The organism is Foetidibacter luteolus (assembly GCF_009650435.1).
Classification (GTDB): Bacteria; Bacteroidota; Bacteroidia; order Chitinophagales; family Chitinophagaceae; genus Foetidibacter; species Foetidibacter luteolus.
The window spans coordinates 12,520-70,190 of record NZ_VVIP01000013.1 but is presented as its reverse complement, the minus strand read 5'-3'; the positions used below and the strand labels follow the sequence as shown (position 1 = coordinate 70,190).

Annotated in this window: 45 protein-coding genes (1 of these 45 running past the window's edge); 26 read left to right on the top strand and 19 right to left on the bottom strand. The window is 43.6% G+C overall.

From position 1 onward, the window contains the following. The 3 genes from F0364_RS04045 to F0364_RS04035 form a co-directional block, all read right to left on the bottom strand. Positions 1 to 2,540 carry the 5' portion of a T9SS type B sorting domain-containing protein gene (locus tag F0364_RS04045; RefSeq protein ID WP_153796474.1) on the bottom strand. Its footprint begins 2,119 nt before the window's first position, so only the first 2,540 of its 4,659 coding nucleotides appear in the window; it begins with the start codon at positions 2,538 to 2,540; its stop codon lies beyond the left edge, outside the window. A 524-nt stretch (positions 2,541 to 3,064) separates the two neighbouring features. Beyond that, complete coding sequence (locus tag F0364_RS04040; protein WP_153796473.1) at positions 3,065 to 3,871, bottom strand: hypothetical protein; 807 nt, start codon at positions 3,869 to 3,871, stop codon at positions 3,065 to 3,067. Between the two features lie 212 nt (positions 3,872 to 4,083). Next, entirely contained in the window at positions 4,084 to 5,010 is a 927-nt protein-coding gene (locus F0364_RS04035) for an RpnC/YadD family protein (RefSeq protein ID WP_153796472.1), read from the bottom strand. Positions 5,011 to 5,072: 62 nt separating this feature from the next. Between F0364_RS04035 and F0364_RS04030 the strand changes: the two genes are divergently transcribed. Then, positions 5,073 to 6,476, top strand: coding sequence for an FAD-binding oxidoreductase (locus F0364_RS04030; protein ID WP_153796471.1), 1,404 nt, complete (start codon positions 5,073 to 5,075; stop codon positions 6,474 to 6,476). Between the two features lie 184 nt (positions 6,477 to 6,660). Next, on the top strand, positions 6,661 to 7,266 hold the full coding sequence (locus F0364_RS04025) for a hypothetical protein (protein ID WP_153796470.1): 606 nt from the start codon (positions 6,661 to 6,663) through the stop codon (positions 7,264 to 7,266). Here F0364_RS04025 and F0364_RS04020 read toward each other — a convergent pair. Further along, on the bottom strand, positions 7,235 to 7,780 hold the full coding sequence (locus F0364_RS04020; protein ID WP_153796469.1) for an LOG family protein: 546 nt from the start codon (positions 7,778 to 7,780) through the stop codon (positions 7,235 to 7,237). The genes F0364_RS04025 and F0364_RS04020 overlap by 32 nt on opposite strands. A gap of 268 nt (positions 7,781 to 8,048) precedes the next feature. Between F0364_RS04020 and F0364_RS04015 the strand changes: the two genes are divergently transcribed. The 4 genes from F0364_RS04015 to hpt all read left to right on the top strand — a co-directional run bounded on the left by F0364_RS04015 (position 8,049) and on the right by hpt (position 12,031). Next, on the top strand, positions 8,049 to 9,605 hold the full coding sequence (locus F0364_RS04015; protein ID WP_153796468.1) for a sodium:solute symporter: 1,557 nt from the start codon (positions 8,049 to 8,051) through the stop codon (positions 9,603 to 9,605). An 87-nt stretch (positions 9,606 to 9,692) separates the two neighbouring features. Then, positions 9,693 to 10,334, top strand: coding sequence for an O-methyltransferase (locus F0364_RS04010; protein WP_153796467.1), 642 nt, complete (start codon positions 9,693 to 9,695; stop codon positions 10,332 to 10,334). Beyond that, on the top strand, positions 10,331 to 11,452 hold the full coding sequence (locus F0364_RS04005; protein WP_153796466.1) for a glucosaminidase domain-containing protein: 1,122 nt from the start codon (positions 10,331 to 10,333) through the stop codon (positions 11,450 to 11,452). Before F0364_RS04010 ends, F0364_RS04005 begins: the two co-directional genes overlap by 4 nt. Before the next feature lie 39 nt (positions 11,453 to 11,491). Next, positions 11,492 to 12,031, top strand: a complete 540-nt coding sequence (gene hpt / locus F0364_RS04000) for a hypoxanthine phosphoribosyltransferase (RefSeq protein WP_153796465.1) — start codon at positions 11,492 to 11,494, stop codon at positions 12,029 to 12,031. Between the two features lie 177 nt (positions 12,032 to 12,208). Here hpt and F0364_RS03995 read toward each other — a convergent pair whose 3' ends face one another. Together F0364_RS03995 and F0364_RS03990 are read right to left on the bottom strand one after the other, a co-directional pair. After that, positions 12,209 to 12,841: a DUF3226 domain-containing protein gene (locus F0364_RS03995; RefSeq protein ID WP_153796464.1), complete on the bottom strand. Its 633-nt coding sequence runs from the start codon at positions 12,839 to 12,841 to the stop codon at positions 12,209 to 12,211. Beyond that, positions 12,841 to 14,004: an AAA family ATPase gene (locus F0364_RS03990; RefSeq protein ID WP_153796463.1), complete on the bottom strand. Its 1,164-nt coding sequence runs from the start codon at positions 14,002 to 14,004 to the stop codon at positions 12,841 to 12,843. Before F0364_RS03990 ends, F0364_RS03995 begins: the two co-directional genes overlap by 1 nt. A 516-nt stretch (positions 14,005 to 14,520) precedes the next feature. Here F0364_RS03990 and F0364_RS03985 point away from each other — a divergent pair. The 3 genes from F0364_RS03985 (at position 14,521) to F0364_RS03975 (ending at position 21,735) form a co-directional block, all read left to right on the top strand. Next, complete coding sequence (locus F0364_RS03985; RefSeq protein ID WP_153796462.1) at positions 14,521 to 15,705, top strand: putative type IX sorting system protein PorV2; 1,185 nt, start codon at positions 14,521 to 14,523, stop codon at positions 15,703 to 15,705. Then, a complete protein-coding gene (gene porU2 / locus F0364_RS03980) occupies positions 15,702 to 20,783 on the top strand; it encodes a putative type IX secretion system sortase PorU2 (RefSeq protein ID WP_153796461.1) in 5,082 nt (1,693 codons plus the stop codon). The genes F0364_RS03985 and porU2 overlap by 4 nt, the downstream gene beginning before the upstream one ends. Before the next feature lie 574 nt (positions 20,784 to 21,357). After that, complete coding sequence (locus F0364_RS03975) at positions 21,358 to 21,735, top strand: RDD family protein (protein WP_153796460.1); 378 nt, start codon at positions 21,358 to 21,360, stop codon at positions 21,733 to 21,735. Positions 21,736 to 21,932: 197 nt separating this feature from the next. Here the strand turns inward: F0364_RS03975 and F0364_RS03970 are convergent, their stop codons facing one another. Further along, entirely contained in the window at positions 21,933 to 22,943 is a 1,011-nt protein-coding gene (locus F0364_RS03970) for a phosphotriesterase family protein (RefSeq protein ID WP_153796459.1), read from the bottom strand. Between the two features lie 81 nt (positions 22,944 to 23,024). Then, positions 23,025 to 23,426 (bottom strand): ester cyclase, encoded by a 402-nt coding sequence (locus F0364_RS03965; protein ID WP_153796458.1) that lies wholly within the window; start codon positions 23,424 to 23,426, stop codon positions 23,025 to 23,027. A gap of 239 nt (positions 23,427 to 23,665) precedes the next feature. On the opposite strand from F0364_RS03965, the gene F0364_RS03960 reads away from it, so the two are divergent. Then, positions 23,666 to 24,841 carry a sensor histidine kinase gene (locus F0364_RS03960; protein ID WP_153796457.1) on the top strand — a complete coding sequence of 392 codons (1,176 nt, stop codon included), beginning with the start codon at positions 23,666 to 23,668 and terminating at the stop codon, positions 24,839 to 24,841. After that, entirely contained in the window at positions 24,813 to 25,514 is a 702-nt protein-coding gene (locus F0364_RS03955) for a LytR/AlgR family response regulator transcription factor (RefSeq protein WP_153796456.1), read from the top strand. The genes F0364_RS03960 and F0364_RS03955 overlap by 29 nt, the downstream gene beginning before the upstream one ends. 5 nt (positions 25,515 to 25,519) lie before the next feature. Here F0364_RS03955 and F0364_RS03950 read toward each other — a convergent pair whose 3' ends face one another. From F0364_RS03950 to F0364_RS03940, 3 genes are all read right to left on the bottom strand, one after another. Further along, positions 25,520 to 26,026, bottom strand: a complete 507-nt coding sequence (locus F0364_RS03950) for a pyridoxamine 5'-phosphate oxidase family protein (protein ID WP_153796455.1) — start codon at positions 26,024 to 26,026, stop codon at positions 25,520 to 25,522. 179 nt (positions 26,027 to 26,205) lie between these two features. Beyond that, positions 26,206 to 27,276, bottom strand: a complete 1,071-nt coding sequence (locus F0364_RS03945; RefSeq protein WP_153796454.1) for an NADH:flavin oxidoreductase/NADH oxidase — start codon at positions 27,274 to 27,276, stop codon at positions 26,206 to 26,208. 20 nt (positions 27,277 to 27,296) lie between these two features. Continuing rightward, positions 27,297 to 27,584, bottom strand: a complete 288-nt coding sequence (locus F0364_RS03940) for a hypothetical protein (protein WP_153796453.1) — start codon at positions 27,582 to 27,584, stop codon at positions 27,297 to 27,299. A 142-nt stretch (positions 27,585 to 27,726) separates the two neighbouring features. Here F0364_RS03940 and F0364_RS03935 point away from each other — a divergent pair, with 142 nt between their 5' ends. After that, positions 27,727 to 28,368, top strand: a complete 642-nt coding sequence (locus F0364_RS03935; RefSeq protein WP_153796452.1) for a hypothetical protein — start codon at positions 27,727 to 27,729, stop codon at positions 28,366 to 28,368. 388 nt (positions 28,369 to 28,756) lie between these two features. Here F0364_RS03935 and F0364_RS03930 read toward each other — a convergent pair whose 3' ends face one another. The 4 genes from F0364_RS03930 to F0364_RS03915 form a co-directional block, all read right to left on the bottom strand. Beyond that, on the bottom strand, positions 28,757 to 31,051 hold the full coding sequence (locus F0364_RS03930) for a PAS domain-containing sensor histidine kinase (protein ID WP_153796451.1): 2,295 nt from the start codon (positions 31,049 to 31,051) through the stop codon (positions 28,757 to 28,759). A gap of 302 nt (positions 31,052 to 31,353) precedes the next feature. After that, entirely contained in the window at positions 31,354 to 32,025 is a 672-nt protein-coding gene (locus F0364_RS03925) for a DUF8737 domain-containing protein (protein ID WP_153796450.1), read from the bottom strand. A gap of 103 nt (positions 32,026 to 32,128) precedes the next feature. Next, a complete protein-coding gene (locus F0364_RS03920; RefSeq protein WP_153796449.1) occupies positions 32,129 to 35,629 on the bottom strand; it encodes an amidohydrolase family protein in 3,501 nt (1,166 codons plus the stop codon). A gap of 472 nt (positions 35,630 to 36,101) precedes the next feature. Next, positions 36,102 to 36,287, bottom strand: a complete 186-nt coding sequence (locus tag F0364_RS03915; protein ID WP_153796448.1) for a helix-turn-helix domain-containing protein — start codon at positions 36,285 to 36,287, stop codon at positions 36,102 to 36,104. Between the two features lie 172 nt (positions 36,288 to 36,459). Between F0364_RS03915 and F0364_RS03910 the strand changes: the two genes are divergently transcribed. After that, positions 36,460 to 38,133 carry a hypothetical protein gene (locus tag F0364_RS03910; RefSeq protein ID WP_153796447.1) on the top strand — a complete coding sequence of 558 codons (1,674 nt, stop codon included), beginning with the start codon at positions 36,460 to 36,462 and terminating at the stop codon, positions 38,131 to 38,133. A gap of 818 nt (positions 38,134 to 38,951) precedes the next feature. Here the strand turns inward: F0364_RS03910 and F0364_RS03905 are convergent. Continuing rightward, positions 38,952 to 39,200 carry a helix-turn-helix domain-containing protein gene (locus F0364_RS03905; protein WP_153796446.1) on the bottom strand — a complete coding sequence of 83 codons (249 nt, stop codon included), beginning with the start codon at positions 39,198 to 39,200 and terminating at the stop codon, positions 38,952 to 38,954. A 1,330-nt stretch (positions 39,201 to 40,530) separates the two neighbouring features. On the opposite strand from F0364_RS03905, the gene F0364_RS03900 reads away from it, so the two are divergent. Next, positions 40,531 to 41,169, top strand: coding sequence for a DUF6266 family protein (locus F0364_RS03900; RefSeq protein WP_153796445.1), 639 nt, complete (start codon positions 40,531 to 40,533; stop codon positions 41,167 to 41,169). A gap of 660 nt (positions 41,170 to 41,829) precedes the next feature. Here F0364_RS03900 and F0364_RS03895 read toward each other — a convergent pair. From F0364_RS03895 to F0364_RS03885, 3 genes are read right to left on the bottom strand one after another with little or no spacing between them, the layout of a single operon-like run. Beyond that, the gene (locus F0364_RS03895; RefSeq protein ID WP_153796444.1) at positions 41,830 to 42,627 is read right to left on the bottom strand and encodes a sensor histidine kinase; all 798 of its coding nucleotides are present in this window, start codon (positions 42,625 to 42,627) and stop codon (positions 41,830 to 41,832) included. After that, positions 42,603 to 43,256 (bottom strand): hypothetical protein, encoded by a 654-nt coding sequence (locus tag F0364_RS03890; RefSeq protein ID WP_153796443.1) that lies wholly within the window; start codon positions 43,254 to 43,256, stop codon positions 42,603 to 42,605. Before F0364_RS03890 ends, F0364_RS03895 begins: the two co-directional genes overlap by 25 nt. Next, positions 43,253 to 44,131: a hypothetical protein gene (locus F0364_RS03885; RefSeq protein WP_153796442.1), complete on the bottom strand. Its 879-nt coding sequence runs from the start codon at positions 44,129 to 44,131 to the stop codon at positions 43,253 to 43,255. Before F0364_RS03885 ends, F0364_RS03890 begins: the two co-directional genes overlap by 4 nt. A 483-nt stretch (positions 44,132 to 44,614) precedes the next feature. Between F0364_RS03885 and F0364_RS03880 the strand changes: the two genes are divergently transcribed. The 12 genes from F0364_RS03880 to F0364_RS03825 all read left to right on the top strand — a co-directional run bounded on the left by F0364_RS03880 (position 44,615) and on the right by F0364_RS03825 (position 57,538). Continuing rightward, the gene (locus F0364_RS03880; RefSeq protein WP_153796441.1) at positions 44,615 to 46,240 is read left to right on the top strand and encodes a class I SAM-dependent DNA methyltransferase; all 1,626 of its coding nucleotides are present in this window, start codon (positions 44,615 to 44,617) and stop codon (positions 46,238 to 46,240) included. A gap of 120 nt (positions 46,241 to 46,360) precedes the next feature. Further along, a complete protein-coding gene (locus tag F0364_RS03875) occupies positions 46,361 to 47,590 on the top strand; it encodes a restriction endonuclease subunit S (RefSeq protein WP_207632505.1) in 1,230 nt (409 codons plus the stop codon). A 38-nt stretch (positions 47,591 to 47,628) separates the two neighbouring features. Next, positions 47,629 to 47,955 carry a hypothetical protein gene (locus tag F0364_RS03870; RefSeq protein WP_153796439.1) on the top strand — a complete coding sequence of 109 codons (327 nt, stop codon included), beginning with the start codon at positions 47,629 to 47,631 and terminating at the stop codon, positions 47,953 to 47,955. A 55-nt stretch (positions 47,956 to 48,010) separates the two neighbouring features. Beyond that, entirely contained in the window at positions 48,011 to 49,819 is a 1,809-nt protein-coding gene (locus F0364_RS03865; RefSeq protein ID WP_153796438.1) for a DUF262 domain-containing protein, read from the top strand. Then, positions 49,800 to 52,949, top strand: a complete 3,150-nt coding sequence (locus F0364_RS03860; RefSeq protein WP_153796437.1) for a type I restriction endonuclease subunit R — start codon at positions 49,800 to 49,802, stop codon at positions 52,947 to 52,949. Before F0364_RS03865 ends, F0364_RS03860 begins: the two co-directional genes overlap by 20 nt. 84 nt (positions 52,950 to 53,033) lie before the next feature. Further along, positions 53,034 to 54,017: an AAA family ATPase gene (locus tag F0364_RS03855; protein ID WP_153796436.1), complete on the top strand. Its 984-nt coding sequence runs from the start codon at positions 53,034 to 53,036 to the stop codon at positions 54,015 to 54,017. Continuing rightward, a complete protein-coding gene (locus tag F0364_RS03850) occupies positions 54,017 to 54,547 on the top strand; it encodes a hypothetical protein (RefSeq protein WP_207632504.1) in 531 nt (176 codons plus the stop codon). The genes F0364_RS03855 and F0364_RS03850 overlap by 1 nt, the downstream gene beginning before the upstream one ends. A gap of 5 nt (positions 54,548 to 54,552) precedes the next feature. Then, the gene (locus F0364_RS03845) at positions 54,553 to 55,161 is read left to right on the top strand and encodes a DUF1643 domain-containing protein (protein ID WP_153796434.1); all 609 of its coding nucleotides are present in this window, start codon (positions 54,553 to 54,555) and stop codon (positions 55,159 to 55,161) included. Between the two features lie 76 nt (positions 55,162 to 55,237). Continuing rightward, on the top strand, positions 55,238 to 55,867 hold the full coding sequence (locus F0364_RS03840; RefSeq protein ID WP_207632503.1) for a GIY-YIG nuclease family protein: 630 nt from the start codon (positions 55,238 to 55,240) through the stop codon (positions 55,865 to 55,867). A 263-nt stretch (positions 55,868 to 56,130) separates the two neighbouring features. Then, positions 56,131 to 56,346, top strand: coding sequence for a hypothetical protein (locus F0364_RS03835; protein WP_153796433.1), 216 nt, complete (start codon positions 56,131 to 56,133; stop codon positions 56,344 to 56,346). A 36-nt stretch (positions 56,347 to 56,382) separates the two neighbouring features. Next, on the top strand, positions 56,383 to 56,754 hold the full coding sequence (locus tag F0364_RS03830; RefSeq protein ID WP_153796432.1) for a hypothetical protein: 372 nt from the start codon (positions 56,383 to 56,385) through the stop codon (positions 56,752 to 56,754). 394 nt (positions 56,755 to 57,148) lie between these two features. Continuing rightward, positions 57,149 to 57,538 carry a hypothetical protein gene (locus F0364_RS03825; RefSeq protein WP_153796431.1) on the top strand — a complete coding sequence of 130 codons (390 nt, stop codon included), beginning with the start codon at positions 57,149 to 57,151 and terminating at the stop codon, positions 57,536 to 57,538. The last annotated feature ends 133 nt before the right edge of the window (positions 57,539 to 57,671 follow it).

The following is a 57,671-nucleotide window of genomic DNA, read 5'->3' as shown; positions in this document are numbered from 1 at the left end:
TCATAGCTTTCACCTTCGCAAATGACGGGGGAAAGGGAGGATGAAGATGTTGGTTTTACCAACAGGTCAAGCACAACAATACTATCGCACCCATAAACAGACTTGAATACATCCCTGTAAGAGCCGGTTACTGTATGGCCATTTACAGAGCCGCCTTCGCAAATTTCGGTTTCAACGGTGATGGAATATTTTGCACCCACATTTACCGTTGTACTTAAGGCAGAAGTATATCCATTAGCGTCAGTTATCAGCACGGTATAAATACCTGAGTTAACAGGTTGTGCAGATGTTATAGTTGGGTTTTGGGCGGTTGACGTAAACGAGTTAGGCCCGCTCCACGAATAAGTTAATGGCAGTTTTAAGGCAGGCGGAGTAACGGTAAGAACAATATCTTCATCCTGGCAGATGGGGGAGTTAGAGGTTAATATCCCATTTTCAATTACATATACATCTTCACTGTTAGGGCCGGCTGAAGCGCTGTCGTAGTTGGAGCCACCGGCGGCTGTACCTGCCAACTGCCCTGCTTCGTAAACGGTATTTTGCCCGGCCAACGCAAGGGCCTGCGGGGTAATTTGCCGTAAGGGGTTAAGGAAGGTGCGTGTAGGGTCAAAGTATAAAACCTGGGCCCCGTTATGATACATTCCCGGTATTACGGATGGGTCAATATATGCCGTCATAGTAATGGTTACCACACCGCCACCCGGAATATTAAACGTGCCCAACACAGGGTTAGCGGCCGTTCCTGAATTTACAGGAGAAGTTGGTCCTGATGCCCAGTTGCTGTAGGCAACTGACGCGGATACAAATGAAAAACCCGCAGGCAATACATCATTAACTGTTACACCGCCGGCGCCGCTTTGCGGTTCTACATTGGTAATAGTTAGGGTGTAAACCGCATTGTTGCCGGCAGTACGTGCACCGGGTACACCCGGCCGCATTTCAGACTTTTCAATAACGAGTGTTGGCAGGCAGGTGGCGCCTTTGCCTTTGAGGTAATCGGGCAAATCATCCTGGAGGAAAGATGTTGCAATGCCTGCCGCACCATCCTGCGCATTATAGGGAATGCCAGCGCCGCTGGCGGTAAGGCCCGAAACACCCGCCGTAACCTGCGTATTAATAACCGCGGATGGCACGTTGTGCCAAATTATGCCACCGCCACCGCCACCACCGGGGCCATGTATATCTGCAGCGAAGTTGATGGTGTGACCGCCATTGCCGCCATTTGCTGACAGGTTAAGAACAGCGCCGCTGCTGGCTATGGCGTTTATTAAAATTGTTCCACCGGCCCCACCGCCTCCTGCGCCGTCCCCAAAAATTTTGGGTGTACCCGTGGTACCATTGCCTCCATTTGCCAGTATTGTGCCTGTACCAATTATCCTGAATGCATTAATTAATATGATACCGCCCCCCACGCCGCCGCCATTGCCATCCGATACGTTGTCGGCATCGCCAGCACCACCACCGCCTCCCATAAATAAAAGATGCGGACTGGTGGCAGGCAGGTTGATGCCCGGCCTGCCGCCGCTTACGCGGTCGGTGCCTTCATCAGAACATACAGTAACCCTCAAAACGCCATCTCCGCCGCCGCCGCCGGCCCCACCATTGCCTCCGCCGCCACCACCGGAATTGTGGTCGGCCCCTCCGCCACCGGCATTGGCAGGGGCGCCCCTGCCGTAATAGTTTCCGGGAAACCCTAACCAGGCTGCGCCATAATCCGCGGAATCAAAGCCGTTCCATGTATGGCGCGGCGTTCCTGCTATGCCTTCACCCTTAACAGATGCTTTGCTGGCCAAATGGCTGCCATAGGTGGCAGGGGTATTACATCCCGACGCTACATCCGGCCCCTGGAACCCGCCCCTGAAACCCCTTGCCGATGCGTTGATTGTATGACCGTTAAAATCAAAGTCTGCAGCTACGTCAAATGCGATGATGCCCCCGGCATAGCCGTTAAAAGGCGGACAGGTAATATCCTGGCTAAGTGTAAGCGAAGAAAATTGCGGCACCCTTACCACCTGGAATGTTTTTTTGCCCTGGTCTCCATCGCCCGGGTGGCTGGTGTAAGCGTTTACCAGGGTACCGCCTGGGCCCCCGCCCCTGAAGTTTAATAACCCACCTGTTAAGGGTACGCTGTTGAGCGCCACAACATATTCATAAATGCCTGCATTGCCCAGGCTTGTATAACCGGTGCCCCCCAATCCGTCAGGGCCAGCGGTAGCATCGTTGCTGCCATAAAGATTATCGTTGCTGCGGTAAATAGTGGCATCCTGTACCTGTATCAGTAACAGTAAATCGCCCGGGCTTACCGGGGTAATGCCGTAAGAATTGCCGAAAGCATCTGTAGGCGGCACAGCTTCAAGCAGAACACTTGAGGAGCCACTCAGTAGAACTGTATTAGCGCCGGTTGGGTAGTAAGTATTGATAGGAGGGGCTGCATTGGTAGGGCCATCAATACCGGGTGTGCCGCAAACCTGTGCTATACCCTGGCATTGAAGGAGTACGTAGATGATTAGTAAAACGAAGTGTTTAGGCCAGCCACACATACATGATAATCCCTTTAGATTTTTTACAGTTCGTTTTTTTGTAAAATATTGGATTACCTGTTATGTATTGGCTATCTAAAATGCTATGGCTTTCAGCAACCGGATGGCATTGGTCAGTTAGCTTTTAATTCGGGCCGAATATAGCAATTTATGTTTAATGGCGCTATACGAGCCTTGGTTATAAGAACCTGGCAAACGGCTTTATGTTGCCCCGGCAACAGGTAGATTTTTTAATAAACTGCTGATGGGCTTTCGGCCATTGATATTTCTCATCGGCAGCGGTACCGGCTTTCCGCTGCAACTCCGCTACCCGCAACGCTGCATTTCCCCCTTCAGGGGCCCATGGGGTAGCGGGGTTTTCACTTCAATCCGGCAGCCCTTCAGCTTTGCCAATACTGACCAGGCAAGGCATTGCATTCCCGTTGATCACCGGTACGGGTAAAGGGTATCAGGTCACTTACAAATAAAAACGGGCCGCAAAGCGGCCCGTAATTGTTATAAAACAAGGATGTATATGGAGGGTATTATAGTCGTTCAGTATCCTTTTCATCGTCATCGTCATCGTCACCGGAAGAATGGATAGTATAATTTTCAATTTTTTTGTATTTGCGGTATTTGTTGCTGGTTTCTTTTGACTGCATTTTTCCATTGATGTACAAGTCATCTCCTTTCCATTCAATACTGTACTCTTTGTTTTTGTCAATAAGCCCATCTTTGTGAAGCTCATCCCTAAAGGCTTTTACCTCCTTAAGGTGTTCTTTGGCTTTCTGCATTTCCACCTTGGCTTCAGCCATGGCTTTATTAACATCGGCTTTTATTTTTTCCATATCCACCTTCTTTATTTCAGCATTAACCTTGGCCATTTCAGCCTTGATTTCGGCATTGATCTTTTCCATGTCAATTTTTTCCATTTCTACTTTAGCTTCAGCCATGGCTTTGTCAACATCAACCTTTATCTTTTCCCAGTCAATTTTCTTCACCTGCTCCATGGCCAGCTTTACAGATTCTTTTACCTGTTGGTTGATCTTTTCAAAATCAACCTGCGCCATGGCTTCCTTCACCTGCTTGTTTATCATTTCAAAATCAACTTTTTTCATCTCCAGGTTCAGTTTGCCCATTTCAACATCCAGTTCTTCCATGGCCTTGTCAATTTCTTCCATCTCTTTATTGGTCAGGGACTTTTTCTTCAAGCGTGTAGTATCATCACCCTTTTTTTCATAAGTGCCTTTTTGTTTAGGGGGATCTTTTTTCTGCCAGGCAATGGAAATGCCTCCAATTAATATGAGTGCCGCAAAAGCAATCAGCAGGGTTGTATTCAGTCTATTTTTCATGTTACATGTTTTGAAAAGTTATTACGAATTATTTCGTAACAAACGTACGATGATATTCGTAAATGGCCAAAACCGCTCATCAATATTTTGCCTTAACAGTTTGTTAGGTATGAAAATGGGAAATAAAAAGCCAGCCTGAAGGCTGGCAAAAGAATCTGCTGGGTGAGAGGTCTTATTCTAATTTTCAGTGATTATTTTGAAGGCTTATCGCTTCAGTGTTTTACATTTTTCGAAAGCTCAAGTAGCTTTTTCATGTCAATACCGGTGGCTTTATGTATAATGGAAATGGGTACCCCATTTTCAATTAACCTTACTGCAGTTTCAAGTTTGCCCTCTGCAATACCTTCTGCCATTCCCAATTTTTTTCCTTTTTCAATGCCTTTTTGCAGTCCTTTGCTCACACCTTCCTGGAAACGCTGGTCTTTGGTAATATCAATGGTTACGGGCATATTTTGTTCCTCCTTTAACACCTGGTTTTGTGCTTCTGTACCTCGCAGGAGTGACAGTATTTCCAGTTGTTTTATTTTTATTTTAAAGTCTTCCGGTTGCTTCTTTAAACCGTAATGCAATTTATGTAAAATTTCCCTGATGATTTTTCGTTTGTCTGCTCCTTTGCCTGCCAGTACGGCTAATATCCACCCTGCTGCTTCACTTGCCTGTAAAAAGCCTGATGGTTTTAGCTGGCGGATATCTACCAGCTTGTAACGATAGTTTAATCCATAAGTTTTTATGGATGCCTCCATGCGCAGTTTATCGCTGCCCAGATAAACTACCACACCCCTTACCGGTTTATTGTACTTAAGGCGTAACAGGTTATTGTACAACAGCATTCGGTCTGCCATTTTCCTGTCGTTAGTAGTTTGCCATTCTATATGCATAATAAACTGCTCGCCGTGGGTTGTTGTTATTTCAGCTACGGTATCAGCTTCTTTTTCCAGTATGGTTTGTTGCAGTTTGCCACCAAGGGATATTATTTGCACAGCTTCAATATTAAAAAGCAGCTTTAGCATAGTGGCTTTTACCTGGGCAAAAAGCTCCTTTAGTATTTTGTCGTATTCATGTGGCACGGCTGGTACGTTTAAAGCGTAAAAGATAAGAATATTTTTTGCCGGCGCTGCAAAAGAAGTTTGTACTTGCATTTAGTGCCCTATGCGTTGCCAACCACCATTTGCCCTTATTTTTACAGCCTTATAACCCGGTTATGAAAAACGGATTGGTTACTATTGAAGTATTGCAGCAGCTAAAAGAAATTGCAGGAGAAGAATTTGTTTTTGCCGATGAAGAAAACCTGCGCCACTATGGCCATGATGAAACGGAACACCTGCTCTATTTGCCCGAAGTGGTGGTAAAGCCACGCACAGCAGCAGAAATCAGTGCCATTATGATGCTGTGCAACCAGTTGCTGATACCGGTAACGCCTCGTGGAGCAGGTACGGGATTAAGCGGTGGTGCAATACCACAGTTGGGCGGTGTGCTGGTATCTACAGAGCGGTTAAACAGCATTATCGCAATAGACGAACGCAACCTGCAGGTTACAACCGAGCCTGGCGTTATTACAGAAGTGCTGCAGAACGAGGTTAAAGCCAAAGGGCTTTTTTACCCGCCAGACCCCAGCAGCAGGGGCTCTTGTTTTATTGGCGGCAACATAGCGGAAAACAGTGGCGGCCCTAAAGCGGTTAAGTACGGGGTTGTAAGGGATTACGTGTTGAACCTGGAACTCGTTTTGCCCTCCGGTGAAGTTATCTGGACCGGCGCCAACGTGCTGAAGAATTCTACTGGTTATAGCTTAACCCACCTGGTGGTTGGCAGCGAAGGTACCCTGGGCATTGTTACCAAAATTGTTTTAAAGCTTATACCGCTGCCTGCTTACGACCTGCTGATGCTGGCGCCTTTCCGCTCACTGGAAAAAGCCGGGGAGGCGGTTAGCGCCATTTTCAGGGCGGGGTTTACACCCAGCGCTATGGAGCTGGTGGAAATAGATGCGCTTAAAATTACCAGTGCTATGGTGGATAGCCATGTAGTACCCATTACAGACGACATAGAAGCGCACCTTATTATTGAAGTGGATGGCAACAACATGGATGTGCTGTTAAGTGAAATGGAGGCCATAGCCGAACTGCTGCAGCATTATGAAGCAGGTGATGTATTGTTTGCCGATGATGCCCAGCAAAAAACGGAGCTTTGGAAAATACGCCGCCGCGTTGCCGAAGCTGTAAAAATGGATGGGTACACCATAGAAGAAGATACGGTGGTGCCACGTGCGGAATTGCCCAAATTGATAAGAGGAGTGAAAAAGCTTGGGATTGAATATGATTTTCATGCTGTCTGCTACGGCCATGCAGGCGATGGCAACCTGCACATACGTATAAAAAAAGAAGGCATACCCAACAGTTTTGGCAACGAAACAATGAAAGAAATACTCCGCTCGTTATTTGAGTTGGTTAAGCAACTCGGTGGCACCATCAGCGGGGAACATGGGGTAGGGCTTATTCAGAAAGATTTTATGGATATTGTTTTTGCAGATGCCAACCTTCGCCTGATGCGACAGATAAAAAAGGCGTTCGATCCTAACAATATTTTAAATGCCGGTAAAATCTTTGATTAAGTTGAATGCTGTAGTTTACATAATGGTTGGCCTTTTGGCTGTGTGTGGCTGCTTGGTACCCGCTTAAATGACGCTATGAAAACCGGACGTACAAGTGAGTGACACAACAGACGATGCCATGAAAAGCCAAAGTCCGTCACCAGAAAAATGAAACCATATTTATCATATCAATACCAACAATAAAATGACCAGGAAACTCTTGTTCTTATTACCTGCTGTTTTGTTCTTCTCTTTTGCTGTGGCCCAACAGGTGCCGCCAACTTACCAGGATGATGATGGCATGTTGCCGGATAACCGGGTATTTATTGGAGGCAGCATTAACCTGGGTTTTTCCAGCGGTAGTTTTAATGTGGGCGGTGTGCCGGAAGTAGGTTACAGTATTTCCGAATGGCTTGACCTGGGACTGGCTTTCAATATTAACTATTATACCATAAGTGCTGAATATAATGGTGGCTTAAGGCAAAGGAGCTTTAACTATGGGGGCGGGCCCTTTGTACGTATTTACCCGCTCAGCTTTCTTTTTATACAAGGGCAATTTGAAAATAACTGGGTAAAGCATAACCTTAAAGATGAGTTTACGGGCCAAAGCTACAAGGTAACCACCTCTGCACCCAGCGTGTTGGCGGGCATTGGTTATACCCAGCGCATCGTTGGGCAGAGTAGTTTTTATACTGCCTTGATGGTGGATTTGAATACCAATCCCAACTCGCCTTACCGGGATGGGTATAACAGGGTTGTACCCATTGTACGTGCAGGTTTCAACTTTTATTTAAAAGGGCGTCAAAAATAGCATCGGGTGTATTGTACACTTCAATGCCTTCCCGCCAGTCTTTATACAAAAAGCCCTGCTGGTACATATTAGTAATATGCTGCATTAAAGAATTGTAATATCCTGCCGTATTAAGTAGTATTATTTTTTTGTCGTGTATGCTCAGGTTGTTCCAGGTAATCATTTCAAACATCTCATCCAATGTGCCGTGGCCGCCCGGCAGTATAATGGCCGCGTCGGCAAGTTCGTACATCATTTTTTTGCGTACATGCATGTCTGCCACAGTGTGCAATACGGTAAGGCCGGTATGCTGGCTTTCCCACTGCAAAAGCACTTCAGGTATTACGCCAATAACTTCTCCGCCATGCTTTAAAACAGCGTTGGCTACAGCGCCCATTAAACCCTTGTTGCCGCCGCCATATACCAGTTGAATATTATTTTTTGCCATCAGCTCGCCCAGGAAAACAGCATGTTCCTCATACAATGGATCGTTGCCGGATTTAGAGCCGCAGAACACGGCCAGCGATTTATACATACACTTGTTTTAACGGCAATATTAAAATGCTTTAACCATTTTGAACGTTTATTGCAGATATTTGTCCATTATCATTGTAATATCGTTTGGTTATTTTTTGATGTAAGGCAAGCCTGGAAAGAAATGTTTGGGCCCGGCTGGAGAATATGAATGAAGCGTCCCTTGCGTCGCACTCTTGTACGTCCGGAGCGCTATTCACCAGCATTGCGGCCTTGAAAATTGTCCTGCATCGTTCAAGTTTAATCATTAGAAAAAGGCAATCAAATCAATGTCCCCAGTATTATTACTCACGTTTGTAGCACTGTATTTTCTTATCCTGCTGGTAGTGGCATGGTACACCAGCCGCAACTCCAATAACGATTCGTTTTTCATCGGCAACCGCAACAGTAACTGGATGCTGGTGGCGTTTGGCATGATAGGTACTTCATTAAGCGGAGTGACTTTTGTAAGTGTGCCCGGTACCGTAGGGGCGGGTGCCTTCGGTTATTTCCAGGTGGTGCTGGGTTACTTTATAGGTTACTTTATTGTGGCATTCATATTATTGCCTTTGTATTACCGGCTTAACCTTACCTCCATTTACTCTTACCTGCAAAGCAGGTTTGGCATTACATCCTATAAAACAGGGGCGCTGTTCTTTATTATATCCCGTACGCTTGGGGCAACAGCAAGGTTGTACCTGGTTATAAATGTGCTGCAGATTTTTATACTGGATAACCTGGGTGTGCCTTTTGGCTTAACAGCTTTTATTATACTGCTGATGATTTTGCTGTACACTTTTGAAGGCGGGGTTAAAACCATTGTGTTTACTGATACACTGCAAACCACATTCATGTTACTGGGGCTGGTGGTATGCGTATTTTATATAATGGGCCAGTTGAGCTTTTCATTTGCTGAAAGCATGACAGCCTTGGAAGCAAAGCAGTTTACCAAAATTTTTAATACCGATGTAAACAGCGCCGGCTTTTGGCTGAAGCAAATAGCTGGTGGTGCCTTTATTACCATTGGCATGACGGGGCTTGACCAGGAGATGATGCAGAAGAACATCAGCGTTAAAAACCTGGGCGATTCTAAAAAGAACATGATAACCTTTAGCGTTGTGCTGGTTGTAGTAAACTTCCTCTTCCTGTTGCTGGGTGGCTTATTGTATTTGTTTGCCGAGAACAATGGACTGGCTGTAAAAGGTGATGACCTTTTTCCGACAGTAGCCTTAAGCCATGTGCCGGCTGTAATATCCATCATCTTTATTATTGGGCTTATCTCTGCCCTGTTCCCCAGTGCTGATGGCGCCCTTACGGCCCTTACTTCATCTTTCTGCATTGATATCATTGGCCTTAAGCGCCGGGCAGACTGGGACGAAGCCAAACGTAAAACAGTAAGGCTTACCGTTCATATTACATTCGCTGTTATTTTCTTTTTGCTGATACTGCTGTTTAAGTTCATTAACAACAAGTCTATCATTGATATTATTTTAAAGGTGGCCGGCTTTACCTATGGCCCGCTGCTGGGCTTATTTTGCTTTGGCATATTTACCAAACGGCAGATTAATGACAGTAAAGCGATATGGGTTTGCCTGGCTGCACCGCTGATAATACTTGGTATTGATTTTGTCAACAACATAGAATGGTATGCCAGGCAGTTAAAGCTTGCGCCGGAGACGATGCAGGGTATTCAGCAATTGAGTGAAAATGTATTCGGTAAGTTTAAGATAGGGTATGAGCTGCTGATATATAATGGCCTGCTCACTTATGTTGGTTTGATGCTTATCTCGAAGCGCCAAAGCTCAGGGGATGCGCCACTGACCAACCGGAGCGGCAATGATGCGTAGCATTACCGAACGTACAAGAGTGCGACGCAAGAGGCGATGCCACATGTTCCGCTGCCGGGCCCCAAAAAATTTCCAAATAAACCATATATGGATTTCTTCCATTCTGCATTAAACCCATACGCCGAAAAGTTTACCACAACGCATGAAACAGCGCTTCAGCAATTGCATGATGAGGCAATGGCTGCACACCCGCATGCACACATGCTTAGTACCCATGTGCAGGGTAAATTCCTGGAGTTTCTTAGCTGGATGCAGCAGCCTAAGTACATTTTGGAGATAGGTACCTTTATTGGCTATAGCGCTATATGCCTTGCCAAAGGTCTTGCAAAAGGCGGCGAGCTACACACCATAGAGCTGAGGCAAGAGGATGCGGATACTGCTTTAAAAAATTTTCGTGCTGTGGAAATGGATAAACAAATACATTTGCACGTCGGCAATGCAACCGATATTATACCCACCCTCAACTACGAATGGGATTTGGTTTTTATAGACGCGGATAAAGTTGGCTACTGCACATACTACGAAATGGTTTTACCACGTTTAAGCAGTAAAGGAATTATTATAGCAGACAATGTGCTCTTTCATGGCGAAGTGCTGGAAGACGAAATAAAAGGAAAAAACGCCAAAGCCATACAGGCCTTTAATGAACTGGTGGCTAATGACAACAGAACCGAACAGGTGATGGTAACATTAAGAGATGGTTTGTTACTTATAAAAAATATCCAATGAAGAGAGTCCTTTTGTTGTTTACAGCGGTGGCTTGCATACAGGCATCTGCCCAAACCAGCAAAGTACAGGAGTACATTAATCAATACAGCGACCTGGCCATAAAAGAAATGATGCGCACAGGTGTACCGGCATCTATAATACTGGCGCAGGGCATTATAGAAACGCAGGCCGGCCAAAGCAGCCTGGTTGCAAATACCAACAACCATTTTGGTATTAAATGCAAGAACGACTGGAACGGCGCTACCTATCTTTACGACGACGATGCCAAAAACGAATGCTTCAGAAGCTATAATACTGCCGAAGAATCTTACCGCGACCATTCTGATTTTTTAAAGAACCGTCCGCACTACGCTTTTCTTTTCAAGCTGGATGCAACAGATTATGAAGGTTGGGCCAAAGGCCTTAAGAAAGCCGGCTATGCTACCAACCCCGCTTACGCAAAAATGCTCATCAACACCATTGTCACCAACCAGCTACAGCAATACACCATAGTAGCCATTCAGCGGATGAACAATAAGGAAGACCTTTTTGCCATAAATAATAACACTGCACCACAACAAAACCGCACGGTTACAAATACCAGTACTGTAACACCGCTGTTTAAAGAAGAAGAACAACAGCAGCCTGAAGAGCAAAATACAGCGCTGGCCAGGGAAGAGCCCAGGCAAAATACCGGCATAGTTAAAGTGGCGCAAACCATTCTGGAAGCGCCCAGTTATCCTACAGGGGAGTTTACTATTAATGCAACAAGGGTGGTATATGCCGAAGCAGGCACCTCGCTATTTGCGTTGGCCAACAACAACAGCATATCCTTTAATAAGCTGCTGGATTATAACGAACTTTCTAAAACAGATATACTGGAAAAAAGCCAGTTGATATTCCTGGAGAAGAAACCCAAAAAAGGAGAAAAAGAGATACATATTGCTGCGCTTAACGAAACCCTGTACGACATTTGCCAGCAGGAAGGTGTAAGCCTTAAAAACCTGTTGGAGTATAACAGGTTATCCAGCGGTACACAACAGCCTGCAGCAGGCGAAAAAATTTACCTGCAGAAACCGGCTGCCAAAGCCCCTAAGCTGGCACCCCGCAACGGCGCCTCCGAAACCGCTGCTTATTAAAATTTCCAGGGCTCTATTTTACAACTGAAACTAACTCCCATGTCGCTTATCCGTGTGCACGATAAATATTTTGAGCCTTATTTATCAGAAGCCGAAATACAGGAAAGGATCAGGCAAATTGCCGCCCGGATTGATGAAGACTATGCCGGCAAAAAACCATTGTTCATAGCCATACTCAATGGTTCTTTCATGTTCTCTGCAGACCTGTTTAAGTACCTTACCATCGAGGCAGAAATCTGTTTTATCAAGCTGGCTTCTTACAAAGGCACCAAATCAACCGGCCAGGTTGTAACGGCTATTGGCCTTGATATTGACATTACCGGCCGCGATGTAATTATACTGGAAGACATTATAGATACCGGCAAAACCATCAGCCAGTTTTTACCGCAACTTACCAACCAGCAACCCCGGTCGCTAAAAATTGCCATATTGCTGCACAAGCCCGAAGCAACTGTTTTCCCCGTTCAAATTGATTATTGCTGCTTTTCCATTCCCAACAAGTTTGTTGTGGGCTATGGCCTGGATTACGATGGCCTTGGCCGCAACATTAAAGAGTTATACCGTTTAAAGGAAAACTAAAAACAGCTTCGCTGATTTTTATTTGACTATGGTACCAACTGGATTGCTGCTATGAGGCTTTGGTTGTGTCACTCACTTGTACGCCTTGGAATTCTATTCAGCAATAAATCAACCTGCTTCCAATTTTGGAAGGAAGTTTTATTGTTCGTTCTTAACAGAAGCTAAAAAGGAGGGGTTTCACTCCTCACGGAATGTGTCAGTTAGCCAATTGACAAATTGCTGGCAGATTTCCTTATCAGTGGTTAAGAATCTTTTTGTTATGGCAAGCCCCATCGGAGTTCCCGGATCTTCCTGCCAGGATAGCCATGAATGAATAAGTGCTTTTGCTTTATGGGGTGTAATATATCTGTTTAGTTTATTGCCTTCGATATGGTCAAGTGTGGATGTTGCAATTGGCAAAAGGGCATCGTTTTCAGGAACCAGAAACCTGATAAAATCTTCTATCATTCCATTAAGGGTATTGTCAGGCATTATCCACCCACCAATCTTTATATTGTTTGGGCCATTAAGTGAGAGCCCCGTTTTAGGCAAATTATCCGGCATTTTAAAACCATGACTGTTTAGCAAATTTTTTAAAGGTTCCCATCTGCCGGCAATATCAGTATCCGCATCAATCATTATTGCCAGGGTATTGAGGCCCGATTGTTTAAGACGCACAGGTACTTGCTCAATTAAGTTATTGATTCCTTCGCAATCAATAACATCGAAGTTTTCCGGGATTTTAAACTTTTCGCAGATTGCCCAAACTACATGTTGATCATCATTTCCTTCCACCAAAAGTTTTTTGTTGAACTTCTCTTTTGTTCTCATTATCGGGTTTCAATATTTTGATCGGTTGCAATTTTTAGTTCTTCAGCACTAAATTCCACCTGTTTTATAGTGCCATTAATATTGTCAAGCCGTATAAGGATGCCATCCAAATCATGTTGTATGGATTTGTTAAGTACATTCTCAAAGCCGGCAATGCAATCCTCGCTGTGGGTTGTTGCGAATACCTGGATATTTAAAACTTTTGATAAGTGAAAAATTATTTCCCATAATTTTTCCTGTACGCTATAATGAAGCCCATTTTCAAATTCATCAATCAATAAAAAACCATTGTCACAATTTACTAAAGCGAGTATTATGGTGAGTATTCTGTTTATCCCGTCTCCCATGCTTCTCAGCGGTAATACATTAGATACACCGGATATTTTAATAACAGGGGTGCGTTCTCTTGGGTTTTCTTCTATAAATGCTATTCTTTCGGTAGACGGTTCAATTATTTGCAACGCATCAATTACGAATTGTTCTTTGTCGGTTAAGGTAATATTGTCCCAAAGTTTGCCATTTATTTCCCTATCAATGTTTCTGGTTCTTATAAACTGGAAGCTTTCATTACCGCCAACACCTTTAACACTAAAGCTGTATGGCCTATCTTCTTCCAATGGTAGAATATAAGGGTTATTTTCTACCCTTATTTCTAGTCCAACTTTAAATGTTGAAAAAGGAGCCTGAAATTCTTTATTGTCTTCAAATAATTTTCGCTGGATTGATATGACGATTCCGCGGCTGTCACGTTGTATTTCGTCAAGGTATTGAATGAATCGGAGGGAAAGAGATTTGTCAGTAGATTTTTGCAACCCCAATAGACTTTCTTCCATAGGGCCTATTGTAATTGCGCTCTCTATATCAAACCCCACTTTTCTGTCTGAGAACAAAGAAGATAACGACCGTATATTGGTATCTGTTGCATTCTTATTTGTTTCTGTAATGCGAAAATTTTCTCCTCTTTCGCTCAAAAGTTGATACATGAAATTTAACTCACACTTTGAAGCATACAGCGCAATAGCTTCAAGTAAAGTGGATTTGCCTGTATTATTTTTACCTGTTACCAGGTTTACCTGTCCCAAATGACTAATGATTAGATCCTTAAGGCTTCTATAATTCTTAATATATACTGAGTTGAGCATAACAATGGCTAAATTAATCATTTAGTTGGATTTGCTGTTTTTACAAGATTGTTGAAATGCATCGCCAGGCAAAACCGCTATCCAGCATGAAAAGTGTGCGGTGTCACCTCCGCGCCAGGGATTGAAGCGGCTACCCCGGTGAGGCCATCGCAGCGCTGCTTTGTGCCGGAGTAATAGCACAACCGAGAAAAAGCAACTAAATGTTGCTTTGACGAAGGTTGCGAACGTAGTTCTGCCCGGTGCCTTCGGCAGGCGCCATAAAATTGTAGCTGGATCTGAGCTAAAGAATTTTGATGGGTGATTTTAAAACGAAGATTGACGCGTACCCGAAAGCATTCGCCAGCCAGCAGCAAACAAACTCTTACAGCAAATTTTAATAGCCATATATGGTCACCGCGCAATAATTTGCAGCTTTAGCCGTTACAGCCATTAGTTGTGCCGCAAGGCTGCAATTAAAAACTAAACTGTATCTACGTTAGGGCCCGCTTTTTTAGCAACTAAGTGAACCCGTAACCCAAATCTTATTATTTTAACGGTATGAAATACCAAAAGCTACTGCTGATTGTTTTGGTTTTGTGTTGCCTGCAAAGCTTTTCGCAATTCCGCACCTATTCCAATGAATTTTTGCATATTGGCGCCGGCGCCCGTGGTTTGGGCATGGGTGGCGCACAGGTGGCTTCTTCAGAAGATGCCACGGCCGGTTACTGGAACCCTGCAGGTATGGTATATGCCTGGCAAAACCCATCTGTATCAGTAATGCATGCCGAATATTTTGCCGGTATTGGTAAGTACGATTTTGTTTCCGCAGCCATACCCATGCGCAATGGTTTTCGTTCTTTGGGTATTTCGGCCATGCGTTTTGCGGTAGATGATATTCCCAATACGCTGTACCTGGTTAACCCTGCGGATGGTTCTGTTAACTACAACAATATCCAAACCTTTTCATCGGCCGATTACGCTTTCCTGATTTCTTATTCACAATTGTTGCATGAAGATGATACCAAGCAGATTAGCTTTGGCGGCAACACCAAGATTATTTACCGCAAAGTGGGCAGCTTTGCCAATGCCTGGGGTTTTGGCTTTGATGCGGGGCTTATGATAAAAACACTTAGCTGGCGGCTGGGCGTAACCGCAAGGGATATAACCACTACGTTTAATGCCTGGAGCTTTACGTTTACAGACCGTGAGAAAGAGGTGCTTTACCTTACTAAAAATGATATACCCGTAAAATCTACCGAACTTACAGCACCCAGAATTATTATTGGCGGTGCGTACAATTTTGAATTCAGCGACAGGTTTAGCCTGCTGGCTGAAGCCAATGCTGATTTTACTTTTGACGGAAAACGCAATACGGTGGTAAGTTCCAAACCGGTTAGCATAGACCCGCGGGTAGGGCTGGAAGCCAATGTGAGCAATGTTTTTTTTGTACGTGCAGGTCTATCTAATTTTCAGCGGGCCCTGGCAGATGGCGATACGCTGAACCAGAAAAAAGTTTGGATATACCAGCCGGCGCTGGGGGCAGGTTTTAAAATTGGCAACGTGGCTATTGACTATGCTTTTACCAACCTGGCCAACCAGGGCAACCCACTTTACACCCATATATTTTCACTGCGGTTAGACCTTACATCAAAAGACAAGGAAAGCCGCCGGAAAGACAACTTTCCGGAACTGCCTAAAGGAGACAAGCCCAAAAAACAAAAAGGTTATTTTCCGGTACTATGAAGAAACTTTGGACGATATGGTGTTGCCTGCTGTTTAGCGCATTGCTGAATGCGCAGCCGTATAACAATGAATGGATTGATTACAGTAAGGTTTACTATAAATTCAATGTAGGCGAAACCGGCCTTTACCGCATAACGCAGGGTACGCTGGCCGCGGCGGGGCTGGCAAATACCCCGGCAGAGCAGTTTTCACTTTGGCGCAACGGGCAGGAAATAGCGTTGTTTACCAGCGTGGGCACCGGCGTGTTGCCCGCTAATGGGTATATTGAATTCTGGGGGGAGCAAAATGACGGCAAGCCGGATAGAGTACTGTACAAAGACCCCGCTTTTCAACTCTCTGACCAGCTAAGCCTGCAAACAGATACTGCCGCCTATTTTTTAACCGTTAACACTGCTGCTAATAACCTGCGGGTAGTAAATGCCAGCAACAATATTGGCGGCAACACATTGCCGGCCGAGCCTTACTTTATACATACCTGGAGAAGAAATTTCCGTACCCAGGTACACTCCGGCAAGGCAGTATATTTTGGCGAAAATGTATATTCCTCCACCTACGACAGGGGAGAAGGGTTAAGCAGCAGGGATATTAACCACAATAACCCGCTAACAGAAAACATTTCTTCCTTATTTGTTGCTTCTGCCGGCCCTGCGGCTGTACTTTCTGCCGGTGTAGCCGGTAGCTCCGTATTTGGTGGTAACAGGCAGGTACAGGTAAGAATTGGTGGAACCCAGTACATCAGCCAGCCGCTGGCTACTTTTGACGCGAAGATATTTGCCAACAACGCCGTGCCCGTATCGGCATTAAGTGGCGCCTCTATACAGGTTACCATTGCCAATAATAACCCCGCCAATACCAACGACCGGATAGTGGCATCATTTCTGGAGATACAATACCCCCGGCAATTTAATTTTGGTAACGCCGCCAGCTTCGCTTTTCAGTTGCCTGCTTCTGCACAGGGCAATTACCTTGAAATCAGCAATTTCAACAGCGGCGGCGCAACGCCTGTTTTGTACGATTTAAGCAATAACCAGCGCTACCAGGCCAATACCGCCACCACAGGACTTTTGAAGTTTGCCCTGCCGCCCAGCAGCATAGAAAGAAGGCTGGTACTGGTAAGCCAGGCTGCTTCTAACATTAAAAATGTAAGTAGCCTTACGCAGCGCAATTTTGTTGACTTTGCCAATGCAGCAAACCAGGGAGATTACCTGATTGTATCCAACAAAATGCTTTTTGGTACGGTAATGCAGGATTACATTAATTACCGCGGCAGCCAGGCCGGCGGCAGCCATAAACCCAAATTATACGATATTGACGAACTGGTTGACCAGTTTGCTTTCGGCATAAAAAAACACCCCCTCAGCGTAAAGAATTTTTTGAATTTTGCCCGCAATAAGTTCGCTGTGGCGCCGGCATTCGCCTTTCTTATTGGCAAAGCGGTTACATACGATGAATACCGCATGAACGAATCATCCCGGCATGCGGACCGGTTGAATATGGTGCCCACTTTTGGCTGGCCGGCCAGCGATAACCTGCTATCTTCAGTTAACTATGCGCCGGTGCCAACTACTCCTATCGGCAGGCTGGCGGTAATAAACGCGGCTGAATTAAAGGTTTACCTGGATAAGGTGAAAGAATACGAACAACAGCAAGTCAACACCCAGCAAACCATAGAAAACAAAGCCTGGATGAAGAATATGGTGCATGTGGTGGGCGCCAACGATGCTTTTCTTGACCAGCGCCTTACAGCACATTTCAGAACTTACGAGAATATATTAAAAGACACTTTTTACGGCGCCAAAGTGTATAACTTCAACAAAACAGCTACGGGCCCTGTTACACCAGTTACCAATGCCTTAATGGAGCAGTTGTTTGAAGAGGGCATCAGCGTGCTAAACTACTTCGGCCACTCTTCAGCTACCGTGCTGGACTATAACCTTAACGACCCCGGGAGCTACAACAACCAGGGTAAATATCCTGTGTTTGTGGTAAACGGGTGTAATGCTGGTAATTTTTACGCTTTTGATACGGCCAGGGAAACGGTGATTTCTTCACTGGCTGAAAAATATGTGCTGGCAAAAGACCGTGGCGCTATCGCTTTTGTGGCCAGTACACACTTTGGCGTGGAAAACTACCTGGATGTGTACAATTTTGGTTTTTATAATTCGCTTGGCCGTGCAGGTTATGGCAACTATGTTTCTTCCAATGTAAGCGATGCTGTAAAGTACCTGCTTTCCACCAGCTACCTGGATTCTACATCCCGCTACCTGCATGCGGAAGAAACTGTATTGCATGGAGACCCCGCCCTCAAGATAAATGCACATGCAAAGGCGGATTATGTGGTGGAAGAACCCCAGGTTCAGATTAACCCTACATTTGTTTCTGTAGCTGATAATAGTTTTAATGTAAAGGTTTATTTCTACAATATTGGTAAAGCTACCGGCGATTCAGTGCATATAGATATCCGCCGCCAGTTTCCTGATGGAAGTTCGGGTACCATCATATCCCGCAACATAGCGGCTGTGAGGTATATGGATTCTGTTTCTATTGATGTACCCATCGTTGCCAGCAGGGACAAAGGTGAAAACAAACTTATAGTAACCATTGACCAGCCCAACGTATATGACGAACTGAGTGAAACCAATAACACGGTTACTAAAACCTTCTTTATATACGAAGATGAATTGCGTATTGTGTACCCGTACAACTTCAGTATTGTAAACAGGCAAAACATAAAGCTGGTAGCTTCTACCGCCAACCCCATTACACCGCAACGCCAGTATGCCCTGGAGGTAGATACAACCGAACTGTTTAATTCTTCGGCAAAAGTTACCAAAACGGTTATGGCCGGTGGCGGCATCATAGAATTTGAGCATGGCCTTAGCTTCAGGGATAGCACCGTGTACTACTGGCGGGTGGCGCCTGTGCCTGCATCCGGCGATTACCGCTGGAATACCAGCAGCTTTGTGTACCTGGCTGGCAGTAGTTTTGGTTATAACCAGTCGCACCTGTACCAGCACCTCAAATCAACTACAGACAGGGTGTACATAGACAGTAATTCACGCAGGTGGTTGTATGAAGACAGGCAGTCCATTTTTCAAATTATCAACTCCATCTACCCAACCAGCGGCACGTATGATGCGGACTTTAGCATACAGTTAAACGGCCTTAATGTAACATCTTCCGCCTGTCTCGGGCATTCTGTTATATTCAATGTATTCGATCCCGTATCCCTCAGGCCATTGCATAACCAGGCGGTACCTTCAGTTAACGGTTCCGGTACTTACGGCCGTTTTATGGGCAGCGCTGCTGCCTGTTCAAAAACAGGTGCGCAATACAATTTTGAATTCAGTTACATGGATACTGCCAGCCGCCGCCGCATGCGGGACTTTATGGACTGGATACCGTCCGGCTACCTGGTATCAGCCAGGCTAATCCTTGACCAGCCATACGACAGAACGCCTTTTGTGGATACATGGCGCAACGACCAGCAAGTGTACGGCCAGGGTAACAGTTTTTACAACAGGCTTAAAGATGCAGGTTTTGATAAGATTGATTCATTCAGCTACCCAAGAACCTGGATATTCCTGTACAAGAAAAATGTAGCTTCCTTTACGCCTTCACAGCAATTATCCAACGGTTTGTACGATAAAATTCTTTTCAGCCGCCAGATAGCTTCTGCTGATACATTAGGCTACATTGTTTCTCCCCGTTTCGGTCCCGCAAAAGCCTGGAAGCAGGTTAAATGGCGTGGCGCCACTTTGGATGCCACCGCCGGGGACAGGGTAAGCATAGATGTTACGGGCATAACTCCGTCGGGCTCGCAAAACCTGCTTTATACCCTCAATGCTTCGCAGCAGGATTTTGATATTTCCACAGTGGACGCGGCTACTTACCCATACCTGCAGTTAACCATGCGCAACGCAGACAGTATTAACCTTACACCCTACCAGTTACGTTACTGGCGGCTGCTGTACGATCCCGTTCCTGAAGGGGCACTGGCGCCCAATATTTTGTACAGGTTTAAAGACACGCTTGGCCTTGGTGAAACGCTGGATGCCGCCATTGCGTTTAAAAATGTAAGCGACGCTGCTTTTGCAGACAGCATTAAGGTAAAGCTGGTAGCATACGACAAGAATAATAACGCCACAGCTATCACTGCTTCCGATTTGAAGAGGCTAACGCCTGGCGAAGTTGATACTGTTAAATTTACTTTGCCCACTACCGCCTTTAGCGGCGCTAATACTTTGTTCCTGGATGTAAACCCTGAAAACGACCAGCCCGAACAATACCATTTCAACAACTTTATGTACAAAGGGTTTGTGGTGAGTGAGGATAACATAAAACCGCTGCTGGATGTAACTTTTGATGGCGTACACATACTTAACAACGATATTGTTTCCGCTAAGCCTAATGTGCTCATTAAGCTGAAGGATGAGTCCAAATTCCTGTTGCTGGATGATACATCGCTGGTTACCATTCACCTGCAGTTTCCTGATGGCAGTACACGCCGGTTTAATTTCAACAACGATACGTTGCGGTTTAATGCCGCAACACCCGGCTCCGCTGAAAATGTTGCCAGTATAGAGTTTAACCCCCACCTGCTGGAAGACGGCCAGTATATTTTATACGTTCGTGGTAAAGACAAAACGGGTAACCCTGCCGGCATGGTTGAATACAGCGTTAGCTTCCAGGTGTATAACAAGCCCATGATATCAAACATGTTCAACTATCCTAACCCGTTCACAACGTCAACCGCGTTTGTGTTTACGGTAACGGGCAGCCAGGTGCCGCAAAATATACGCATACAAATACTCACCATAACCGGCAAGATTGTAAAGGAAATAACCAAGGACGAACTTGGCCCCCTGCACATAGGCCGTAACATAACAGAGTATAAATGGGATGGTACCGATATGTATGGACAAAAGCTGGCCAACGGCGTGTATATCTATCGTGTTATCACCAACCTCGACGGTAAATCTCTGGACAAGTTTACCCCGCTGGATGAATCAGGCAATACCATCAACACAGATAAATACTTCAACAAAGGGTATGGTAAAATGTACCTGATGCGTTAGGTTTTGGTACCCGGCTGAAGAACAGGAATGTAGCATCGTTGCGTCGCACTACGTTCATCGTCCGGTTCTTTGGGCGGCTTTTCCCACCGTGTAGATAAAGCTGTCGTTGTGAGTATTTGGTAACTTATTTGCAATATCATCAACAATAACCAGTAAAATAGCAGTGAGTTTCAAATGGACAAAACGCGGTATTCTGTTAACCTTTCCTCTTCTGTTGATAACAACATGGTTGATGGGCGGAGGTCACGGTGTATTTGCACCCGCGATAATTGCGTTTCCATGGGCAACCCTGCCGCTAATATGGCAAACAAATATGGCTTTGTACCAAATAGCGATAGCCGCAGTTCAATTTCCTGTTTATGGCATGCTACTCGATTCTGTGCAAAAGAAACTGCTTGTCAGGTTAACAATCTTAATAGTGCATATTGTATTAGTAATACTGGTTGTAGGTTTTAGGGACGCGACGTGGAAGTAACCTGTATAGCCTTTAGCAAAGCTGCTTTTTGCAAATATTATCGGGTGCGGGTTTCCAATTTCATTTCTTTCCATTCTCTGTTTCTCCCATCTTTGCAGCATGAAGACAGTTGGTATTGGTACACGTGTTCTTAACTTCCTGGTAGATACATTACTGGTTTTTGTTCTTGGTTATTTTGTTCATAAGATTAATGCCTTTTACTATTTCTATTATAAGTCGTTCTACTGGCCTTTTTATGTTTGGTTTTATATAATGCTGGTGCTGTACTATATTATTTTTGAATCAATTTTTAAACGTACGCCGGGCAAATGGCTTTCTTACAGCAAAGTGGTAAACCGGCAGGGTGGTAAGCCAACTTTTTTGCAGGTTATCATCCGCAGTTTAATAAGGCTTACCATCATTGACTGCTTTTTCTTTCCTTTTTTAGATAAAACACTTCACGATTATCTGAGCAAGACAGAGGTTGTTGAAGTGTAACGGCTGCATTCTAATTTATTACCTGAAAAACCAGTACGCGAAAGTAACAGCAGGCTGCACCTTAGGGTGAGGGATTGAAGCGGATACCCCGGTGAGGCTTTGTGCACGGGCTTTTGTGCCGGAGTATGAGCGGAAAGCCCGACCCCTTGCGCAGCTTGGGGGCACCCCCTGAAAATTATCTTTTGATAACAGAATGTTTACCCTGCCATGCCATAAGCTTTTACAGGGTTTTCTTTCATCAGCATATCTATTTCCGCTTCTTTAAAATTGTTGCTCCTGAGCAAGGGCAAAAAATGAGTAAAAATGCTGGTGTAGCCATTGTAGCTGCCTCCGCCGGCCTCGCCTACATGGTACCAGCCACTATCCTGGGACAGTAGCACTTTATGCAACAGCTTTTCTGACTGCATGTATTGCAGTCGCTGCAGGTTTTCAGTAAGGGTTGTATTACCAATGCCGTCAAACTCTATCCAACAACCCTGGCTTGCAAGCCGCTTGTAAAATGAAAAATCTTTTTCGTTTTGCGCATGTATCCATATAAAGTTTTCAGCCGCTACGCCATGCTCCAGCAGAATGGCCAATTCCTGTTCCGCAGCGGGGCCGTCACCGGTATGCATGCCTATTTTAAGGCCGGTTTTAAGATGCGTTAAGGCCGCAGCATGCACTGTTTTGCGCTGTGTTTCGGTGATGGGCGCTTTATCGGCGCCAAGTTTTATAAAGCCGGGTTTTATGCCCGTGCCGTCAATGCCCTGTTCAAATTCAGTAATCCAGCGTTGGGCCAGTTGGCCGGCAGTTTCTGTATAGGCATGCGCCGGGTAATATTTTTCGCCAGCGGCCCCGTAGTAGCCGGTATTGGTGAGTATGGTTAAACCAGTTTCTTTTGAAAGCCGTTGCAGCAATGCGGCGTTGCGGCCTATATAAGCCGGTGTGCATTCCAGCATAGTGGTGCAGCCCTGCTGTTTCAGTTCCATCAAACGGGGTAATGCCGCTTTAACCACTTCCTCTGTGTTGTAGCGGTCTTTTGTAATTTTTTCAGCGCCTATAAAATCTACCAGCACATGCTCATGCGGAAGTATATAACCTGTAGTGCCGGGCTTAACCCACCCGGTAACACTTAACAGGGATGCTTTAGGTTGCTGTGCCGCTTTGGCAAATGCCGGCAACACCGTTAGGGCGGCAAGGCTTTGTATAAACTTCCGTCGGTGGTACATGGCGTTACAGGTTAGGTGCTAAAGGTAGCTGATGTGGCGATACGTTTTGTTGTTATTTGCAGCTATCGTAGTAAACTGTTTTTACTGCGCTACCAGTTTCATGCCCAGTTGCTGGTTCATTTTAAGAAAATCAAAATTGTTCCAGCCCTCTGTTATTTTGCCGTCTTTAATGCGTACCATGGCGATGCCGGTAAAGCTTACGGGCTTGCCGGTGGCTTTGTGTACTGCTTTTACAGAGCAGCGGCCACATTCAATATCATCTTCCGCTATTACATCTTCCACAGTAACGTCAATATCTGTAAACTGGCTTTTGAAGTCATGGTAAAACCCTTTGAAGCCATTGGTCCCCTTCAGCGGAACATCGTCGGATATGCCATGTACGGTAACATCATCATCCAGCATATCGTCAATAGATTTTTCGATGCCCTGGTTCCATACCTGCTGGTACCAGCGGCTGATAAGTGTGTTTTGCAAGTTGCGCATATTGATTGTTTTTTCAGATTAAAAACGGTGTATGCAGGGTTAGCAGGCCCATTGTGGCATAGAAAATACAGCGAATTATTGAAATTTCAAACAGGCGACTTATTGCGATAAAGAAACCAGGCAAGAATCCCCAGGGTTCATCGAAGGGCAGGTAAAGTTTGTCGAAATGATTTATACAGCCGCCACCCGCTATTTAGTTTTAAGTTGCCAAAACTTTCATAACCCTTACAAGTTGTACTATGGAATTCGATAACGATAAACTGATTAAACGGCCCTACAGGATAGAGATAGTTTACTGGGTATTGCTTGCCCTGATGAACCCGCTGGTAAACAGCCTCACCATTTTTTTAGGGGATATAAAAATGTGGCCTGTAGTACTAACGGTTAACTTGCTGGTATTGCCAGCCTACTTCTTTTTTTCAGCATGGGTGGCGCCACGTTTTTTATTTCAAAACAGGCCGGCTTTTTTTGTGCTTTTCAGCCTGGCATTTATGTTGCTGGTGCTGGCGGTTATTTACCTGGCTTATACGTTGGTACAGCAATTTCCTTTATCCGGGGCAGAGATAAATTATTTTGCTTTCAGCTACAGCTCTGTTATAAGAGAATGCCTGTGGGCCATTATACATATTGCCATGGCAACGGGCATTTATTTTATTAAGCAGGCGCTTGATGAAAAAGACCGGCTGGTAAGCCTGCAAAAGGATAATACTTACTACAAATTGCGGTACCTGCGTGCCCAGTTAAACCCTCATTTTTTATTTAATACACTTAACAGCATTTATTCGTTAAGCCTGCAGAAATCTGACAGGACGCCGGATGTAATTATAAGGCTGGCCGATATTATGCGCTACCTTATTGATGAATGCAACGAAGAAAAAATACCTCTTGCAAAAGAGGTGGAGTTTATACGCAATTATATAGAGATGGAAAAGATCCGGTTTAATGCCGATGTACGCTTTATAGTAGAGGGCAACATAGAAAACCGCATGATTGAGCCCTTTCTTTTCATTTCATTTATTGAGAATGGGTTTAAGCATGCCCTGGATAACTCAGATATAAGGCCCTTTATTTTTGTAACGCTAAAAGTAGAACCTGACCAGATTGTTTTAAATGTTATCAATAACAGCAATGCCAGCCTGGAGCGGCAGGCTAAAAAAATAAATGGCAAAGGCATCAGCAACAGCAGGAGCGTATTGGAGTTGCTTTATCCTGACGCCTACGCGTTAGACATTATACAAACCGAAAAAGAACAAAGAAAAGAAAGTAAAGTGCGGCTTAAGAATGCAAAGGAGCGCCTGGAAACTTTGTATCCCGATACTCATACCCTTGATGTAATTTTAAGCAACAGCACATTTACTGTTTCCCTCATAATTAAAACAGATCTGCTTGATAAAGTGCATAATAGTGGAAGATGAAATACTTGCCCAGCAGGTAATACAAACCCATTTGGAAAAAACGGGAAAATTTGAACTCGTAGGTGTTTGCGGCAACAGTGCCGAAGCAGGCGAGATGCTAAAAACAAAAGAGGTTGACCTTGTTTTTCTTGATATACAATTACCCGGAATGACGGGTCTTAACTTTCTGCGTACTTTACCTGACCCGCCGCTGGTAGTATTAACCACCGCCTATTCCGAATACGCTTTGGAGAGTTATGAGTTTAACGTGATTGATTACCTGTTAAAGCCCATCTCTTTTGAAAGGTTTTGCAAAACCGTAAATAAAATTGCAGATGGCCGCCTGTTTAACATGCCTGTTGAAGAAAAGAACGTTAACCCGCCGGACCATATCTACATTAAAAGCAACGGCAAATTCTTCAAGATTAATTTTTCTGAAATTGTGTATGTGGAGGGCATGAAAGATTACCTGAAAATTCACACAACAGAATACAATCTTGTAACGCATCAAACCATGAACGAAATGGAACTGATGCTTCCGCCAGGCAAATTTATGCGCATACACAAATCATACATTATAGCATTGCCACATATTAAAAGCATTTACGGAAACTCAGTAGAAATACAAAAAGCAACATTACCTATCGGGCTTAATTATAAGGAAAAGGTAATGCTGCTTGTAAACAGAAAATAACTTTATTACACTTTGATAAAGCCCTGCACACTATCATCAAAGCTGTTGCCGGTAACAGCGCCTGCCAGTATTTTAACCAGGGATACAAGTTTATTGCTCTTGGTATCCCAGTAATACGCATCATGCGGAATTACCTTAATGATCGTAAGCGTTGGGTCATCCTTTCCTTCATTAAACCAGGTTTTGGCAATGGGCGTCCATAGGTCATGGGCCAACTCACGGTCTTTTAAAATTTCAGCTTTTCCGTAAACGCTCAGGTATTCGTAGCCACTGTTGTTAGAGTAAAACAACTGCACCTTTTCATCAGCTTCAATATCTACATTTTTTTCGCTGCCTGCCTTGCTGAAAAAATAAATGTTGCCGTCATCGTCCACATCAAGAGAGCTCATGGGCCTTGCTGCAAGCGGTACATCCTGCAGCCTGGTTACAAACAGGCAGGTTTTTGTATCCTTTATAATTTCTTTTAGTTTTTCTACAGCTTCTGTGCTTGTCAGGTTTTTTACGTCTCCCATAACTATTGTTTTATAACAAAAGCTGAAAGAACCATGCCATTAGCCCCACAGGTTTGCGGTTACAATGTGTTTGTTGATTTTCTTCCCCAGATGTGAAGTCATATTGTTTGGGGCGCCCCCAGGCTATCGCAAAAGATCAGGCAAAATCTTGCATCTTAAGTTCCTGTAAATCCTGCTTGCTACCTGGGCTTAGCCCTTTCGTATTGCGGCAGCCAGGGAATATCCACACCCAGCGCCAGGGCTGCGTGTAAAGGAAAGTAAGGATCCCGCAACATCTCTCTTGCCAGCAATACTATATCCGCCTGGTTGCCGGCAATAATATCTTCCGCCTGTTGGGCTGTAGTTATCAAGCCTACCGCCCCGGTAAGTATTCCGGCTTGCTGTTTAATACGCTCAGCAAACTGCACCTGGTAACCGGGCCCCAATGGAATTTTTACACCGGGCACTGCGCCGCCGCTGGAACAATCTATAAGGTCAACGCCTTTGTCTTTTAGCAGCACAGAAAGTTGTGCAGATTCATCAATGTTCCAGCCACCTTCTGCCCAGTCTGTTCCTGAAATCCGTACGAATAACGGGTGCCCATTCTGCAGTACCTGCTGCACGGCATCAGTAACCCTCAGTAATAACCTTACGCGGTTATCAAAAGAGCCACCGTATTCATCCGTACGCCGGTTAATTAGTGGAGATAGAAACTGGTGCAATAAATAACCATGGGCCGCATGTATTTCAATAACCTGGTAACCCGCCTGCAGGGCCCTGACTGTGGCAGCGGTAAAGTCTGTAACCACTTTATCAATGCCCGCTTCATCCAATGCCAAAGGCGCTGATTCTTTGTCAGAAAAAGCCACCGCGCTGGCAGAAACCGTTGGCCAGCCGCCGGGTTCGTTTGCAGGTATTTGCCTGCCGCCTTTCCATGGCGATGTATGGCTGGCTTTGCGCCCCGCATGTGCCAACTGTATGCCTGCCACGGCGCCCTGCTGCTTTATGAATGTAGTAACCTGCCGCAGTTTTTCAATATGTGCATCGCTGTAAATACCCAGATCGTCAGGGGTAATCCTGCCTTCGGCACTTACGGCAGATGCTTCCTGCATTACCAATGCGGCGCCGCCCACAGCACGGCTGCCCAGGTGTACCAGGTGCCAGTCTGTAGCAAATCCATCCACACAGGAATACTGGCACATGGGCGATACGGCTATGCGGTTTTTTAACGTAATGCCTTTTATGGCTAAAGGTGTAAATAACTGGCTCATACTGCAATTTAAGACTGCTTTTATTGATTGTAAATACTGCCTGCATCCATTATCGCGGGATTTATTTCTTTTGGCTCCAGCACTTCGCCGGCAACCGCTTCTTTAGCCAATTCCTTCAGTTCCTCCTCCCTGTTTTCAGCAGACGTGTACAGTATGTAAAACACGTATGTATTACCGGCTTTCGCAAGCGGTGCGCAGCCAATGTTGGTTTGGTGTATAGTGGCGTCTTTATTAGCTGCCAGCCACCTGTTAATCTTTTCCTGCAGTTCCAGGGCATTTGCATCTTCAAAAAGAATTACTTTATACATCGCTGTTTCTTTCGTTAACAATTAGTTACAGTATTTAAAATTCATGCCACAAAACACAGGATTAAAATATTAACTTTAAAACACCGTTTCTGCCAATCCCTGCTCTGCTGCCTTGCGTATATGCCAGCTTTAAAACCTGCTTATGAGACACTTTAAGAAAATATCCTTTATTGCATTCGTGCTGCTGGTTGTGTGGATGGTAATGGATATTTACTATCCCCTGCAGCGAAACCTGCGTGTAATTAATGCCCCCGAAACCGCCAGGCTTGATGCAGCCATGTGGCGTTCTTATTACGAAAAGAAAAAGACAAAGTTGTTTTTTCAAAGTGCTGAACTGTTACGTACAGAATTTCATTTTCCCTACTGGCGCTCTCTTAAAACAGCCTATTATGCTGCCAGGGCGGCGTTTATTTTTAAAGATGGCAAAAGCCGGGCTGATTACGATAAGGCCCTGCCTTGTTTAACCAGCTATTTTGAAGAAATAAGCAGCATAAGCAATACTGCTTTTGATGCGCCCACTGCTGCCCGGCAGGAACTGGAGTGGTGGATTATACGGCGTTACCGGCAGCAGCACCCGCCTGCTGAGTGGGAGGCTTATCTTGCCGCCACGGCTTCTGCCATGTACCACCTGCCTGCTGAAAAATTTAAGGATTACGCGAGGCTGCGTGTACAGGCCATGCTGTTGCGGGACGATAAAGAAAAGAACATAACAGAGGCTGATTGGCTGGAAATAGAACGCCTGCTTAACCTGGCCTGGCAATCGTTTGGTGATCAATTGTCGTAGAGACGCGATGCATCGCGTCTCTACGACATATCTATAGGGGCGTTGTATCCTGTTGAGATAATTTTTTTAGGGGGTGTCCCTCGTGCCTCGGGCCGGGCTTTCCGCTATTACTCCGGCACAAAAGCCCTGCTGCGATGGCCTCACCGGGGTAACCGCTGCAATCCCTCACCCGAAGGTGTAACAGGTTGTTTTTGGGTAAGGCGGTTGCAGTAGAGACACGATGCATCGTGTCTCTACAAATGCATCGTGTCTCTACGCCCGGGGTCTGAAAAGATGCCATGAAATACCAACCGATGAACGGATTGCGACGCAACAGGCGATGCCATAAAAATCAATCGCTGGTATCTGCATTGTTCTCTAAAAAGCGGAGCTTTTACTTTAACCCGGGCTACAAAAATGTTATGGTGAATACGGTGCCAATGCCCGGCTTGCTCTTTACCTCTATGGAGCCGCCGAGGGATTCTATCTGGTTTTTGGTAATGAACAGGCCAACGCCTTTTGAATCGGGATTGTTGTGGAAGGTTTTATAAATACCAAACAGCTTTGTGCCGTGTTTATGCAGGTCTATACCAAGGCCGTTATCGCTTACGGTAAGCAGTTTTTTGGTGTGGTGCATTTTGGCAGCGATGGTAATTTCAGGCGCCCTATCCGGCGAACGGTATTTGATGGCATTGGAGATAAGGTTGAGAACGATGCTGTCAAGATATGCGGGAATGTGGTCCACCTGCGGGCATTCACTGAAATCCGTATGTATGGTAGCGCCGGTTTTCTTAATAAGCGGCCCCAGTGTTTCAATGGCGGCATTAACAACATCGCTGAAAAGCAGTTTTTGCCTTGCCTCCTTTGAATTGGTTTTTATTTTAACCACTTCGCTAAGGTGGTGCAGCGTTTCGTGCAGGTTGGCGGCAATTTTATCCATGCTGGCCAAAATAGGTTGCCGGTCGTCTTCGTCTTCGGCCATGCGCAGGGCTTCCAGCGAAGCAGAAAAAGTGGAAGCATGTGAACGGAGGTTATGCGATACTATCTGGGCAAAATTCTCCAGCCTGCTGTTCTGCTCTTTTATGATGCGGTTGGTATGTTCAAGCTGTTGCTCTTTGTGCTTGTACTCCATAATGTTTTGCAACACGCCGCGCAGTTCGGTTACCAGCCCATGTTCGTTAAGAGCGGGTTTACCTATACAGCGTATCCATATTTTGTTCTTTTTAGCGGTTAACAGTTCAAGCTCAAGATCGTAGGGCTGCAGGTATTCAACCGTTCTGCGGATGGCATCTTTTAATACCACTCTCGATTTGGGTGCGTAAAAGGCCAGCATTTCGTCCAGTGTAGGCATTTGGCCAAAGGGCATTTCATGAATTTTAAATACCTCCTGGCTCCAGAGCACCTGGTTGGTGGCAACATCAAGCTGCCAGCCGCCAATGTGTGCCATGGAGCCGGCTTCGCTCAGTATAAAGTGGTTGGCTTCCAGTTCTTCGCGGTAACGGCTGATGTCCTGTTCTTTTTGTTTTTCTTCGGTAATATCCTGCACAAGGCCTCTTACACCGGTTATGTTTCTTTCATGGTCTCTGATGGCCATACCGGTAAGGCGCATCCAACGGTGGTTGCCTTTAAAAGTGGTGAAGGGAACGCTGACTTCGTAAGAAGCGCCTGTTTGCAGGCAGCGGTTATAGCAAGACATTATTTCTTCGTAATTGTGTTTAACCGGGTGGAAAACACTGAGCAATTCAATAGAGGGCTGCATGTCGTAAGGCAATTCATGAATTTCGAACATACCCCTGCTCCAGAAAGACTGGTTTGAATGGATGCCGGTTTCCCAAAGGCCGAATTTGCCCATTTTGCTCACTTCATCCAGCAGAAATTTGGTTTTCTCCAGGTCCGCGTGATATTGCTTCAACTGTTCGGCCTGCTTTCTTTCCTCGTCAATATCCCTGAAAATGCCTCTCACCTTTATTACATTGCCATGGTTGTCAAATACGGGCTCCGCCTTGGTATGCACCCATATTTTTCTTTTTTTGGCCGTATATGTTTCAAATTCCAGGGAGTAAGCGGTTTTATGCTCCACCACATTTTTGAAGGTCTTGTTTACCAGGGGCCTGTATTCTTCCAGTATCCAGGTAAATATCTCTTCAAAAGGTGGCTGGCTTTCCACTTCAAATACATGAAACATCCCGCTTGTCCAGTTCACTTTGCCTGTACGCAGGTCACGCTCCCATCCGCCCACACGGGATATGCGGGATATTTCATCGTTCAGCATTTCGTTGTAAGGAATGCCCGGTTTATCAATAATTCTTTCAGTAATGTCTCTTACCAGCATAATAACTTCTGATGGCTTGTTTATTTCGTTGTATTCTTCCGATATTTCAACTTCTATCCATATATACAGCCCGCTTTTTTTTCTGAGCCTCAGGTTTACAAACCTTGGTTTTAAAGGGTGCATGCCTTTATCCAGGTACCTGATAAGCATAATATCATCCGGGTGCTGCAGGGCCGTGAATTTCTCTGCTGTATCCGGCACTTCTGATGGTGGATATTCCAGTATGTTCAGCAGCCCGGCAGAGCAATAAATTTTGCCGTTACCGCGGCTGTACACCAGTAATTCGCAATTGTATGTTTTCAGTATTTCTGAAAAATGTTCGGCATAAGAAGATGGACCAATATGTGAAGGTGGTATTTCAAGGGGATACATAGGCGCTCATTTGAATGAATAAGGGTGGAAAACGACATTCATACAGCAATGCAGGTTGTTTAAACATGGTTGGCGCAATAACCAGCTACGGTAGTTCTAAAGCAGGTTGTTGCTTTGCCTGTAGGTATGGATGGCGCTTTCTTTACAATTATCCGTTTAACGGGCCAGTTTGTCAGTTCTGGCTTTCAAAGGAAAATTTACGGCATTATGCAGTCTAAAGCAAAATAAATTTTATATAAAAATACCCGCTGTTTTAACAGCCATGTCTTTTTATGCTTCAGTAGCCGGGCATCTGGGCGATGCTATATGTTTTTTACCGCTTTTCTTATGCCAGCCAATTGTGCCAGCAGCACCAGTGGCACTACGCAGGATGGCAACCATATAAAGGGAAAATGGAATATGGCAATGTTGGGCTGTTCAAAACCAAACTTTTGAAAAGGGTAGGGCGTGCTTAGTACAGCCGTGCTTACTATGTTAATGAGTAGCAGCAGGCAGAAAATGTTCCAGGCCAGCAGCAATGTATAACCGACATTTTTCTTAAATACCAGGTAATAAACAACAGGGGCGGAGATGCCTGATACAATATCGAAGTTGCGGCCTTCAAAAGTCATTACCACGGGAACGGTTTTGAACACGAACAGCCAGAGCAACGCTATTTCAACAGGTATTCTTACAACATGCAGTAACGTAAGGGTTTTAATGTTGAGGGAATCTATAAAACGCTTGCCGGCAGGCATAATAAACAGTGTAATTATGAGCAGCATGGGTGGCAGCACCGCCAGCAGAAATTTGGGCGGCAACGTGGATGTATCCGTATAAAAACCAGCCAAGCTTATAACGGCCTGCAACACAAGCCAGCCTGTTAATACCAGCAATACTTTTTTTGAATAACCGGCAGCCCTGTAAAACAGGTATATGGTAAGCAGTGCAGTTAATGCGAATACAATGCTTACGTAAAGGGGTACATTTTCCATTATCATGAATTTTTTGGGAAAGAGAAGAGCCACAGCTAACGAATGCTGTGGCTCTCTAAATATACTCAATTTCAGAAAGGCGGGCGGCTTTACTGCCGTTTGCCTATTCAGGTATGCCGGTTGTATTTTTCGGCTTTTCAAAGTTCCATTCGCTGCGGTCAAGCTTACGCTGCAGCGGGTACACTTCATCGCAGGTATTGCCATCATACAGGCGGCCGTTCTTCATCACGTATTTAATGCTGTTGGTATTGCGTATGTTGTCCAACGGGTTTTTGTCCAGTATAACAATGTCGGCCAGCTTACCTGCTTCTAAGGTGCCAAGGTCTTTATCCAGGCCCAGCCCGGTGGCGCCAAGTATGGTGGCCACTTTCAATACGTCATGCGGTTTCATATTACCGCTTTGCATGGCCCACATTTCCCAATGGTAACCCAGGCCCTGAAATTCACCGTGGCTGCCAATGCCTGCCATGCCGCCGGCTTCTACCAGCGCTTTCATTGATTTGGCATGTTTGGGAAACACGTGTTCCTCTTTCATAAACCAGCCCTGGCCAACACGCCTGGTTTTACCCGCCAGTTCTTCGTAGGGCATCAGGTATTGCATTTTGGGGTCGTGGTAGGGGTTTTCTGTTTCCCAGAAGTAATTTTCGGCAAACGGGCCACCATAAGATACCAGCAATGTAGGCGTTACAATCATTTTAGCCTGCGCTATGGTGCCAATTAAATCTTTGTATAACGGAAACACGGGTATGGCATGTTCATGGCCGGGGTAACCATCCAGCAGGTTGGCAATGTTCAGCTTAATATCAAGGCCACCTTCTGTGGTAGGCATCAGTTGCTGATTGCGGGCCGCGGTAATAATCCACTCTCTTTGTTTGCGGTTACCGGTAAGGTACATTTTAATGTATTTGGTATGGTAGTATTTGCTGTATTGCTTTAATATATTTTCTGCCTGGGATGAGTCTTTTACATTGTAATACCAGAAACCCACGCCGGGGCCGGTTGAGTAAATGCGGGGGCCGGGTATGGAACCTGCATCAACCATATCACCATAAGTGAGCACGTCGGTTGTAGCAGTTTGAGGGTCCCTGGTGGTGGTAACACCGTAAGCCAGGTTGGCAGCATAAATCCATACATTGTTTTTGGCTATGCCCCATTGCGGCCACATGTGGGCGTGGGGGTCTACAAAGCCAGGTACCACTGTTTTGCCCGACACGTCTATCTCCCTGGTGCCCGATGGCGGTTGCAGCGTACCGCTTTTGCCAACCGCTTTTATCCGGTTATTGGTAACAAGTATATCGCCGTTTTCAATTATCTCATCGCCTTTCATGGTAATAATCCGGGCGCCTTTCAGCAATACGGAGCTTTTAGGTATGTCTTGCGCAAAATATACTTTCACCTCTACTTCCAGCGGCTTAAACTTGTCTTCTGTTTTCTTTTTTGCTATAGAATCGGCCTTGGCTTTAGCACTGTCAACAGCTATTTTGGTGGAATCAAGCTTAAGCCTGGCAGTATCCGGCTTTACTTTGGCCAGCGAGTCTGCTTTTCTTTTTACTTCGGCTTTTACGCTGTCTTCAAAAGCCTGCGCCTTATCCACATCATACACCCAATGCGTATTGCCCAGGCTCCAGTGCACTTTTTTACCGTCGGCTTCCCAGCCGGGAAATTCACCACCCAATTCTGTTAATTCCCTTGCAGGAAAATCCGCATTGGCGGCATCGGCTACAGATATGTTTACCGTTTTACCCGTTTTGGGTATGGTAACCAGGTAAATTTCGTTGTTAATCTGTGCCAGCGCCCTGTTGCCTGTGGGCGACATATTAATCTGCGCCGCATTGGATGGCGGGTTCATTTCCTTCGCGTCTGTTTCATCATCGGCATGCAGTATGCAATCCATCATGGGGTAAGGCTTCCCCTTCTCATTATAGCGCATGGTGCCAAAAGTGGTAATGCCGGTTATTTTGGCTAATGTTTTTTCATCTGTGCCATCCCATTTCAGGGTTACCAGGTTGCCAAAAGTGTTCAGGTAAATCTTATCGTCTTCACCTTTTACAAAGTGCGGGTTATAACGGCCCCTTGTTTTGTCAATAACAGTTATATCGCCACCGGTTGCAGCCATCCAGCAAAGCTCGTCTTCAGAGCCGTCTGCCACCGGGCCAATAGATTCCCGGTAGCGGTCTTTGCGGGTGCGTATAAATACCAGCCTGTCTCCACTATTGTTAAACACCGGGTTCTGGTACAGGTCACTTTCTTTGGTTATTTTTTGAACCGATGCTTTGCCGTTTACATTAACCTTGTAAATGCCTCCACCGGCAGGGCTCCAGGAAGTAAAGGCAATGGTATTGCCATCCGGAGACCATGCTGGTTGCGCTTCTGTAAACTCGTTGGCAGTTAAGCGTTTTGGCGTACCGTTGGGAAAATCCATCAGGTATAACCTGTTTAAAACAGTAAAGGCCAGTTTTTTACCATCGGGGGATGGCACGGCATCACGTACCTGGTTGGCCAGCAAGTGAGAGGTATCAGATACAGGGTATTTAAATTCCAGGCCCGGGCCCAGTTCAAGTTCGGTATTTACCTGGTAAGCTATTTCAGATGGTTGTGCCCCGTCAACCGGTATGCGGTGAATTTTGCCGCCGTAAGCAGCTATCACCGCCTTGCTGTCTGGTGTAAAAGCCATGCCGGGTAAAACCCCCATGGTAGCAATAGACTCCTGGTCATCCCGCTGTATAGGGTAAGCCAGCCATTTTTCATCGCCGGTTTGCAGGTTACGCAGTACCAGGCCGGTCTTATCTTCATAACGGCTGCCATAGGCCAGCCATTTGCCATCGCCGGAGAGCAGCGGCGTAAAAGCCGAGCCATACCGGGATGTGATAAAGCTCATTTTGGCATTGTTACGGTCGTACACGCCAATTTCATATTGCGGTAACTGTGCATTATAGTTCCACGAGCCATTGCGGGCAGAGAAGTACACCAGCCTTCCGTCATGGCCAACGGCGGGGTCAATGGTTTTAAGATTGGCAGGCGCGTCAATCAACTGAACGCCGCCGCCACCATTTTTATGTATCATGTACAGCTTTACAATACGGCGGCCTTTGGCATATACTATATAATCGCCATCGGGTGTCCAGCAGGCGCTTACATAATCCTGGTTGCCATCCGTAGTTAACTGTACGGTATCTTTCTTTTCTGTATCAATGTACCAAATGTTATCCGAGCCACTCCTGTCAGAAATAAACAATATCTTCTTACCATCAGGGCTAAAGCGTGGGTGGTTATCAAAAGCCAGGCCCTTTGTTACCGCGGTAGCGGCACCGCCTTCAGCCGGCACGGTAAAAATATCGCCCATCATGTCAAATACAATTGTTTTGCCGTCGGGACTAATATCCAGCGATGTCCATGTACCCTCGTTGGTATTCAGTTTTATTTTACGGGCAGGCTTAAGGGGCAGGTTCTTAAACTTCTCATATACCACGGTATCTTTTTTAGTTGAGTCTGCATAAAAGACTTTTTCAAAAAAGAATTTTCCCCGTGCGTGAGATGAAAAAATGATGAAAGCAAAGAGCATAAACGCCGCTAAGCGAAAAGCGGCCCGGCTAAAGTTTCTCATAAATTGTGTTGGTTTACAATGCCGTAAATTAAGCAAGAAAAGCCACAGCCCATAACAGAATTTACATGAGTGGATGATAACCGCTTTGCGGTTGCATGACATATGTGAAAAAGAAATTATGGGCCGGGCAGATGTACAGGCATGAGGCTTTGGTTGCGTCGCATTACGTTCATCGTTCTGTTCAATGGGCGGCATTTCAGACCCGGGTAGTACTGGTGCGTGGAGACACGCACCAAGGGAGTAAAGCAGAATGTTTCTGCCGCCTTTGGCGTCAGAAACGTAATCAAAAACAAGGTGCAATGCCACGGAGGCACGCAAGAAAAGGGGCGAAGCACAAACACCAACCGAAGCTCACCATTCACCACTCACGATTCACCATTCACCATTCAACCTCCTGTCTCCCTAAGCCCGCCGAAGGAAAACGGGAGAAGCACAAAACACCAACCGAAGCCCCCCACTCACTACTCACCACTCACCACTCACTATTCCCCCTTCCCGTTTTCAACAGCCTCTCCAAATCCGTTTGCCGGTAAAATATTTTCTGTTCCACTTTTACAAAAGGCAGTTTGCCTTTGGTGCGCCAGTTATACAGGGTGCGCAGGCTTACGTGCAGCATCTGCATCAGGTCTTGTTTGTCTAAAAAACGTTCATGGGGCATGGGGCCTTCCGTGGAAGGGGATGGGGAGGTGCAATAAGCGTTTGTATGCGGGTGAAAAAACGGGTATAAATAGGTTTTATAGAGGTTGTTTAACGGTATTCGACAATGCTAATTTTATGCTGACCCGTAAGCCGAAAAGGGTAACTAGAGTAGGCAATAAAAAGCAGCAATTATGAAAAGAATTTTATTAATTTTTGTTTTATCCTTTTTTAGTTTTCAACTCTACGCACAAGTAGGATTACTTAGTAGTAATAATAAAAATTCCTATCAAAAGGCACCCATAGATTCTATTCATTATCCTTCATTGATAATAACAAAAACGTTGGGTGCGATCACTCCTGTGAGCGATACAGCGAGCTTGATAATCAATTATTTCAATCAAAACGAGCAAAGAATTGACAGTTTAAAAGATGTGGTTAATAAGCAGGATACTCGTCTTTATGCTTTGCAAAACACATACGATGATGTTGCAAAAGAGTTAAATGGCCTGAAAGCCTTATCGAAGGAAGAGAAGAAAAAAAAGATGCAAGAGATAACAAACCTCACTGAAAGATTGGATCAGCTTCAAAAGGACAAAGATCAGGCAATTAATATGATTAATCAACTCTCAACTGAACTAGGTCATCTTGTTGCCAAATCAAATTCTTTTGAAGCCCTGAATAAAGAGCTTATAAGCCAGGTTATCAATAGCTATGCAATTGCTTACAACGAAAAATTATCCACCCAAAAAAAGAAAGTTTCAAACCTTTTTAATGATCTATATAAGAATCAATACAATATAAATAGTTATTGGTTTTTGATTGATTCTAACAAGCAAGATTTTGATAAAGGAAAATTTTTGGATACTTTATCTGATATATATAGTAAAATAAGAATTCTTGCTGATGATAATAATATCACACAACAAATACTTACGAAAGCCGTCCAGCAATTAAATACCCTAAAAGATTCGTCGCAAAAGATTTCGATTAATGATTTAGAGGAATATGCAAAACTAAAAAACAAATGGAACCATCTTGCCTTGGATACAACTTTGATATCAAAGTCATTATTGGAAACATCTTTAAACCTTGAAAAAACGATTGAATTATATAATCAACTCTTAAAAAATAATATTAAGAATAAACAAATTAAAGAGTCTTCAGCAAAGACAACAGACTTTGGTGCATTTCCACAGCTTACATCAGTGCTGGGTAAGAAAGAAATTATACCTCAACTTCAATTGTATGGAAGCTACAATTATGAAAACAACAGTACTTCTTTTGAAGGAAATATTGGATTGTCATTTGCAGCGTCTGGTAATGCAGATACTGGAAACATTCATGATATTTTCTTGCCTAGCGCCAGTAAATTTCTGGTATATTCAAACTTTAATTATAGTTTTTGGTCAACAAACCAAAGCAATTCCAGAGATAAGGACTCTGCAAAGCGTATTGCCTTAAAACTATCTTTTGGCTTTGCTGGAAAAAATCTTGTATTCGACACTGCTAAAACAATTAATGCTATTAATAGTACTATGCTGTATGCAAAAGCCGGTCTTGAGCTTGGTATTCTTCCAAAAAGATTTAGTATTTACGCTAATGTAAACACCGTCAGCCTAATGGATAAGGTTGATCAATTTAATATGGCTACCGGCATAGACTCAAAATTTTTTGGTTATATTGATTGTGGAGCAAGATTTTTTCTAGACCCTGCCCCACAGGCAAAAATTGACCTTGGGCTGTATATATATTCTGATATAAATTTTATTGTGAATGGAGGTGATGTAAAAAGATTAACAAAGACTAATGACCTGGTAATACCAAGCATACAAATTGGGATTGTGAAGAGATTAGGAAGACTTTGATGAAATGCTTTTGTAACGGCCAAAGAATTTACACGTCTGACCACTATAGCTTAGCTTGATAAGGTTATTAGGGTGTAAGATATACCTTAGCTTCTATTTCATTTTGTTCAATAAACCTATTATGCGAAAACGTATAATCGCTAAAAGTTGGATAATAGCCCTACATTGATGTCATGAGGAGTATCAATGAACTGAACTCAAAAAATGGTAACATTGGCACTCGCAGCGGAATATAATTGCATGCCCAGTGTGAAAGCTTATTCCAGTTTTTGTCGGTTAGGCTTGTTAACATAAGATTACTTCCTGTTACGGCGTCAGCTATTTCAAATGGTACCTGAGTTATTGCTACGAATCAGCCACCGTGGTTGTAACATACTTGGCAGGGGTTGAAGAAACCGGCGTCCATTGGCCGGTGTTTGAGAGATAATGTTTGCCCGCAGATAAAAGATAAGATGCCTTTTTATTGTTAAGAAGTTCAAGCGAGTAACACAAAGGACAATGATTGTGATAATGTAGCATTAGTCTGAAAAACCACCATGAATACTTAACCGGATTTTAATGGGTAGTTAAGTTTTTGAAGCTTTGTTAAGGAAAACGGGCGAAGCACAAAACACCAACCGAAGCCCCACTCACCATTCACCATTCACCCTCTTGTCTTCCTAAGCCCGCCGAAGAAAAGGGGCGAAGCACAAAAAACACCAACCGAAGCCCCACTCACCACTCACCATTCACCACTCACCCTCTTGTCTTCCTAAGCCCGCCGAAGGAAAAGGGGCGAAGCACAAAAAATACCAACCGAAGCCCCCACTCACCACTCACTATTCCCCCTTCCCCGTTTTCAACAGCCTCTCCAAATCCGTTTGACGGTAAAATATTTTCTGTTCCACTTTTACAAAAGGCAGTTTGCCTTTGGTGCGCCAGTTATACAGGGTGCGCAGGCTTACGTGCAGCATCTGCATCAGGTCTTGTTTGTCTAAAAAGCGTTCATGGGGCATGGCGCCTTCTGTGGAAGGGGATGGGGAGGGTTGGGAGAGCTTTTGCACTGCTTCCTTTTTTGTTTGTTTCATACAACTACGGCATTTTATACAATAAAAATGTTTGGGTGGGATAGTAAGTAAAAAAGGCAGGCCAGGGTAAGGCCGTAACTACTAATCTAAGCAGCAGCCCTGCTTTTAAAAAAATGAAAATGCTGTCGTTAAAATTCTACAGGGCATGCGGGTAATGTTATTAACGGGATGAGTGTGGGCTTGCAATGTTCCAGAGGAACATTTTGTGGGTAGTACAACCATGCCCCGGGTCGTTATGTTCCAGAGGAACATTTTGTGTCCGTCCCCGCGCCGTTTTTAAAACGTTAGCGTGAGTTTTGGGTGTAGCACACACATCTATTGGATAACGTTATTTTACTTTTTTGTCCCCGTAACAGACACGGGACAGGCTTGACACAAAAAAGTAGCAAAAAAAGTCAAGGAAGAAACGATATACAGCACGTTTCTTCCATACGCCCTGATTAAGCTTTTGTACTACTGTGACTTCAGCAGCAGAATTTTCTTCTACAAGGCTTACTAAATTTGATGAAGCTGTTACAACGGATGATCCTACCTGATTTTTACTTGTATGTAGCATTACCTGTATTGAATGGTATTGTTTTTACTTTTTTGTCCCCGTAACAAACACGGGACAGGCTTGACACAAAAAAGGCAACCGGAATGGGACGTTGCGTAAAAAAAGTCAAGGAAGAAACGATATACAGCAGGTTTCTTCCTTGCACCCTGATTAAGCTTTGTACTACTGTGACTTCGGCAGCAGAATTTTCTTCTACAACAAACCCGGGGACAGGCTTGACACAAAAAAGTCAAGTGTAAGTTTGGTTTTTTAATGAATGTTTTCGCAAACGCGAAAACAAACAGTGAAAATCCATTTTATCCGTGTCATCCGTGTTCTATGTGTTTCTAAGCTCTGAATGTCAGGTTGAGCTTGTCGAAACCGGGTTATGCAAGTTGCTTTTTCATGAATCCGCCTTCGATTCCGAAGTTTCGGAGCTTAGGCTGACACCCTTAACTTGATGACATTGGGCAGCAACCGGCTGCCCCAATAACTGGAATGGAATTTGACGACGCCGCTTTTTTGCCTGGAAAGGCAGCAAACCAGGGGGGCCAGATGGTACGAAGATGGTACGGAGATGGTAGCCAGAAGGTACCTGTAAGGTGAATGCGTCCTGCAAACCATGTTAGCTGTACAATGCGGGGTGGCAAAACTCGGCAAACCCCGGCAAAACGCGGCAACAAAACTGTTCTTTGATGTTTACGGCGGTACGGCGTTTTAGCTTTGAATGGAGACGCAGGGAAAGTGACCATCACCCGGCCCTGAAAAACCATTTTAAACTTAAAAAAACATGTTATGGGTAAATTTGAAAAAGGGATACTCGGTCCGTTTAGCGGCAAAGTAGGCCCCGTTGTTGGCGGCGACTGGAACGGCATCAGCTATATGCGCAGCAGGCCCGGCCGCAGAAAGGGCAAAGCCAGCGCAAAGCAGGAGCAGCAGCAGGCTAAATTCTCGCTGGTGTCAAAGTTTTTAAAACCGCTGAAAAACTTACTGGCCATGGGCTTCCAGGATGGGGCGGTAAATATGTCCGGCTTTAACAGCGCTTTCCGTTACCACATGCAGTATGCTGTAGCGGGTGTTTACCCGGATTACACTATTGACTATGCCGCCGTTATGATAAGCAAGGGCGGTTTGCTGAATGTGCACAGCGCCAATGTGCAAAACGGCGGAGACGGCAGGATACTGGTTTCCTGGGCCGATAACAGCGGCGCCGGGGATGCCTCCAGCGATGATGCCTGCATACTGGCCGCCTACTGCCCGGAGCTAAAAACGGCGGTATATAACACCACCGCGGCGCTGCGGGGTTCAATGGAAGCATCCCTGCAGGTAAGCCAGTTTGCAGGCAAAGAAGTGCATGTGTACCTGAGCTTTGCAACTGCCAGCGGCAACAGAACAGCCAGCAGCTTATACCTGGGTGGCCTGGTAGTGCAATAGTTGCCAGGGGCTTTATTACTTATGTTAACAGGCGTAGCGTAAACTGCTGCGCCTGTTTTGTTTGTTGGAGGAGATAATGCCACGGAGGCACGGAAAGATGGGTGTAAACAGAAATGCGAATATCCAACAAGGAGCAAGGAATTTTGAATGAAGAAAGGGCGCCCCACTCACGATTCACTACTCACCATTCACGATAAGAATATCGAGCAAGGAACAAGGAATTTTGAATGAAGAAAGGGCGCCCCACTCACGATTTACTACTCACCATTCACGACAAGAATATCGAACAAGGAACAAGGAATTTTGTATGAAGAAAGGGTGCCCCCATTCACGATTTGCTACTCACCATTCACGACAAGAATATCGAACAAGGAACAAGGAATTTTGTATGAAGAAAGGGTGCCCCCATTCACGATTTGCTACTTACCATTCACGGTAAGAATATTGAGCATGGAACAAGGAATTTTGAATGGCCAAGCGAAATACAACCCACTTGCGATTCCCGATTCACCACTTGCAGATTAAATAACAAAGGCATTTGGTGGCGGGCAATAGTACCTTGTCGCGACTTCGTTGCGTCGCACTACGTTCATCGTTCTGTTCATTGGGCGGCATTTCAGACCCGGGTGGAAGTTTGTCAGCACCTTTTTGACCATCTTGTTAGGCAGCAGGAGGGTTCGGAAGTATAATTTCTGTTTTGCTTCCCCGTCCGGGTGCACTTTTTATGGAATAACTGCCGTTAATCAGCCGCATGCGGTTAGCCATGTTATTTAATCCCAATCCCGAGAGATGGGATGAATTTACCAGATCGCTATCAAAACCCACTCCATCGTCTTCTATGATGATATGCAGTCTTTTTTCTTCATATAAAATGTCAATTTTTAAATTGGCGGCTGCGGCGTGTTTCACAAAATTATTCAAGGTTTCCTGAACAATCCGGAAAATGATCAATTCTGCCTGCAGGCTGTATTTCTTTTCCTCGCCTTGCATGTTTACCTCCGCCTGGTAGAGCCCGGTTTTTTTTAGCAACTCAATTTGCTGCAAAATTGAATTGACGAGCCCGCTACGGTTAATAAAATCCGTGTTGAGGCTTTTGGATAAATTTCGCAAATCCTGTATGGTACGGGTAAGCTGAAATTTGGATTCATTTAGTTTAGTTTCCGCATCCGGATAATTGTTGAGGTTGATGGTATTGATGGTAAGCTTTATAAAGCTTAATGACTGTCCGATATTGTCGTGAATTTCCTGGCTTATTTGTTGAAAGGTTTGTTCCTGCACTTCGAGTTGGGTTTTCAGCAACTCGTTTTCGTAGGCAGATTGCATGGCTTTTTGCTCTGCCAGCAGTCCTTTTTTTCTTTTGTTGATGTAGGCTGCTAATACGATGACGAAAAAGACCGCCATCAGCAGGAAGATGGTCGTTGCTACAATGGCTATTATGATCTTGCTTTCCTGCGACATATAAATGCAATCAATAAACAGGAATATAATAAAATATTTACCGTGTAGTTGATATAGCCATATACTTTTATACCGGTCTTATTTTTGTATTCCTGCAATTCTTCCAGAAATATATACAAGACGGTGCTGCCCATGGCGGAAAATAAAACTCCGATAGCCAGCCAGAAATACTCCTGGGTAAAAAGGCTTTGCTGCTCGTTATCATCGTCAATAATCCGGTATACCAGGTATCCGCATGCGGCAGCAAGCAGCAAATTGCCCAGGATTTCTGTTACGTAATTGTAGGCATGCAGTTTTTGAAAAAAAAACAAGTTAATCAATCCCCAACAAAGAAAAACCGCTATAAAAATACCTAGGATATTTTTAGCAGAATGCATTTGAGGGGCCTGCCTAAACAGCCATAAAAGAAATGACAGCCGTATTAGCAGTAAAATATTAAAGGGTCCGGCATTGGTTTTTACCTTTAGGATGTCGTACTGGTACCAGCCGAAAGTTTCTGTACATAATATCAAAGAAAACCAGATAATAAATAAACGCCAGGGGCCAGTACCTTTTGTAAGTAGTAGTAATCCAGCTACAAAGAGGCACCATTCTGCAATAACCGTAGGGTTTAAATAATTTTTTATCATGGGCAGTTTGCTGGGCAAAGTTGGCCGTTATCATATTTATTCACAAAAGCAGAATGCATTTTTTCGATCGGACAAAGATTTGTTTTAGGGTCTCTTCCCGTAGTATCAATTTCAAAATTGCTTCCCTTCTTTGTAAATGCCATTTGAATCATTAATCTTTTTCGGTACTTCTTTTTTCCATCAGCTAGCAAAATGCCGGTATCTCCATAGGCGGAGAAATAAAATTTAATACCATCAATAGGATCAGACTTAGGATGTAATGAATCCTGATACCTGATTTCATCAGCAAACTCTTCAATCATTTTTCTGCAATAACTCATATATTTTGTATCCGAGGGCAGAACATTGCTAACGTTTGGAATTCGATTTTCGGGATCATCAAGATAAATAGTTTTTTCCAGGGCCGGTAGCATGTTGGTTGCATAATTTGAAACCCATGTCGCAGCCTCCTTATCAGGAACCTGATTATCTTTTCCGCTAAATCTTCCTCCATCGGGGATGTAGTAGTAAACGGGGGAAGCTTTTGTTTCAATCGGGGAAAACAGGATGCTTAATTGATTTTTCCACACCGGGGATGACACTGTATTAGGTAATTGCACAAATACAATTCTTATTCCCTCAAACTTATGGACACTATCAAAATATTTGATCATCTCGTTAAAGCTATTAATAGGTAAAAAGATGCTATCGTTTGTTCTTATGCCCAATCTGGAAAATATGCTGTCTGATTTTTCACGAAAATTAGCAATCCTCTCTGCCGCATCTTTGCTATCAACATAGGCTGATGGTAAAGGTCTTTTTTGAGCTGTGGTAGACATTGTTAGTATCAACCCGGTGAGTAAAAGCATGAATTTTAATTTCATTATATTTTTCATTTTAAAGATTTTGAAGCAATATGCTGTAGAAAATATTATCCTGCAACCGTTAAAAAACGGTTTTTAATTAAGCTTTTTAATTATCCAATTAAAAGCAGAATCGGAAAAAATAAAATCGGGACTAAAAAGCCAAAGAGTTATATAATCAGCACTCTGAGTTGTTAGTTTCCTCTTTAAACATAGTCCTCTTTTTTAGCCTTTAGCTTGCGGCCTTATGACTTCAGCCGCCCTCTCCGTGTCTTTGCGCCTTAGTGACTTCCCTACAAATGCAGTAAATCACACTATTGTAAAATAAAAAATAATTACTACTTTAGTCCCCATACACCCGATAAACCATCTACTGCCAATGAATCAACACCCTTACCGGCTTGCTGCCACTTTAAACCTGTATTGCTGCCACGAATTACTTATTTTGCCCTGCATAGTTTTGATTTTAAACAAGCTGGCCAGGACGAGTTGCAGCCGGCTAAAATTGTTTGTTGAATGACTGACATTAAAGATTTAGAAAAAACATTGTGGGCTGCCGCCGATAAACTGCGCAGCAATATGGATGCGGCTGAATATAAACATGTAGTGCTCGGGCTGATATTCCTCAAATATATCTCCGACGCTTTCAATGGCCGGTACGACCAGCTAAAACTGGAACTGCAAGACCCCGGCAGCGAATGGTATGTTGCCGAAGAACAGGCGGTGTATCATACCCTCAACGATAAAGACGAATACAGCAGCCACAACATATTCTACGTGCCGGAAAAAGCCCGTTGGGGTTACCTGCAGTCCAAAGCCAAATTACCGGAGATTGGCAAGCTGGTAGATGATGCGATGGATGAAATTGAAAAGTTAAACCCGCCCCTAAAAGGTGTACTGCCCAAAATATATGCAGACCCGGACCTGAACAAACAACGGCTGGGCGAACTGATTGATCTTATCGGCAGCATTGGCTTTAACCAGCCGGGGCATAAGGCTAAAGATTTGCTGGGGCGGGTGTACGAATATTTCCTCGGGCAGTTTGCCGATGCAGAAGGCAAGAGCGGCGGACAGTTCTACACACCCGCTTCCATAGTAAAATTGCTGGTGGCCATGCTGGAACCTTATAAAGGCCGTGTGTACGATGGCGCCTGCGGCAGCGGCGGCATGTTTGTACAGAGCGAACATTTTATTGAAGAACATGGCGGCAGGCTGGGCGATATTTCCATTTACGGGCAGGAAAGTAACCCCACCACGCTGCGTCTTGCCAAAATGAACCTGGCCATACGTGGCATAGATGCGAAAATAGAATTGGGCGATACTTTTTTAAACGACCGCCACAAAGACCTGAAAGCTGATTTTATTATGGCCAACCCGCCTTTTAATATCAGCGACTGGAGTGGTGAGCAACTGCGGGAAGATATCCGCTGGAAATACGGCGTACCCCCGGTGGGCAATGCCAACTATGCCTGGCTGCAGCATTTTGCGCACAAGTTAAGCCCCAATGGCACGGCCGGTATTGTGCTGGCCAATGGCAGCATGAACAGCAATACCGGCAGCGAAGGCGAAATACGCAAAGCCATGATAGAAGCCGGATTAATAGATTGTATGGTGGCGCTGCCCGCTCAGCTTTTTTATAATACCATGATACCTGCCTGTCTATGGTTTTTAGCCAGGAATCGCAGTGGTACTCCCCCTTCAGGCGGAGCCAGAGGGGGCTTTAGGGATAGGAGCAATGAAATATTGTTTATTGATGCCCGCAAGCTGGGTGTAATGGTTAACCGCCGCAACAAAGAACTAACGGATGCTGATATAGCAAAGATTGCAGACACGTATCATAAGTGGCGTAATAAGGCTGATGACAACTTGAATTTATCCGATGTCACCCTGAGCTTGTCGAAGGGTATATACCTGGACATACCCGGTTTCTGCAAAGCAGCCACTATGGATGAAGTACGCAACAACAATTACGTACTCATGCCGGGGCGCTATGTAGGCACTGAAGAAGCCGAAGACGATGGGGTATTGTTTGCAGATAAAATGGCGGCGTTAACAGCAACGCTTGCGGAACAATTAAAACAGGGGCATGCGTTGGAAGAACAGATAAAAGCCAATTTAAAAAGTATTGGGTTTGATTTATGAGCCCGGCGACAGTGCTGCTATGAGGCTTCCGTTGCGTCGCACTCTTGTACTCTTTTTTATATCATTGTGCTGACGTAAATGTTATATAATGCTAATAATTTCAAGCAAAGTATACAGAATATGAGTCTTAACAGTTGGAAAGAATATAAACTTGGTGAATTATGTAAAAAAGTGACATCAGGAGGTACACCTTTGCGTTCTCGAAAAGAATATTATGAAAACGGTAAAATACCTTGGTTAAAAACAAAGGAAGTTGCTAACGGTAGAATCTACACCACTGAAAATTATATTTCGGAAATAGGATTAGCAAATTCTTCGGCGAAATTAATCCCTCAAAATTCTATAATAATTGCCATGTATGGAGATGGAGAAACTGCGGGGAGGGTAGCAATCAATAAAATTCCATTGTCAACAAATCAGGCTTGTTGTAACTTAATTATTAACGAAGGGATTGCGGACTATGAGTATATATACTATTATCTGTTAAACTCCTATGACTACTTGGTTAATTTGAAATTAGGCAGTGGACAGCAGAATCTTAGCGCTACAATCATTAAAAATGTTTCAGTTCAACTTCCGACTCTTGATTATCAAAAAAAATTAGTATCTATTCTTTCTTCCTTAGATGACAAAATAGAACTCAACCGCCAAACCAACCAAACCCTGGAAGCCATTGCACAAGCCTTGTTTAAAGAATGGTTTGTAGATTTTAATTTTCCCGGCGCCACCGGTGAAATGGAAGAGAGTGAATTGGGCGAAATACCTAAGGGATGGAGGGTTGGGAAGTTGGGGGATGTCTTAACAGTAAAAGGTGGAACTACTCCCAGTACTAAAGTTGCTGATTATTGGGATGGCGAATATTACTGGGCGACACCAAAAGATTTATCTACACTTCAATTCCCTGTTTTATTAAATACAGAAAGAAAATTAACAGAGAAAGGTATTAATCAAATTAGTTCTGGTGTATTACCCGAGGGTACTTTATTGCTGTCATCCAGAGCGCCTATCGGTTATCTTGCAATTACTGATATTCCAGTTTCAATCAATCAAGGGTTTATTGCAATTAATGGTGGGAAGTTGTCGAATATTTTTCTTCTTTATTGGCTAAGACAAAACATGGATAAAGTAGTAGGCAGAGCTAATGGTTCAACATTTTTGGAAATTAGTAAAACAGTGTTTAAGGAAATCGAGATAATGTTTCCCAATAAAGAGCTAGTAGCAACTTTTGATAAGAATGTGTTACCATTATTTGAGTTAATAAAAAATAATGAAAAACAAAATCAAACTATTATTCAACTACGCGACAGTTTATTGCCAAAATTGATGAAGGGAGAAATAGCCGTGACTTAGCACGTATTTTATTGTTTGTTCAAAGAAAAACAACTGCCATGAATTTTGACAAATTGGTTTTAAAAGACCCATCCGGTAATGAGGTAACCATCGATGCACAATCTTTTGGTTTAGCAATTGCTTTGGGTGAGATGCGATCCCATGTGGCGGAGCAGATGAAGAAATCAATACAAAACCCAATGATGGTTGTCGAGGGGAGTAATGGTGAAAGACTTTACTGTTTAGGTTACAAAGTACCGCAACTGCATTTTTTTATTTCTCATGTAATAAACAAAGAAGAGAAATGGTATGTAGATTATTATACTTTGGAATATGACGAAAATATTATGCACAGGATGATTCAGGAAGATAAAAAGGTTTTCTGATTGTAATATTCATGGACTGAACTATAGAAAGTTTCATAGCTAAAATAACAATAACATGGAAGATATCTTTAAACCTCAAAGCCTTACTATTAAACAACTTTTTGGGAATGCTGATGCTCTGTATCAAATACCACGCTATCAAAGGCCGTATTCCTGGGGAGATGAGCAATTAGATAAACTTTGGACCGATTTGAGGGAAGCACAGGAAAACGAACCAAATTATTTCCTGGGCTCAGTTATCACAGCTAAACCGGAAGATGCTTCTAATTACATTGACATTGTTGATGGTCAGCAAAGACTTACAACCCTTCTTGTTTTGTTGTGTGTGTACAGGGATATGTATCCTGAAATAAACAGCGATATCTTAGATAAAGACCCTTTCGCTATTGATGCGAATATTATTAAAACTTCCATCAAATTTAATGACCGCTTTGAAAGATTACGCCTTAAAACACACTCCAACCACGAAAGCGACTTTCAGGAATTGATTTTATCGCCTGGAGCAGCCATAGGAAATGAATATCCCTATAAAAGAGATTTAAGACGGCAGGAGGAGCCGAAATATAAGTTTCTAAATACATCAGCTTTTTTCACTGAAAAATTGGAGGATTTGGGAGAGGAAGAAGCTGGTACATTCATAAACTACTTATTCAATAAAGTAAAAATTATTCGAATTGATTGCCAGTCGGTAAGTTTTGCTATTAAACTATTTCAGGTGTTGAATGATAGAGGGCTTGATTTATCTAACTCAGATTTGATCAAAAGCTTCTTAATCGGCCAAATACACAAAAAGCACGTTGATGATCCGGAACAAAGGAAGCAGAAAGAAAACCAGTTTATGGATGATTGGAAGTTTTGTGAGACTATAGCTATTGACACAGAAGAAAGTATGAATGACCTTTTCGTAATGTATGAATATTACCTTTTAGGTAATAACCCGGAAAAATCTTTATACGATGAATTGGTTAGAGAGTTCGAAACAAAAAATCCCAACCAGGTAATAGCTGATTTCAAAAGATTCGTCAGCTTTTATAAAAAGGATGTTTACAACAGGGAAGATTCTCTCATGTACGGATTTTGGTATTTGAGGTGGACAGTGTACTGGAAAACAATTGTTCTAACAGCATTGCATTCTGGTTACCCTTCTTACGAGGAGTTTTTGCCAATTCTCAAGAGATATTACTATTTAAATTGGATTGCAGGCAATACTTTGTCCAAGATCAAACAGACGTCATTTAACATTATTAAATGGCTAAAAGAAAAAAGACCCTTGTTTGAGATTAAAAGTGATCTTGAAGCATTATTGACAGATCCTGGTAATCATACCATAAACCGCGCTATTGTTAACCTGGACAATGATGTTTACTTTGAAGCCTGGTGTAAGCCCTTACTTCTTATGATTGAGTATAATCAGCAAGACAATCCTCCGTTTTATCTGATGTCCGATAAAAATATACATATCGAACATGTTTTGCCAAGAGGGTTTATGAAAAATCCTGAGTGGGTTCATTTTAATAATGTAGAGGGGATCGAAGACTGGATAAATAGCGCCGCAAATCTTACGTTGTTAAGTGGTTCTAAAAATATAGCAGCAACCAATGCAGGTCTGGCGTTAAAAATAAAGGCATACGATGGCACGGGCAATCATATTGCCAGCGATACTAAAATCTCATCGTTCATAATTACACAGAAAATAGTAAATGACTATAATGGTGGTAAATTTAACGGTGAATGGAATACTGATGCACTGGAACATCGTTATAGGTGGTTTTGTACAGAGGTGGAAAGGCTTCTTCAAATAGATTTGTCAGAATCAAAAAAAGCATCCTTTAAATCTGAAGCAGTTGAAGAATCTAATAACTGAAGACGAAATAGAACAGATAGCACTGGATATCCTCATCAACGAGTTGGGATATGAGAAGCTATTTGGCCCAGATATCATCGATGCGGCTGTTCCGGAGCGTACTTATGCGGAAGTGGTATTGCCTCACCGTTTACAGCAGGCCATAGACCGTATCAACCCGCATATACCCGCAGAAGCCAGGGAAGAAGCATTTAAGAAAGTATTGCGGGTAACGGGTACTGATGCTATCAGCAACAACGAAGCATTTCATGTAATGTTAACGGATGGCATAGACGTGAAGTTCAGGCTCCCCTCTCCCTTGGAGAGGGGCGGGGGGGTGAGGTCTGATAAGGTTTGGCTGATAGATTATACCCCCGGTAGCAACAAAAACGAATTTTTGGTGGTTAACCAGTTTACCGTTATAGAAAACCACAACAACAAACGGCCGGATATTGTGTTGTTCATCAACGGACTGCCGCTGGTGGTAATAGAACTGAAAAACGCCACAGATGAGCAGGCAGATATATATGCCGCCTACCAGCAACTGCAAACCTACAAACGCACCATACCTTCCCTGTTTCACTACAACTGTTTTATGATTGCCAGCGATGGCTGGTTTGCCAAGGCCGGTACCATCAGCAGCGGTTACAGCCGCTTTATGGAATGGAAGAGTGCGGATGGCGAACATATTGTAGATACCAGCCTGCAGGAAGAACTGGAACCCATGGTAAAGGGTATGCTGGCCAAACAAAACCTGTTGGATATCATTCGTCACTTTATTGTATTTGAGAAAGGAAGGGATAAGACCATCAAAAAGATCGCGGCTTACCACCAATACTATGCGGTAAACAAAGCTATTGCCACCACCGTAAAGGCCTCCGGCGCCAATGGCGACAAACGGGCCGGTGTTATATGGCATACGCAGGGCAGCGGCAAGAGTTTAAGTATGGTATTTTATACCGGCAAAATGGTCGTAGAGCCCGCTATGAACAACCCGACAATTGTGGTATTAACAGACCGCAACGATTTGGATGACCAGCTATTCGGCACCTTTTCAGACTGCCAGCAATTGCTAAGACAGGAACCCAGACAGGCCACAGACCGGAAGATGTTGCGGGAGCTGTTGTCGGTCGCCTCGGGTGGCATCGTGTTCACCACCATACAAAAATTTCTGCCGGATGAAAAGGGCGATACCTTCCCCATGCTTACCAGCCGCCGAAATATCGTGGTGGTGGCAGACGAAGCACACCGGAGTCAATATGATTTTATAGATGGGTTTGCCCGCCACATGCGGGATGCCTTGCCCAACGCCTCGTTTATCGGCTTTACCGGCACACCCATTGAAAAACAGGATGCCAGCACACAGGCCGTATTTGGCGATTATATTGATGTGTATGATATAGAGCAGGCCGTAAAAGATGGTGCAACGGTGCGCATCTTTTATGAAAGCAGGCTGGCCAAGGTGAAACTATCTGAAGCCGACCAGGCCATTATGGACCAGCAGGTGGAAGAAATAACGGAAGATGATGAACTAACCGACAGGCAAAAACGCTTTGCCAAATGGGCAAGCAAAGAAGCGGTGGTGGGCAGCGACAGCAGGTTAAAGCAGATTGCCAAAGATATGGTGGCCCATTTTGAGGAACGTACAAGGGGAAGCAAAGGCAAAGCCATGTTTGTAGCGATGAGCAGGCGCATAGCTGTTGAACTGCATGACGCCATTGTTGCACTTAAACCGGAATGGTACCATAAAGATGATGACAAAGGGGGCATAAAAGTTATCATGACAGGCAGCAGCAGCGATGGCCCCGAATGGGCGGAACATATACGCAACAAAAAGCGAAGGACGGATATCGGCAACCGTTTAAAAGACCCTGACGATGAACTGAAAATCGTGATTGTCCGCGATATGTGGCTGACTGGTTTTGACGCACCGGTATTGCATACCTTATACATAGATAAGCCCATGAGCGGCCACAACTTGATGCAGGCGATAGCAAGGATTAACCGGGTATTTGGCGACAAGCAGGGCGGGCTGGTAGTAGATTATATAGGCATTGCACAGGATTTAAAGAAAGCATTGGCCATTTATACTGAAAGCAAGGGGAAAGGCAAACTCACCCATAACATTGATGAAGCCGCCGATAAAATGATGGAACTGTTTGAAGTGGTGGCAGGTATGTTTGTGAATTTTAATTACAAGGCTTACTACGGCAAAACAGCCCGGGAGAAAATGCAGTTTGTGCTGGAAGCGGCTAACTACATACTCGGCCTGACGGAAACGGACGGCGAAGGTAATACCATCATCAATGGCAAGCAGCGGTTTAAAGACCATGTAACCCGGTTATCACAGGCTTTCGCCTTATCGGTAACACACCCTGATTCAAAACTGGTAAGGGATGACCTTGCCTTTTTCCAGGCCATCAAAGCCCGTATTGCCAAGTTTGATGAAAACAAACGCAAACGCAGCAACCAGGAAATAGAAACGGCTTTACGGCAAATCGTAAACGATGCGGTGCTTTCAGAAGATGTAATAGACATCTTTGATGCCGCGGGCATTAAAAAACCCGACATTTCCATCCTTGATGATAAGTTCCTGGCCGAAGTGAAGAACCTGCCGCAAAAAAACCTGGCGCTGGAGTTATTGAAGCGGTTGCTGGAAGATGAGGTTGCGGGCAAGGCACGGACCAATATTGCACAAAGCAAAAAGTTTTCGGTGATGCTCACTGAAGCCGTGAAGCGCTACCAGGCAGGCTTGTTAGAAGCAGCACAGATTATAGATGAACTGATACAGATGGCGCAGGAGATGAGAGAAGCAGCAGACCGCGGGAAAAAACTAAACCTTCGGGAAGATGAACTGGCTTTCTACGATGCACTTGCCGAAAACCCAACCGCCGAAGCCATCCTCGGCGACGTCACTTTAAAAGCCATCGCCCACGAGTTGGTAGAAAACGTACGCAAAAACACTTCTATTGACTGGCAACTGAAAGAAAGCGTACAAGCTAAAATGCGTACCTTAATAAAACGTATCCTCCGCAAATACAAATATCCCCCTGATGATCCTGCAACAGGGGAGTACACCGTATCTGTAAGCAGGGTATTGAGCCAGGCAGAATTGCTGGCGGATGGGTGGAGTGGGGAGAATGGACTGTAAAAAGCTACTTATGAAATTTACGCACCAGACAAAATAGGCATATCAAAAAATAAACGGGTAATTTTATCTATCAAAAAGGATGCGATGAGTAAACTTATAGACTCAATATATATACGAAATTTTAAGTCAATAGAAGAATGCGAAATAAGGGAGTGTAAAAGGATTAATTTATTTATTGGAAGGCCGAATGTAGGAAAGTCTAATATTGTAGAAGCCCTGTCTGCATTTTCCGTTAGTTACTTGAAGGAGAATGCGTCTAAAAAATTATCAAATCTCATACGCGTAGAAAACGAATCCGAATTATTTTACAATGGCCGATGGGAAAATGAGGCTTTAATTCAAACTAGTATTGGATCGTGTACAATAACTTTTCATCCTAAAGAGTTCCTGTATTTTCATATTAATATAAACGGTGAAAGCTTTGGCGCAAGGATAAATGAGAAGCTTAATGTTACTGCTCTTGCTACAAATGGTTTTGCCGAAACAAATATTAAAAGGTACAATTTTAAGACTGATGTAGTATACAAAAAGGGGCACTCAAAGTATTTGATCCCGCCCTTTGGACAAAACTTGCTTTCTATAATTGAAAACTACCCCAAATTAAAAAAAGACATTATCTCCCTCTTTAGTGATTACCAATTAGAGATAGCCTTTGACAAGTCAAGCCAAACTATGAAAATTATCCAAAATAACAGGGACGGTATTTTTCTGATACCTTATAACTCAATAGCGGATACACTACAAAGGATTATTTTCTACAAAGCAGCCATAACATCCAATAATGATAGCGTGTTGCTGTTTGAAGAGCCTGAGGCCCATTCATTCCCGCCTTATATGTCGCACCTTACGCAGGAGATGATTTATAAAAAAGATAACCAGTATTTTATCGCCACCCATAGCCCGTTTATCCTGAATGACCTGCTTGAAAATGCACAGGAAGAATTGGCGGTTTTTAACGTTGATTTCAGGGATAAGCAAACAGTAGTAAAAGCTTTAAGTCGCGATGAATTGCATGAAATACTGCAGAATGGCGTAGATATATTTACCAATAATGAAATGTACCTCTGATGGATTTGGCGATTATCCCGGAATGTTATGTTGATACAAATTTGGCCGAAACCCTTGTGCCGCCAATCAGCAAAGGCTACAACCATCAAAAAGGTTGCGGAACTGTAACAAAAGTAATGAAGGAGAATTTCAGGGACCGTTTTGCCGTGGGAATTATAGATAAAGACAAAAGAGATGTTGATTATTTGAAGGAGTTTGACGTTATTATTGCATCCAGCTCTTTGTTGTTACATAAACACCCAAATAGGCATCATTACATCATTCAAATATCACCAGCCATTGAAACAATGATATTAAAAAACGCTGGTGAGATGGATGTTACTGTTGGTGATTTTGATTTGCCAACTAATATGGATGATTTTAAAAAAGAGTCGAAAAGAGAAAACAGCAAAAAAGACGACCGGTTTAAAAGATTATTTAAAGCCTTGAAAAAAGTTGGTGCGCCTGACTTTGTAAAGTTGGAATCCTGGATCAGGTATTTAAAAGAAAAGCAGTACGATGCTGACATGGATGAATTAAAAGCCCTATAATTTTTATGACTGCACTTAACTATTCCTGTTTTGCCTGCTTTTACAAGCTTGATGAAATTCTTTGTCGGCTTTATGTTGATATCCGAAAGGATGATGTTGTATTGCCCAAACATCCGGAGATTATTTTTGTGATGTTGAATCCCGGAAGCTGTGATAATGAAGGTAAATTTTGCGAAGAAGTAAGGGTAAAACCGGATGCAACACTGCATAGGATTATTACTTTTATGCAAGCAAAAGATTTATGCCATGGCCGAATTCTTAACCTGTCAGATATCCGCAATGAAAAAAGCGGCAACTTCTTTAAAATGCTCGCCGGGCTTGAAAAAGAAGGAAATTCTAAGCATTCCATCTTTCATGCTTCCAGGGAAAAGAATTTATTATCTCTGGCTCCGGAAACAGTTCCTGTATTGTTTGCATGTGGTACTAATCCAAAAGCGAGATATCTATTGAATGCCGCTGTAAATTTTTTTGGAAACGACCGGATTATCAATCGTGGGCTTAATTTTTATCATCCTCTAATGCGGCCAAACAAGAACCGGGAGCGAAAATGGCTTGATTTAGTTTTGGGATTAAATTTACAACCTATAAGAAAAGTCTATGGATTAAGCCTTTAAAATTCACAGTCTTTTTCTAGTGACATAATAGTTTCAACCTGAATAAGTAATTGTAAAACATACCAACTGAATAAGCATGATGGAATTTAATAATGGGATAGTTTATATACTGACAAACCCTGCTATGCCCAATATGATAAAGATTGGTTTTACAAATAACGAAGATGTAAAAATTAGAATGGCGCAGCTATATTCAAATCCCGGGGTACCATTGCCTTTTGAATGCGTATATGCGGCAAGGGTGTCTAATGCTCAAAGAGTTGAAAAAGCCTTACATACTGCTTTCGGTCCGGACAGGATTAATCCTCGCCGTGAGTTTTTTGAGATAGAGGCCACACAGGCAATAGCTATTATTAAGTTGTTGGAAATTGAAGATGTTACACCCAAAGTCGCGGTAGAAAAGGAAGAAGTGGACGAAGTTGACAGGGAAGCTGGGGAAGCGTATGCACGGAAAAAAAGGCCCCGTTTCAGTTTTGGCCAGATGAATATACCTGTTGGCAGTGAACTTGTGTCAGTAGCCAATGGAGAAATGGTTACAGTAGTTAGCGATAGGAGTGTGAATTTTAGAGGCGAGGAAACATCGTTAACAAATGCGACCAGGGTAATTCTGGAAAATGGATATCATGTTGCTCCTGGCCCTTACTGGACATATAATGGCAAAAAGTTGCGTGATATTTATAACGAGACCTATTTGTCTACTGAATAAATCAACAGGCCTTACTGCGGCTGATGACCATATGATCAGACTGGGGTGTCGGAAGTTCTGCCATTAGAAGTGTTGTGACTAATAATCTAAATCAGGTATTTAATAATTTAGTAAATCTAAAATGGTTTGTGTTTTAAGGACTATGGTGAAGAAGAAAGTTAAACGGTATTATAAGTTAAAGATTGATAAGAAGAATAAACACGGTTGTCATTATTATAACTAAGTTATGAGTTGCATCAATTATACTAGTAAACTAAGAACTAATGGATTCAGAAATCTTGAAGCATCTATCACCAATGAGAATATTTGCTAATAAGGAAAGTGAGTTTTTTATTCCTCAGCATTGGATTAAAGAGGAAGGTCGATTGCCAAGAAAAATAAAAGGCTGTACGCACTATGTTAAAGCGGGGCCTAATCAAAGAGAAATCTATACCGAATATTTTAATCCCGACTTTTTAATTGATGTGAGGGGAAAATAATCTAAAACCTTTGGATAAATCATAATGATAGCCAATATGAAGAAAAGGAAGCATGATCCCAAAAAAAGAATTGCAACCTCTAACTGGAACAAGGATGATATAAATCCGGCTATTAAAACTAAGATTCGTTTTGTTACAAATAAAGTTCCTTTCGCTTTCAATGAAACATTTTTGAATGATAAAGAAAGATTGAAGGCATTATTCTTTGAAAGAAATAAAGCTATCCCTAAATATTTTATCAAACTTTCGAACGAAATGAAAAATAAAAATAGAGTAAATGATATACTTAAGTATGCAACACTATATCTCGATGGAGGCTTTTTTATTGCAGCTATTAAAACAATGCAAACGCATCCAAAGCAAACTATCGTAAGCAGCAGACCAAATGCAAAGATTGCAAGAAAGTAAAAATTATTGCTAGTTGATTCAGGAATGTCAATTCCCGTTCGCCTAAGAATATCAATAAATAAATGTAACGCCAGTGCAAAAATTGTGTGCGAGTATTGTGTTTTAATTTTTGTGTGATAGCCTTTCGAAGCATTATCAATAGCTTAAGATGGTAACCACTTAGTCACTGTGTAAGCCTTAAATCAAAAAGACCCTTCTTTGGAGGGAAAGCTTTATAGCCACTCTAACCGTTGAAGAGTAAGATACATCGAAGTTTGATACATATTTGTCTGTGGTGCCTGCGAGAGCTGGAATATTTCGATTTACGCATTATAGGCAATGGCTTAACAGAGAAAGAAATAGATATTTTGTATATGCCGTAATTTGTTGGCAGTAATCTAAATTAAAGTTAAAGATGGATAAACAATCATTAATTAATGAAATAGAGCAAACACTTATTCAAACAAATCAACAATTGATTAAAAACGAAGTTTTTGGTAATACGCCATGGACTAGAGAAATGAAGAAGGCGCTTGGAAATTTGGGTAAAAGTAGAGGCTTTAAAATTTGTGCCGCCTGCAAAGATGAAGACTTTGAAACAGAGTGGCTATATGATCTAATATGGTATAAAGAAAATTTGAAAGGGAATTTAATCGAAGTGCCATTGGCTGTAGAGTCTGAATGGAGTATGGGATGGAAGCATATAAAATTCGATTTTGAGAAACTGCTTGTAGCGAATGCTACTTTAAAATTAATGATTTGCTGTTCTTATGAAAAAGATATACCCCCGCTATCCGAAGAGTAAGCGATAGCGGCTCTTCGGATGTCTGATAAAAGCCAGACTTTGTCTGGCTAAAGAGCGGTTTATGTTGGTGTCCTGACTTGTCCCCCTCGGATTTAGTGCGGTTATAATTATTTGATTTTCAATTACATTATTA

Coding starts and splice junctions, on each gene's coding strand:
- F0364_RS04040 (WP_153796473.1), bottom strand. CDS start 3,871: ATGAAAAATAGACTGAATACAACCCTGCTGATTGCTTTTGCGGCACTC.
- F0364_RS04030 (WP_153796471.1), top strand. CDS start 5,073: ATGAAAAACGGATTGGTTACTATTGAAGTATTGCAGCAGCTAAAAGAA.
- F0364_RS03845 (WP_153796434.1), top strand. CDS start 54,553: ATGACTGCACTTAACTATTCCTGTTTTGCCTGCTTTTACAAGCTTGAT.
- F0364_RS03825 (WP_153796431.1), top strand. CDS start 57,149: ATGGATAAACAATCATTAATTAATGAAATAGAGCAAACACTTATTCAA.
- F0364_RS03985 (WP_153796462.1), top strand. CDS start 14,521: ATGAAATACCAAAAGCTACTGCTGATTGTTTTGGTTTTGTGTTGCCTG.
- F0364_RS03970 (WP_153796459.1), bottom strand. CDS start 22,943: ATGTACCACCGACGGAAGTTTATACAAAGCCTTGCCGCCCTAACGGTG.
- F0364_RS04005 (WP_153796466.1), top strand. CDS start 10,331: ATGAAGAGAGTCCTTTTGTTGTTTACAGCGGTGGCTTGCATACAGGCA.
- F0364_RS03945 (WP_153796454.1), bottom strand. CDS start 27,276: ATGAGCCAGTTATTTACACCTTTAGCCATAAAAGGCATTACGTTAAAA.
- F0364_RS03920 (WP_153796449.1), bottom strand. CDS start 35,629: ATGAGAAACTTTAGCCGGGCCGCTTTTCGCTTAGCGGCGTTTATGCTC.
- F0364_RS03895 (WP_153796444.1), bottom strand. CDS start 42,627: ATGTCGCAGGAAAGCAAGATCATAATAGCCATTGTAGCAACGACCATC.
- F0364_RS03900 (WP_153796445.1), top strand. CDS start 40,531: ATGGGTAAATTTGAAAAAGGGATACTCGGTCCGTTTAGCGGCAAAGTA.
- F0364_RS04010 (WP_153796467.1), top strand. CDS start 9,693: ATGGATTTCTTCCATTCTGCATTAAACCCATACGCCGAAAAGTTTACC.
- F0364_RS03830 (WP_153796432.1), top strand. CDS start 56,383: ATGAAGAAAAGGAAGCATGATCCCAAAAAAAGAATTGCAACCTCTAAC.
- F0364_RS04015 (WP_153796468.1), top strand. CDS start 8,049: ATGTCCCCAGTATTATTACTCACGTTTGTAGCACTGTATTTTCTTATC.
- F0364_RS03965 (WP_153796458.1), bottom strand. CDS start 23,426: ATGCGCAACTTGCAAAACACACTTATCAGCCGCTGGTACCAGCAGGTA.
- F0364_RS03990 (WP_153796463.1), bottom strand. CDS start 14,004: ATGATTAATTTAGCCATTGTTATGCTCAACTCAGTATATATTAAGAAT.
- F0364_RS03925 (WP_153796450.1), bottom strand. CDS start 32,025: ATGGAAAATGTACCCCTTTACGTAAGCATTGTATTCGCATTAACTGCA.
- F0364_RS04025 (WP_153796470.1), top strand. CDS start 6,661: ATGACCAGGAAACTCTTGTTCTTATTACCTGCTGTTTTGTTCTTCTCT.
- F0364_RS04020 (WP_153796469.1), bottom strand. CDS start 7,780: ATGTATAAATCGCTGGCCGTGTTCTGCGGCTCTAAATCCGGCAACGAT.
- F0364_RS03905 (WP_153796446.1), bottom strand. CDS start 39,200: ATGAAACAAACAAAAAAGGAAGCAGTGCAAAAGCTCTCCCAACCCTCC.
- F0364_RS03915 (WP_153796448.1), bottom strand. CDS start 36,287: ATGCCCCATGAACGTTTTTTAGACAAACAAGACCTGATGCAGATGCTG.
- F0364_RS03995 (WP_153796464.1), bottom strand. CDS start 12,841: ATGAGAACAAAAGAGAAGTTCAACAAAAAACTTTTGGTGGAAGGAAAT.
- F0364_RS03890 (WP_153796443.1), bottom strand. CDS start 43,256: ATGATAAAAAATTATTTAAACCCTACGGTTATTGCAGAATGGTGCCTC.
- F0364_RS03930 (WP_153796451.1), bottom strand. CDS start 31,051: ATGTATCCCCTTGAAATACCACCTTCACATATTGGTCCATCTTCTTAT.
- F0364_RS03960 (WP_153796457.1), top strand. CDS start 23,666: ATGGAATTCGATAACGATAAACTGATTAAACGGCCCTACAGGATAGAG.
- F0364_RS03850 (WP_207632504.1), top strand. CDS start 54,017: ATGGATTTGGCGATTATCCCGGAATGTTATGTTGATACAAATTTGGCC.
- F0364_RS03935 (WP_153796452.1), top strand. CDS start 27,727: ATGAGACACTTTAAGAAAATATCCTTTATTGCATTCGTGCTGCTGGTT.
- F0364_RS03880 (WP_153796441.1), top strand. CDS start 44,615: ATGACTGACATTAAAGATTTAGAAAAAACATTGTGGGCTGCCGCCGAT.
- F0364_RS03875 (WP_207632505.1), top strand. CDS start 46,361: ATGAGTCTTAACAGTTGGAAAGAATATAAACTTGGTGAATTATGTAAA.
- F0364_RS03885 (WP_153796442.1), bottom strand. CDS start 44,131: ATGAAAAATATAATGAAATTAAAATTCATGCTTTTACTCACCGGGTTG.
- F0364_RS03855 (WP_153796436.1), top strand. CDS start 53,034: ATGAGTAAACTTATAGACTCAATATATATACGAAATTTTAAGTCAATA.
- F0364_RS03870 (WP_153796439.1), top strand. CDS start 47,629: ATGAATTTTGACAAATTGGTTTTAAAAGACCCATCCGGTAATGAGGTA.
- F0364_RS03865 (WP_153796438.1), top strand. CDS start 48,011: ATGGAAGATATCTTTAAACCTCAAAGCCTTACTATTAAACAACTTTTT.
- F0364_RS03835 (WP_153796433.1), top strand. CDS start 56,131: ATGGATTCAGAAATCTTGAAGCATCTATCACCAATGAGAATATTTGCT.
- hpt (WP_153796465.1), top strand. CDS start 11,492: ATGTCGCTTATCCGTGTGCACGATAAATATTTTGAGCCTTATTTATCA.
- F0364_RS04035 (WP_153796472.1), bottom strand. CDS start 5,010: ATGCAAGTACAAACTTCTTTTGCAGCGCCGGCAAAAAATATTCTTATC.
- F0364_RS03950 (WP_153796455.1), bottom strand. CDS start 26,026: ATGGGAGACGTAAAAAACCTGACAAGCACAGAAGCTGTAGAAAAACTA.
- F0364_RS03940 (WP_153796453.1), bottom strand. CDS start 27,584: ATGTATAAAGTAATTCTTTTTGAAGATGCAAATGCCCTGGAACTGCAG.
- F0364_RS03840 (WP_207632503.1), top strand. CDS start 55,238: ATGATGGAATTTAATAATGGGATAGTTTATATACTGACAAACCCTGCT.
- porU2 (WP_153796461.1), top strand. CDS start 15,702: ATGAAGAAACTTTGGACGATATGGTGTTGCCTGCTGTTTAGCGCATTG.
- F0364_RS03910 (WP_153796447.1), top strand. CDS start 36,460: ATGAAAAGAATTTTATTAATTTTTGTTTTATCCTTTTTTAGTTTTCAA.
- F0364_RS03975 (WP_153796460.1), top strand. CDS start 21,358: ATGAAGACAGTTGGTATTGGTACACGTGTTCTTAACTTCCTGGTAGAT.